A 57,671-nucleotide genomic window follows, 5' to 3' on the forward strand; every position below is an offset into this window, starting at 1 on the left:
CACAGCACCTTTGTTTTCTACTCTATTAATGCTGGGCGTACCAGCAAAACTGGCGGGTTGCCGTGAAATTGTTTTATGCACGCCCCCTGATAAAGAAGGGAATGTACATCCTGCTATACTTTATACAGCGTCGCTGTTAGGTATAGACAAAATAGTAAAAGCAGGAGGGGCACAGGCCGTAGCTGCAATGGCATTCGGAACAGAAAGTGTTCCGGCAGTAAGCAAAATTTTCGGACCCGGAAATCAATATGTAACAGTAGCCAAGCAGCTAGTAAGCAGGTTTGGAGTAGCCATAGACATGCCTGCCGGGCCTTCTGAGGTTTTAGTGATGGCTGATGAAGCCGCAAATCCGGCTTTTATTGCTGCAGATCTGCTCTCTCAGGCAGAACATGGTGCTGATTCTCAGGTTGTGTTACTAACTACCTCGGAAGCACTATTGGAGCAGGTAATTCAGGAATTGCAGCAACAACTCCTTGCCTTACCACGGGAAGTGTTTGCCTCCAAAGCGCTTGAAAATAGTATGGGCATTGTGATGAACTCTACAAAAGAGATGCTGGCGTTCTCAAACCTTTATGCACCCGAACACCTCATACTTGCTGTGGCTGACTATAAAAACGTAGCTGAAGGTGTAATTAATGCCGGTTCCGTTTTCCTTGGAAACTATACACCTGAATCTGCCGGAGATTATGCTTCGGGCACTAACCACACGTTGCCTACAAATGGATACGCACGTGCCTATAGCGGAGTATCGCTGGATAGTTTCATCAAAAAGATCACATTTCAACAGATTTCGCCACTAGGATTACAAAGTATTGGCCGTACTGTGGAAGTAATGGCTGAGGCAGAAGGCTTGCAAGCACATAAAAATGCTGTTTCTATCAGACTTAAAGAGATTCAAAATGTTTAACCTCGAAAGCATTGTACGTCCCAACGTACTAAAAATGAAGCCTTATTCATCTGCCCGCGATGATTTCCAGGGAATTGCTAATATTTTTCTGGATGCCAACGAGAACAGTCTGGGCAGTCTGGCTGGTGAAAACTATAACAGGTATCCGGATCCGCATCAAAAAAAACTGAAGAAATTAATTTCAGAGATAAAAGGTGTAAAACCTGAGCAGGTGTTTCTGGGCAATGGCAGCGACGAAGCAATTGACCTTTTATTGAGAGCCTTTTGCCAACCCGGTAAGGACGCCCTGCTGAGTCTGCCACCTACATACGGTATGTATGAGGTTTCAGCAAACCTGAATGAGGTACGTATTGACACGGTAAAACTAACGGCTGATTTTCAGATACCGGTGCGTGAAGTGCTACAGACAGTAAGACCTGAAACAAAGTTGATCTTTGTATGCTCCCCAAATAACCCTACAGGTAACAGCATCGAAGCTGAAGCAATTGAAACCCTGCTGAAGGAGTTTAACGGGCTTGTAGTACTTGATGAGGCATATATTGATTTTGCAGATACTCCTAGCTGGACCACACGTCTGGATGAATTTCCGAACCTGGTTGTATTGCAGACTTTCTCTAAAGCCTGGGGCATGGCAGGTTTGCGTTTAGGGATGGCTTTTGCTTCAAAAGAAATCATTGCACTTTTGGATAAAATAAAGCCGCCTTACAACATAAACGAAGCTACTCAGGAACTCGCACTGCAAGCATTAGATAAAACAGAAGTGCTGAAAGACATGGTGGAAGAAATTACGCAGGAGCGTGAATTGCTCATGATGTCTCTACCTGGCTTGAATGCTGTGGAACTGGTTTACCCTTCTGATGCTAACTTCATTCTTGTTAAAGTAACAGATGCGGCGGCTGTCTATAAACACCTGCTTAGCAAAGGTATAGTAGTCAGAAACAGGTCTGGCTTGCCGGGTTGTGAGGAGTGTATCAGGATATCAGTAGGTACACTGGAGGAGAACCAGGAACTGCTAAAAGCATTAGCCGAATTTTAATAATTATAGCACGTATGTCTTATCTTGCTGGTACTGATAATAATAATGGTACTGAAAAGTGTGACTCTTGAAACGTGCTAACCGATAGGTAATTACAAGATGAAAAAAGCATTATTTATAGATCGCGACGGCACGATTCTGGTTGAGCCTAAAACGGATTACCAGGTAGACTCTTTTGAGAAGTTCTCTTTTGTGCCTAAATCTATCAGAAACCTAGCTAAGATATTCCAGGAGTTGGACTATGAATTTGTAATGGTTACGAACCAGGATGGTCTGGGTACTGATTCCTATCCTGAAGATACTTTCTGGCCATACCAGAACAAGATGCTGGAAATATTAGAAACAGAAGGCATCAAGTTTGATGATATCCTGATTGACCGTAGTTTTGAGCATGAAGGCCTGGAGTCGCGGAAGCCCGGAATTGGCATGATGAAGCGATACCTTAGTGGCGAGTATGACCTGGCCAACAGCTTTGTGATCGGGGACCGCCTGACAGATGTAAAACTGGCAGAGAACCTGGGGGCAAAAGCCATATTTATCGGGGAAAGTAAAGCCGCGGGTGCAGCGTTAACTACAGAAGATTGGGATGAGATCTATACTTTCCTGAAACAGCAGAAAACCAGTCGTCGTGCCAGTGTGCGTCGCGCTACTTCTGAAACAGATATTCAGGTAGAAGTGGACCTGGACGGTACCGGCAAGATGAATATAAACACTGGCCTGGGCTTTTTTGACCATATGCTGGAACAAGTGGCCAAGCACGGCAAACTTGACCTGAGCATACAGGTGAAAGGCGACCTGCACATTGATGAGCACCACACTATTGAGGATACTGGCCTGGCACTCGGTGAAGCCTTTCTGCAAGCGCTGGGTGATAAGCGTGGCATTAGCCGCTACGGTTTCTTCCTGTTACCAATGGATGAAGTGCTGGCACAGGTTGCCATTGATTTTAGTGGACGACCTTGGGCAGTTTGGAACGCAGATTTTAAACGTGAAAAAGTAGGGGATATGCCTACAGAAATGTTCTTTCACTTCTTTAAGTCATTCTCGGATACTGCCAAAGCGAACCTCAATATCAAAGTGGAAGGGGATAATGAGCACCATAAGATAGAAGCTATTTTCAAAGGCTTTGCGCGTGCTATCAGGATGGCTATCGAACGTGATCCGCAGGATAATAACATTCCGAGCACGAAAGGGATTTTATAATATTGTTTATTTTATAAAAAGGGGAATGAAACGCATGTGTCATTCCCCTTTTTATAAAAATTCTATTTGCTTAAATTTTAGACCTAAGCCAGTCCCTGGCAAGGTCAATATCATCAAAAACCTTTATAAAATCTGGGTTTTCAGTTAAGCTTACCATTTTATCAGTAGATAAGCGGCTGAACATGCTGGGGGAATAAATCCAGGCAAACCACTCAAGGCCTGCCTCCCGCATGGCAGGAAACCAGACATCAGCACCCCATTTAGCTGCAGCAGACCATTGCCCTTCAACTTTTGTGTTGTCGTTCAAAATTCTGTAACAGGCGTGTTCCTTCATCAGCAAAAGCATCTTCTCACAACCATCAATAACAGTTTCGCGGTTTTGATAACCTCGCCAATTAACATAAAGCCAATTGCCAATAGCATTAAATTCAATCGCAAGGTGGTTATTACGGTAAAGAAGCTCAGTTCTGGGTTTACTCATTAATACTTTTTAAAAAGAAGGATAAGCAATTTACTACAATTCGGTTGGAAGACCAAATAGGTTACCCTTTTCAGATTGCTGTAACAATGGAAGTACGTTAAAGGCATAAATAATCCTTTGGTACTCTTTGTAAAAATAAACCCCAAACGCAGCTTACTCAAAACCGTAACAACAAGTATCAGGAGTCCAATTATTTAAAATTTATTTAACACTATACTTTTTAAATCTTTCCCGGACCAGGAACAAACCCACTGATATTTTCCAATTCAAGGGACGAGGCGTATGATAGATTCATTTAAAATATTAATAATAAGCATCAACTTAATACTTTTAACAGGTACAACAGCACTGGCACAGACTGCCATCCACAAAGTATCATCCGACAGCGAAATAATTCTTTCCGATAGAGCAAAAGCAGCAGATAAATTAGCGGATGCTATAAAGCTTAAAACCGTTTCTGCCGTTGAACCGGTTGACTTCCATTACAATAGTTTTAAAATGCTGCACCTGCATCTGCAGCACAGTTTTCCTAAAACTCACCAGATACTTAAACGAGAAGTGATCAATGGCTACAGCCTGCTTTACACCTGGCAAGGCAGTAACCCAAACTTAAAACCTGTGCTGTTTAGTGCACACATGGATGTTGTTCCCGTGGAAAAAGCATCTGAACAGGAATGGCAGGAAAACCCTTTTGATGGCACTATAAAGGATGGCTATATCTGGGGACGAGGCACAATGGATGATAAATACCGTGTTATGGCCATTATGGAGGCTGTTGAGAGACTTTTAGAAGAAGGATATCAACCGGAGCGGACAATTTACCTTGCCTTTGGTCATGACGAGGAAGTGGGCGGTGATGAAGGTGCAGGAAAAATTAGTGCTTACCTGGCGGAGCAGAACATAGAACTGGAAGCAGTTTTTGATGAAGGACTGGCTGTGGCTGAAAATGTGCTCCCCGGTATCTCAGAACCATTAGCACTGGTAGGTACAGCCTCAAAAGGAAACCTAAACCTACGCTTGACAGTGGAAGGTACCGGAGGCCACTCCTCAGTACCACCAAAAGATACGCCGATAGATATATTGAGTCACGCATTAACAAATCTTCATAATAATCCCTTTGAGGCGCGTATGACTGAAACTACCCACGAAACAGTAAGCACGCTAGCTGTAAAAATGGGAGGGAAGTATAAGTTCGCCATGCGCCATTATGGTCTGTTTAAAGGCAAGATACTCAAAATGCTGGCAGAGGACAGGGCAACGGATGCCTTGATCAGAACGAAAATGACACCAACTATTTTCGAAGCGGGGGATAAATACAATGTACTGCCCCGCGTTGCTACGGCTGTTGTTAACATCAGGATATTGAACGGCGAAACAGATAAGACCGTATTGCAACACGTAAAAGAAGCTATAAATGATGACCGGGTAAAAATTGAGATCCATGGCGTATATACACCTCCCTCTCCGGTAACCTCTACTACAACCTGGGTATACGATGCTCTAAAAAACTCAATAAAAGATACTTTTAACGGTGTGATGGTGGTGCCTGCTCTTTTTCCTGGGGCCACAGATTCAAAACACTATACTAACCTTACGAATAACATTTTCCGTTTTGCTCCGCAGGTGGTAAACCGCCAAAGCGCCCAGCTGATACATAATGTCAATGAAAAGCTCTCATTAGAAGTATATGATAAGTGTATCTATTTTTATACATCGCTTATCCAAAACACAGGTGGCCAAGTAGAGCATAATAACCTGGCAGCTGGTAAATAAGGTTTTAGGCCGGAAGGTATACCAGGTAAATAAAATAATAAAAACTTTGGATTTAATACATTTGCTACTACATTTGCAACGGAGACGGGGTAAACTATTGCTTCGGATACAAACGAAATAATGATTAAGAATCTTCATATGGCATGGTGGTGGCACGTTACAGTTAGTATCGTGAACAGCACAGCTATAGCTCATGTGAAGTAAGTATATAGCATTTTCAAAGGTTTAAAAGCCCGCTGTTCATAAGAGCAGCGGGCTTTTTGCTTTCATAACCATCACCAGAATCATGAACAAGTATAACATAAGCACTACCTATAAACGCCTTTTGGCTGATACCCTGACACCGGTAAGCGTGTACCTGAAGCTGCGTGACAAGTTTCCGAACAGTATTTTACTGGAAAGTTCTGACTACCATGGCTCAGAAAATAGCTTCTCGTATATCTGTTGCAGCCCAATGGCAAGCATTAAAGCCGAGGATGAATTACTTACGGAGACATTTCCGGATGGCAGCCAGAGGCAAACTTCCATTACCCCCGATGTAAACGTACCGGCACAATTAGCAGCATTTTCGCAAAGTTTTAATACCGAAAAGAACAGTTTCAACTTCATTAACAACGGCTTATTCGGATACATGAATTACGATGCCGTGCGGTATTACGAGGATATTGAAATCTCACTTCGGCCAGACCGCCAGCAGATACCAGATCTATACTATGCTGTTTACAGGTATGTGATTGCAATAAACCACTTTACGAACGAGGCATATATTTTTGCGCACAGCTATAACCAGGATGATGCTACTGGTATACAACAGATAGAGGTACTGCTAAACAGCCGTAATATTCCGAGCTATACGTTCAGCACCAAGGGAAATGAGGTGTTTAACATCAGTAGTGAGACATTTTTAGAGAATATCGGGAAGGCAAAGCAACACTGTTACAGAGGCGATGTTTTCCAACTGGTTCTTTCCAGAAGGTTTGAACAGGCATATCAGGGAGATGATTTTAACGTGTATCGTGCGCTGCGGTCCGTTAACCCATCTCCCTACCTGTTTTACTTTGACTATGGCAGCTTTAAAATATTCGGTTCCTCGCCTGAGGCGCAATTAGTGATAAAAGATAAGAAAGCCAGCATTTTCCCGATTGCCGGCACTTTCAGAAGAACCGGTGACGATGCCGCTGATGCTGCTTTAGCAGAAAAGCTGTTAGCGGACCCCAAAGAAAATGCAGAGCATGTGATGCTTGTAGACCTTGCCCGCAACGACCTCAGCCGAAACGGCCATAGTGTGGAAGTGGAAACTTTCCGTGAAATTCAGTTCTATTCCCATGTAATTCACCTGGTTTCAAAAGTTTCCGGCCAGCTGCACAAGCAGGAAGATTCACTGCAAATGGTTGCCAGTACTTTTCCGGCCGGTACGCTATCCGGAGCACCCAAGCACAAGGCCATGCAACTGATAGACAAGTATGAAACTACGAACCGGGCATTTTACGGAGGTTGCATCGGTTTCTTAGACTTCAATGGCAACTTTAACAGTGCTATAATGATCCGCTCATTTCTTAGCAAAGATTATAAGCTTTTTTACCAGGCAGGAGCCGGTATCGTAGCTGCATCTGATCCGCAAAGTGAACTGCAGGAAGTGGATAATAAATTAATGGCCTTAAGAAAAGCATTACAACTAGCACAGGAGATCAATTAACATGGAGGTTCTGGTAATCGATAACTACGACTCATTTACTTACAACCTGGTACACCTGCTCAAGGAGTTGGGAGCAGCGGTGACCGTAAGGCGGAATGATAAAATAACACTGGAAGAAGTAGCTGCTTTTGATAAGATCATGCTTTCCCCGGGTCCCGGAATTCCGGATGAAGCTGGTTTATTAAAAGAGATCATAAAAACTTTTGGCTCCAGCAAGAGTTTGTTCGGGGTCTGCCTCGGGCATCAGGCAATAGGTGAGGTGTATGGGGGTAAATTATTTAACAGCAATGAAGTATGGCACGGTATCGCAACTCCTGTTCGGGTGATAAGTGACGACGAAGTTCTTTTCCAGGATTTGCCTAAGCAGTTCGGTACAGGACGTTATCATTCCTGGTTAGTAGAAAAAGAACTACCGGAATGCCTGGTGCCTACTGCTGTGGATGTAGCTGGTAACATCATGGCACTCCGCCATAAAGAACATGATGTACGTGGCGTGCAGTTTCACCCGGAATCAGTGCTGACAGAAAATGGAAAAGAAATTATTAAAAACTGGCTTGAAAACTAGCCAGGCACATGAACACAGCACTAAAGCAAGGCTACTAAAAGGAAATTGTTAGTTCTGAGTCCTATATCTGATTATAATGAAAGAGATACTAAACCATTTATTCGAACATAAATCCCTTACAAAGCAACAAGCCCGTGAGGTGTTGGTTAACATCGCCTCAGGCAGGTATAACCAGAACCAGATCGCCAGTTTTCTGACCGTTTACATGATGCGCAGTATTACTGTTGATGAACTGGAGGGCTTTCGGAATGCACTTCTGGATCTTTGCCACCGTGTTGACCTGGATGCTTATAACCCTATAGACCTGTGTGGAACTGGCGGCGATGGTAAGGACACGTTTAATATTTCAACACTGTCTTCGTTTGTGGTGGCTGCCAATGGCGTACATGTGGCCAAGCATGGTAATTACGGGGTATCATCCAGTTGTGGTTCTTCCAATGTGTTAGAGGCGCTCGGAATTTCATTTACAACTGACACCGATGCTCTGGAACGCAGCATAGACAAGTATAATATTTGTTTCCTGCATGCGCCCTTGTTTCATCCGGCTATGAAAAGCGTTGGACCAATTCGCAAGGAACTGGGTGTTAAAACCTTTTTCAATATGCTTGGCCCGATGGTGAACCCAGCTTTCCCGAAGAGGCAAATGGTGGGTGTTTTTAGCCTTGAGCTGGCACGCATGTACGGATACCTGTACCAGCAGCAGCCAGATGTACGCTACAGCATCATCCATACCTTAGATGGTTATGATGAAGTTTCCCTGACCAGTCCTTTCAAAGTTATTACTGACCAGAGAGAGTCGTTACTAGATGCGGAAGCGCTGGGCTTGCCACGGCTGCAGCATGAGCAGATAAAAGGTGGGGCAAGTGTTGCCGAGGCAGCTGAAATATTCCTGGAGGTACTAAAAGGAAATGGTACTACGGCACAGACTGCTGTGGTATCTGCCAACTCCGGAATGGCATTACAATGTGCCCGCCCTGAACTAGAACTGCAGGAAGCTGTAGCTCTTGCTAAAGAAACGCTTGAATCAGGCAAGGCTTACGCTTTATTTAACAAATTAATAAACGATAAAAAGGCAGTTGAGGCATAAGCACTTAACTAGCCCACTCAGAATCTATACTTTAAGTAAAACAATGAATATACTAGACGAAATTATAGCCGAAAAATATAAAGAAGTGGCTGAGCGTAAAGCCCTTTTCCCTGTAAAATTACTTGAAAAAAGCCTGTACTTCGAAACGCCTTGCTTGTCGATGGAGCGTTATCTGCTTCGACCTGACAAAAGCGGGATCATTGCCGAGATCAAACGTAAATCTCCGTCAAAGGGGGATATAAACCCCTACGTGTCCGTTGAACGAACCTCTATAGGATATATGCAGGCTGGGGCTTCGGCACTTTCTGTTTTAACTGATTCAAAATACTTTGGTGGTAAAAACGAAGACCTCATCACGGCCAGGAAGTATAATTACTGCCCTATACTTCGTAAAGACTTTACAGTGGATGAATACCAGCTGCTGGAAGCGAAATCAATTGGTGCGGATGCCATCCTTTTGATCGCTGCTGCACTGCCAGCAGCACGTGTAAAGGAGCTGGCGGCTTTTGCCCGCTCATTGGGCCTGGAAGTTATCCTGGAAGTACACAGCCTGGATGAACTACAGGAAACTTATTGTCCGGATGTAAACGTGGTAGGGGTAAATAACAGGAACCTCAAAACCTTTAAAACAGATATAGGTTTGTCGTTTGAACTGGCAAAGCACATACCTGCAGGTGTAACCAAGATTTCAGAAAGCGGGTTGAGCCAGCCACAGACATTGGTAGACCTGCAACAGGCTGGCTATAATGGCTTCCTTATCGGCGAAACATTTATGACTAATAGCAGACCGGAGCAGGTGGCCTCAAAATTCATTAAAGAGCTGAAAATGCTCCAGGACAAAAAAGAAGTTCTAGCATGAAAATAAAAATATGCGGCATGCGCGACCCGGAAAATATCAGGCAAGTGGCCATGCTTTTGCCTGATTACATGGGTTTCATATTTTACGATGAATCTAAACGTTATGCCGAGGGCCACATTACTCCTGAACTACTGGCGGAATTACCCGAATCCATTAAGAAAGTTGGTGTATTTGTGAATGCTTCCACTGAAGTGATGAAAGAAGCGATTGAGATGTATGACCTCAATGCCATTCAGCTTCATGGTCGTGAAACACCCAGGCAATGCACAGAGGTTGGTGAGCTCGGGGTTGAAGTGATCAAAGTTTTCTCTGTAGATGACAAGTTTGTATTTGAGAACGCCTTGCTTTATGAAACCTGCGCTGATTATTTCCTTTTTGACACCCGGGGCAAAGATTACGGAGGCAACGGTTTTCCTTTTGACTGGGAGCTTCTGAAAAATTACCTGTCTCCGAAGCCCTATTTCCTGAGTGGCGGGCTAAACCTGGAAAACCTGAAGCAGTTGAGTAAGGTTCGTCCTAAACCATTTGCCATTGATGTTAACAGTGGTTTTGAGATAGAGCCAGGATTAAAGAATATGGATCTTCTGAAAGAATTAATGCAAATGGTAAAGGACAATAATTAAAAGTAATCACCGGGATGTAAGTATAGTATGCTGAAATGTGATAATAAATATTTCAGTTTTCACGAACTGGTTAATAGATAAACAATGAACTATAACGTTGACGAAAACGGTTTCTACGGCAAATTTGGCGGTGCATATGTACCCGAAATGCTTTACCCGAATGTGGAGGAGCTTCGCCATAACTACCTGAAGATTATGCAGGAGCCCGATTTTCAGGAGGAACTGCAGTCACTATTAAAAGACTACGTTGGGCGACCTACACCTTTATACTTTGCGAAGAGGCTTTCTGAAAAGTATAACACCAATATATACCTTAAGCGGGAAGACCTGAACCATACCGGGGCGCATAAGATAAATAATACCATCGGGCAGATTCTTCTGGCAAAGCGCCTGGGTAAAACCCGGATCATTGCTGAAACTGGCGCCGGACAACACGGTGTGGCAACGGCTACAGTCTGTGCCTTGATGAACCTGGAGTGTATTGTGTACATGGGTGAAGTTGACATTGAACGCCAGGCACCTAACGTTGCCAGAATGAAAATGTTAGGCGCAACAGTTGTGCCTGCTACTAGTGGTAGTAAAACCTTAAAAGATGCTACCAACGAGGCCATCCGTGACTGGATTAACAACCCTGAAGATACTTATTACATCATCGGTTCCGTGGTGGGGCCGCACCCTTACCCGGATATGGTAGCTCGCTTTCAGGCGGTGATCTCCGAAGAAATGAAGGCGCAGCTGTTGGAAAAGACCGGTAGCGAAAATCCTGATTTTGTAGTGGCCTGTGTTGGCGGTGGTAGTAACGCTGCAGGTGCATTTTACCACTACCTGAATACCCCGGAGGTGAAGTTAGTAGCAGTTGAAGCAGCTGGTTTAGGGGTAGACTCCGGTGAATCTGCCGCTACTTCTGTACTCGGAAAGATCGGGGTAATACATGGCAGCCGGACACTTCTGATGCAAACTGAAGATGGACAGGTTACAGAGCCTTACTCTATCTCGGCAGGTCTTGATTACCCGGGCGTAGGCCCAATGCACGCACACTTATATGAGTCTAAACGCGCCATATTCAAAAGTATAACAGATGAGGAAGCTTTGGAGGCAGTGCTGGAACTGACGAGAATGGAAGGTATTATTCCTGCTTTGGAGTCAGCGCACGCACTGGCCGCTGTAGGCAGAATTGGTGCTAAACCGGATGACGTAGTTGTTATCAATTTGTCAGGACGTGGAGATAAAGATCTTTCAACTTATTTAGAGCGCTTCAACTTAAATGGATAATAGAATAAAATCACTTTTCGAGAAAAAGCCGAAAGGACTGCTTTCTATATACTTTACTGCCGGATACCCGAACCTGGAAGATACTGTTCCGATGATTTTGGAACTGGAAAAGAACGGTGTTGACATGATAGAGGTAGGCATGCCTTTTTCTGACCCGCTCGCAGATGGTCCTACTATTCAGCAAAGCAGCGAAATCGCCCTTCGCAATGGCATGACCATTCCGAAGCTTTTCGAACAATTGAAGGATATACGCAGGAACACGCAAATTCCGTTGGTGCTCATGGGGTATCTGAATCCGGTTATGCAGTATGGCATAGAGCGATTCTGCAAGCATGCAAATGAAATAGGCATTGACGGCATCATACTTCCTGACCTGCCTCTTAACGATTATGTAAGAGAGTATAAGCAGTTGTTTGAACAATATAACCTTAGCAAGGTGTTTTTAGTAACGCCTCAAACACCGGAGCAGCGCATTAAAGAGATCGACAGCCACAGCAATGGTTTCATTTACATGGTTTCGTCGGCATCAACAACGGGTAGCACCAACGGCAATGCCGTATCTAACACAGATTATTTTCAACGGTTAGGGAATATGGGACTTCGGAATCCGGGTATTATCGGCTTTGGCATCCATGACCGCGACACCTTTATGCAAGCCTGCAACCATTCCAGCGGAGCCATTATCGGGAGCGCTTTCATCAAAGCTCTGGCTCAGGATGGCAGCCTGGAGCAGAAGATCCAATCATTTATTCAAAGCATTAAGAACTAACCATGATCATACAGTTACAGCAAGGTATACCTGCTGATATAAAAGAAAACATCCTGCAGCAAATAAAAGCTGTGGGCTTTAAGGGCAATGAAGTGATAACCCAGGAAGGGCATTATATTGTTGGAATTGGTAAAAAAGACTTCGACATCAGAACTCTTGGCCACTTAAAGGGCGTAGCTGACATTCACCGTGTATCAGATGAGTACAAGCTTATCTCACGTAAGTGGAAGGTTGAGCCAACCCGTATAGACCTTGGCGATGGTGTGATGATAGGAGAAGGGCAGTTTAGCATCATGGCCGGACCATGCTCCATCGAGAGTGAAAAGCAAATAGAACTGGTAGTAGAGCACCTGAAAGCAAATAGTGTGAAGATCATGCGCGGCGGTGTGTTTAAGCCTCGCAGTTCACCATATGCATTCCGCGGCTTAGGCCTGGAAGGCTTGCAGATGTTTCACCGGATATGCCGGGAGAATGGCATTAAGATCATAACCGAGGTGATGCAGGTTTCTCAGATAGAAGAGATGATAGACTACGTGGATGTTTTCCAGGTAGGTGCCCGCAACAGCCAGAACTTTAACTTACTTGATTCACTGGGTGAGGCGCAAAAGCCTGTCTTATTAAAACGCGGAATATCCGGTACGCTCGAGGAGCTACTACAGGCGGCCGAATATATCTTCTCGAACGGCAACGAAAAGATCATGCTTTGCGAGCGTGGCATCCGCTCATATGAAGGCGCATACCGCAACGTGCTGGACCTGAACGCTGTGCCCGTGCTAAAAGAGAAAACGCATCTGCCTGTGATTGTAGATCCGTCGCATGGTATAGGGTTACGAGATTACGTAGAAAGTATGGCGCTGGCTGCTGTAATGGCTGGTGCCGACGGCGTTATTTATGAAACACACCAGAAGCCTGAAGAGGCATTTTCTGATGGGCAGCAAACAGTGAATTTCAAAGAATCTGAGCGGCTGATCAAAAGAATGCGCCAGGCGTATGAGCTGCGTGAAAGCTTTTAAACCATATCATGTAGTTTCAGTTTAAAGTATAAGTTATAATTTGCACCATGGAACAGAAAACAACAGCCTTGGATATTCCTTTGAGTCGTAACTTCAGTTAATTTCGGATCCAAGTGCTTTTATAGTTATACTTCAGTCATAAATAAAAAGCCTGCTTCCGAACCGGAGCAGGCTTTTTATCTTGAAGAAGAAACCAAATTAAGAAGGATGCAGCAAGTATACCTGCTGCCATGTTTCAAACTGTTTACTCTTAAAACAAGATCATGAACCCTTTAATAGCGGACTATAATCTGAATGACCTGAAGGCACAGCACCCCAGTGATATTGCCGAAGTATTGGGTGAAATGAACGAGAGAGAGCGCTTGCTGGCGTTCCTGCTCTTGCCGGGGGATCTAAAGTCAGAGGTATTTACCTACTTCAGTTACTCCACTCAGGAGGATGTGCTAAAAAAGCTAGGCTCCACGGACACAGCTGAAATGCTGGAGAACATGGCTCCCGACGACCGCACCGAGATTTTTGAAAATTTCCCGGACCTGCTCATCAAGGAGTCCATAAACCTGCTCTCGCCGGAAGAAAAACGAATAGCATTGAATTTGCTGGGTTATCCGGAGAAAAGCATTGCGCGACTCATGACACCTTATTACATCCAGACCAAAAAAAGCTGGACAGTTAGGCAGACGCTGGATAACATAAAGAAACATGGAAAAAAAGCTGAAACGCTCAACCATGTGTATGTGGTAGATAAGAACAATATGCTCATCGACGATATTCGTATTGGTAAACTACTAATGGCGCAGGAAGACCAGACGATTGATGAACTGATGGACTACCATTTTGTGAGCCTCACCACAACGATGAGTCGGGATGAAGCCATCGAACAGTTCAATAAGTATGACCGTGCCGTTATGCCAGTTGTGTCTGAAAAAGGTGTATTAGTTGGCATTGTAACGTTCGATGATATTTTTGACGAGATTGAGCGACGGGATACGGAGGATATTCAGAAGTTTGGTGGTCTGGAGGCATTAGAACTATCATACACAGAAACACCGCTGCTCACACTGGTTCGGAAACGAGCCAGCGTGCTATTAATTCTCTTTCTGGGGGAAATGCTTACAGCCTCAGCGATGAGTTACTTTGAAGAAGAGATATCCACTGCTGTGGTACTGGCACTTTTCATCCCACTGATCATTTCGAGTGGTGGTAACTCCGGGTCTCAGGCGGCAACGCTAATTGTTAGAGCAATGGCCATTAAAGAACTGGATATACGGGATTGGTGGTATGTGATGCGGAAGGAGGTTTTTTCTGGTCTATTATTGGGATTTATACTTGGTACTGTAGGTTTTCTACGCATTATCCTCTGGCAGCAGGCCGGTCTTTACGACTACGGTCCATATGCTTCCCTGATCGGTGCCACAGTTGGCCTTTCGCTGATTGGTATTGTGCTTTGGGGCACACTTTCCGGTTCCATGATCCCTTTTCTGCTGCAGAAGCTAGGCCTGGATCCTGCTACTTCATCAGCTCCTTTTGTAGCTACGCTGGTAGACGTAACAGGCTTGATCATTTATTTCTCCATAGCAGCCAGCATACTTAGCGGTACGTTACTTTAAAATTAGAGTATGAGTGTTCGTTGCGTATACCGGAGCACAAAAAAAGGAGTAAAAAGATGCTTGGTTTATATTATGTCATTTAATTTTTTTCATGAGCTATAATGGCTGGTCAGAATTCATAATATATTAGCTAGTAATAATAAGTTATCTTATATTTGCAGCAATGAAAGGCACAATGGTTCATTTACACCATCATCACGCACGAAGCATACGTTTCGGAGCCGCTTGCCTATGGAATAGTTAAAAGTATAAACTTTACATAACCAAAAGCCTGACTCCGAACTGAGTCAGGCTTTTTTGTTTTTATTCAGCTGTTAAAACTGGATTCAAACATCATACAGAATTTCTAATTCATAATTAACTTGGATGAACTTAGTTATAGTTGATTACAAAGCGGGAAATGTGCAGTCGGTACTTTTTGCGCTGGAGCGATTGGGTGTTCAAGCAACACTCAGTGCCGATGCCGAAACAATAAAAGCGGCTGACAAAGTGATCTTTCCGGGAGTGGGAGAGGCTTCCTCGGCCATGGCTCAATTAAAAGCACGAAACCTGGATAAACTTCTGCCTACACTCGAGCAGCCATTCTTCGGTGTTTGCCTGGGCATGCAGCTCCTCTGCAAACACTCTGAAGAAGGAAATACCGATTTACTTGGAATTATACCCCTGGAAGTGAAGCGGTTTGAAACGGAACTGAAAGTGCCGCATATGGGCTGGAACCAGTTAGAAAAACTTAATTCCCCACTATTTGAAGGAATACAGGAGCAGGAGTTCGTATACTATGTGCATAGCTTTTATGTACCACTTAGCCAGTATACGATCGCCGAGACATCTTATCCTGAGCCTTTTTCTGCCGCATTACAGTATAAAAACTTTTACGCAGCGCAGTTCCACCCTGAAAAAAGCGGACCTGCCGGTGCACAAATCCTGAAGAACTTTTTAGCCTTATGATGGAAATTATCCCAGCTATAGATTTGATTGGCGGCCAATGTGTACGCCTAACCGAGGGAGACTTTGCCCAGCAAACCACCTACGACAGCAACCCATTGGAAGTAGCCAAGCGTTTCGAGAATCACGGCATTAAGCGCCTGCACTTAGTTGACCTGGACGGCGCCCGCGCCCGCAAGCCTGTAAACCTTGCCGTACTTGAAAAAATAGCATCAAATACTGGCCTGACTATTGACTTTGGTGGCGGATTACAATCGGATGAAGCTGTAAAACAAGCTTTTGATGCAGGAGCCGCCCAGATTACAGCCGGAAGTATAGCTGTACGGGAGCCTGAAACGGTAAAGTCATGGCTACTGACGTATGGTGCTGACAAAATCATAATTGGGGCTGACTTTAAAGGAACCAATATTGCCATCAGTGCCTGGACAGAGGAGAGTAAGTATCCGCTACAGGATTTCATTTCGGGCTATGTACAAACAGGAGCGAAGCTTTTTATTTGTACAGATGTGAGCAAAGACGGGAAATTACAGGGCCCATCTCTGAACACATACCGTCATTTAAAGTTAACATTACCGGAAGCTGATATAATAGCAAGTGGTGGTGTAACAACAGTAGAAGACCTTGAAATACTTCAGGAGATAGGTGTAAAAGGCGCTATCATTGGTAAAGCTATCTACGAAGGCACTATTCAACTGAAAGACTTAGAACGTTTTATATGTTAACCAAACGCATAATTCCTTGCCTGGATATTAAGAATGGCCGCACTGTAAAGGGGGTACAGTTCGAAAACATCCGGGATGCCGGAGACCCCGTTGAACTGGCCAAATGGTATGCCGGTCAGGGAGCCGATGAGCTTGTTTTCCTGGATATTACGGCCACCAACGAAGAACGTAAAACATTTGCAGCCTTGGTACGCGACATTGCCCGCCATATTGATATACCATTTACTGTAGGAGGTGGGATCAGTGCAGTGGCCGATGTGGAGGTGCTGCTACATGCCGGTGCTGATAAAGTATCTATCAACTCATCGGCTATCAGGAACCCGCAACTGGTAGAAGAACTGGCAAAGCATTTTGGTAGTCAGTGTGTTACTGTAGCCATTGACACAAAGTATACCGATGCTTCTGGCTGGAAAGTATATGCCCGCGCAGGAACCGTGGAGACAGAGCATGCCACCGTAGACTGGGCCAGAAGCGTAACAGATTTAGGTGCAGGTGAGATACTGCTGACCAGTATGAACAACGATGGCACAAAAGCAGGTTTTGCGCTGGATATAACTGGTGAAGTAGCGAGGGCTGTTTCGGTTCCGGTTATCGCATCAGGGGGGGCAGGTACAAAGCAGCATTTTGCTGATGCTTTTAATGTTGCGCATGCTGACGCTGCTCTAGCTGCCAGCCTTTTTCATTTCCGTGAGCTTGGAGTACCTGAACTAAAACAGTATCTGAAAGATAAAGGTATAGCAATACGTATCTAAAATTTTCCGTGGAAATAAGCAGTATCGATAAAGACCTTACGCATTTCCGCAAACAATAATCTCTAATTCGCAATAAAGTGAAACTTGACTTTGAAAAAGAAGGCGGCCTTGTGCCAGCAGTAATACAGGATGATTTGACAGGCCAGGTGCTGATGCTTGGTTATATGAACCAGGAGGCACTGGACAAAACAAGGCTGGAAGGGTTGGTAACATTCTTTTCCAGATCAAAGAACCGCCTCTGGACCAAAGGGGAAACATCCGGCAATACTCTGCAGGTTGTCAGTATTACCAGGGACTGCGACAATGATGCATTACTGATCAAAGTTAATCCTAATGGCCCTACCTGCCACACAGGTACTACCAGTTGCTTTGGAGAAGAAGAGGCAGCAAACAGAGCCGCTGCCATACGTTTTATAGCGCAACTGGAAGCGGTGATTCAGGAGCGTAGAACTAACCCTGTAGAAGGATCTTATACAAACTTCCTGTTTGATAAAGGAATAAATAAAATTGCACAGAAAGTAGGAGAGGAAGCTGTTGAGACGGTGATAGATGCTGTTGCAGGTAAGCTTGATACCATGAAAGGAGAAGCAGCTGATTTGCTGTATCACCTGTTAGTATTACTTTCTGCTTCCGGTCTGGAACTTAAAGATGTGGTAGCGGTACTACAGGAGCGGCATAAGAAATAAGCCCCTCATTTATGTTCAGAATCGGACATAAATTACAATTCCGGACACTGAGAAATCATCTATAAAAGCAAAAACTCAAAGTATAAATAAGCATACTCTTGTAGATTTTGCTCCTAAAGTAAATTTAAAACAAAAAGCCCCGGACCATAATGGTCCGGGGCTTTTTGTTTTGCAGAATTGATGATGGTATCTACTGTATGATCTTTACGTTGGTGAAGGAGCCTTGTATTGTGATGTCGCAACGGCGAAGGTTTGGTTCGGTAAAATCGTACTTTTTGGGATCGATAGCAGCTTTCAATTTAACTTGATAATTGCCGCTAATTAGCTTGTTCTTAGCATCATAAGCAGTTATGCATAGGCGCAGGAAGTAACAAGGAGACACAACAGGAGTAGAAGTGGAATGGGTAATAGCTTTTTCATAGTTTTAGATTGTTTTAAATATGGGATCGCTATTTCCACTCTCATGCCAATATTAAGTATACCTTATATAAATTCTTTGATGGCATTTGCCACTTCGCTGCCTTTTTCCTCCTGCAGAAAATGTCCTGCTTTGAATTTTATTACTTTAGCTTCCGGAAAAGCTTTTTCCCATTTATCAAGGAAATGGAGTGGCAGCAGTTTATCTTTTTCTCCCCAAAGTATAAGTATTGGTATATGCTGTAATTTTTCGCGCTGTTTCCATAGTTCTGCAAAGTATGAAGAAGCATCGTGCAGTGCTTTGGCGAAATGCCATGTTCCAAAACGAGCCATTGTGGATGAAAGGGGTTTCTGGTAGTGTGCTCGTATATCTTTGGTCAGGTGCTTTTGGTTATAATATCCCTGTGGCAACAGCACTTTAGCAGAGAAACTCAGCTTCAAATACAGAAACTTGCCTAAACTCCCGCTCATAAAGCGACTGATCCTCATCAATGTTTTTTCCTTTTCGAGGCTCCACATCCAGGTATTTAAAATAACCAGCCGCTTTATATTCTCAGGATGACGCAGTGCATAACGCATTCCTATTGGTCCACCAAAATCATGAACAATTAACGTGATATTTTTTAACTGCAAATGTTCAATCAAAGATTCGAGGTTAGCAGCATGCGCCTCCGGCGAAAAACTGAAATCGCTTTCCGAAGGCTTGTCAGAAAGCCCGAAACCCAGGTTGTCTGGGGCAATGCATCTGAAATCTCTACAAAGCGCTTTAATTTGCTGCCGCCAAAGGAAGGACCATGTTGGGGTGCCATGAACAAACACGATCGTATCGCCATTTCCTTCATCAACATAATTTATCTTCCCATGTGCTGACTGGAACGAATGGTACTGAAAGGGATAGAATATTGTATCGAGCCACTGAGGAGGTTTCATAGTTTACTAAAGCAAGTTTGAAAAAACAAAAGCATGAAGCAGATCAAAAGGTAGAAGAAACCGTACCACACCTTCATAGGGACTACGCTTTCAAATCATTTTCGATGTAGCTGCACAAGCAGGAAGACAAAAGAGGGGTGAGTCTGGCAAGTATAAAGTTGCAGGGATTTTGATAAAGGTTATAGTGCCTTTCATTACTACACATAGTAACCTGGCCGGATAAGATTGATACTGATTTAAGCCTTGATGCGGGCTTTACTTCCTGAGAAGCATTGACTTTACAAGTTTGTTGTCTTGATCAATAACTTTCGGTATTTGGTAAATATACTGGACTTGGAAACGAAACCGATGTAAGTTTCACCGTCCAGTACCGGAAGGTTCCAGGCGTCAGACTCATCGAACTTTTTCATCACATCCGCCATACTATCATCGTATTGAACAACAGTTGCCGGTTTAACCATGAGCTCTTTGACCTTCACCACATCGTATTTTTCAGTCTTGAACATGATCTCCCGAACATTCTCCAGTAGTATGATGCCTTCCAGTTGGTTCTCACTGTTAACTACCGGGAAAAGGTTGCGACGTGAATGTGCGATCACCTGTACCAGTTCACCAAGAGTTGCATCAGGAGACACCTGCTGAAACTCGGTCTCGATCAGGTGCCTGATCTTCATGATCCTAAGTATGGTTCTGTCCTTGTTGTGCGTCAGGAGCTGCCCTTTCTGCGCTAGTTTTTTGGTATCGAGGGAATAAGGCTCAAAATATTTTACCAGTGCAAAGGAAGTGACAGAAACGATCATCAGGGGAATCATGAGGGTATAGCCCCCTGTGATTTCCGCGATAAGAAAGACCCCGGTTAACGGTGCATGCATGACCCCACTGAGGATACCTGCCATGCCAACCATGGCAAAACTGCCTTCCGGTAAAGTGCTGATGTTTAAAAGATTGACCAACCTGGAGAAGAAAAAGCCAGCGCAGGCACCCACAAACATAGAAGGTGCAAAATTACCTCCATTACCCCCAGCTGATATTGTGATGGTTGCCGCAAATACTTTTACGAGTGCTAAAGCACCAATAAAACCGAGTAATAACCACTCATTAGTGCCAAAAAAGGCAAGCCAACTGTCCTGAAGCAACTTCTGGGCGTTATTCCCCTCCAGCAAACGGATACTGTCATACCCTTCACCAAACAGCGGCGGGAAAAGCATAATCAGCAAGCCCAGCAGTATACCACCTATTATTGCCCGTTGATAAACCCTGTTTTGATAGCCTTCAAAAACCTCTTCAACCCGGAGTGCCATACGGGTGTAATAAACAGACATCATACCCGCCAGAATACCTAGTAAGATATAAAACGGGATATGTCCTGATTCAAAGAATTCTCTTTGACCAATGTAAAAAAGGATTTCCTCCTGAAGTATGATCTTTGAACATAGAGCACCGACAACAGCCGCAATGATCAACGGAATGAAAGCTGAAATACTGATATCAGTAAGCAGCACCTCGGTAGCAAACAAAACGCCGGCAATTGGTGCGTTAAAGACTGCCGCTATGCCTGCCGCCGCACCGGAGGCGAGTAACAACGTTCTGTCCCGGTAATTCAGGTGGTATTCCCGGCCATAATTGGAACCAATGGCAGAGCCTGTAACCACAATAGGAGACTCCAGACCTGCTGACCCACCAAAACCTGCTGTGATAGCACTCGTTAATACATGAGAATACATCTTGTGCCGCTCCACCATGCTGGATTTCTGTGATATATTAAACAGGATGTTTGCCGTGCCCCTGCCTATGCGGCCGTTAAACATCACCATCACAAGAAATACGGTTAATAGTATACCGATCAGCGGAAAGATCACAAGCCAGTAAGGCTGGTCGAGAAGCCTGTTGCCGTATGCTAAAAACACATGGATGTAATGCACCATAGTTTTCAGAACTACGGCGGCTAAACCAGCCGTAAAACCTACAAGAACACTGGAAATTAACATGAACTCACGGCCGGAAGTGTGACGCCGTAGCCAGAGTAGCGGAATTTTTAACTTTTTGTAGTGAGGCATTTCAGAGACGTAGCCCGAAAGTATTGTTTCTTAATGAATTGCAAAAGTAGCAAGAACAGCGGTTAACCTCAACCTATTTCTATGTTCTTTTACAAATGATATTGCACAAGAAATTATTGGCACAAGCTAACCTAGTTACGTTCTTATTTGTTTATATTGAATAGACGTACATTAATACAAGTAAGGATTGTGTATTAAATAAGTAAATTAATTTATGAACACGAAAGCAGAGCAAAAACATGATAACCTGGAGCTTCCGGAAGAGCATGGCCCTTTTCATATAATTGGCGATGTGCACGGATGCTTTAAGGAATTGGTAGCTTTGCTAAGGCAGTTAGAATATGAAATAAATTTTAATGCTGATGAGCAACGCTACCTTGTAAAAGCACCTGACAGCTGCACGGCGGTGTTTGTGGGTGACTTGGTTGACAGAGGTCCTAATTCACCAGAGGTTTTGCGCCTCGTTATGGATATGGTAGATCAGGGGCTAGCCTATTGTGTAAGTGGCAATCATGATGATAAGCTGTACAGGATGCTGATCGGGCGACAGGTAAAAATAAGGCATGGCCTTGAACTGACGGTGGAGCAACTGAAAAGTTATGATTCTACCTTTCTGAAGCGCGTTGAAATGTTCTTGTCTTCTTTGCCGCACCACATCATTTTAGACGAAGGCAGACTCGTGGTAGCACATGCTGGACTTGAAGAACATTTGCATGGCAGAAATACCAGAGGAGTGCGCGAACTATGCCTATATGGTCCTACAACCGGGGAAACCGACGAAAAAGGGTTAGCGATACGACTTGACTGGGCTGCTGATTATTGTGGGAAAGCGATAGTAGTGTATGGTCATACTCCTGTGCATGAGCCCCATTGGCGCAATAATACCATTAATATAGATACAGGTTGTGTGTTCGGGGGTAGGTTAACGAGCCTCACGTATCCGGATCATGTTTTAACATCCGTGGATTCTTACGACACTTATGCCGATTCTGTAAGGCCTTTCATACGTTACCATCAGCACCACTAGGTTTTTCCCCCTGTCTTATTTCTTCTTCTTCATACTTGTCGTGGCTTTTGATCTTATCCAGGTTTTCCTTTTGCAGGTATTCTTTAAATTCTGACAAATTTGTTTTTTCCCAAAATGGCGTCCGGTTCTGAACAGCTGTTCTGCCAATGACATGCGCAGCAACAGGTGCGGTAATAAATGTAAAAAGGATGATGGCAAGTACCTTTAACAGGATATCAGGTTGGTTAAAATAAATACCTAAACCTAGCAAAATAAGACCCAACCCCAGGGTAGAACCTTTAGTAATCGCTGACATGCGGATATAAAAATCAGGGAAACGTAACAGGCCAATAGTCGCGACAAGCATGAAAAACACACCACTAAGTATCAGTACGCAGCTTATTACTTCTTTTAGAGTATTATAGTCCCAGGATAGTGGCATAGCTTATTTGTTAACCTTCATGATATAATAAGAAAATGTGATAGAGCCCAGAAACCCAAACAAGGACAGAATAATAGCTACATCTATAAAATCTTCGCTTTGGGTATACTCTGTGTAAATAGCAATAATGCCAATCACATTTGCAACGATCAGATCAAAAGCAGTGATCCTGTCTGGCAACGTTGGACCAATGGCAAACCTGATTGCCGTAAGTAGCAGGCAAATACTCAGCGTTATCATCGCTATGGTCAGAGTTGTTTCAAAAAGACTCATGCTGTCAATTCTAGTAAGCGACGCTCAAAACCATGCTTTATATGATGCTTTAACCTCTCCACATCATTATGCTTCACATAAAGGGCATGTATGTACAGAAACTTTCTGTCTTTGCTCACATCAATACTCAAAGTTCCCGGTGTCAGGGTAATCATATTTGCCAGCAGTGTAATCTCCAGGTTTGATTTAACTGAAAGCGGCAAAGCTATCACCGTTGGACGCATGTAGTAGTGCGGTGTCAAAATATCATAAGCGATCTTAATATTTGCCATCAGCATTTCTTTGAAAAAGTAAGCAGCCAGTATGATGACTTTCGGCATTTTCCGGAAATAGGGGCGATTGTAAAACCAGGTAGTGGACCAGAAAGACCAGAAGATAAAGAGAAACACAAATGCGGTGCTTACAGCACTGTAAGGCAGCTGAAGTATGCCCCGATGAAAAAGAACATAGGTAATAAAAAAAGCTATAACAGTATGTAACACAAAGGTTTTCAAGCAGTAATAACGGTGTTAGTAGGCTGTATCTTTTTTAAGTACGGCATTTCTGTATATTTCGCTATGCAAGAGCTGGTCTGCAGAACGCTCAGACATATGGATCAAGGGCTGGGGAAAAAAACTGAAAAGGATTATAAAGAGCAGCAGAAAAGCAACTGGCAGGTATAGTAGCTTGTTGCGGAGCAAGTCTTCTGCAGAAAGCTCTACAGGGCTCTTCTTTATGACCGGTTTCGGCTTCCAGAAAACTTCATTCCATATTTTGGTCATAGAGAAAAGCGTTACCAGGCTTACGCACAGCGAAACACCAATAATGATATAGTGCCCATGCTGAAAACCAGCCATAGCCAGCATTAATTTACCCCAAAATCCTGACAAGGGCGGCAATCCGGCCAGAGCCATTGCGGATATAAAGAACATAAGTGAAAGCATGGGCTGCTTCAGGTATATCGCCCCCAATTTATACAAGGAAAATGTTCTGTGCCGCTGTGCCACTACACCACTTATCAGGAAGAGGTTAGTTTTAACGACAATATTATGTATCATAAAAAATATTGTCCCGGCAATGGCCAGGGGTGTATAAATGGCGAGCCCCATCAGCATGTAACCTACCTGGCTGATAACATGGAAGGAAAGTATTTTCCTGAGGTCCATTTGGGCAGCCGCACCAATTACTCCTACCATCATCGTCAATCCAGAGATCACTAGTAAAAAGGGTTGGTTAAAGGCATGGTCTGCCATAAATAAGAGGGTATAAATCCTCACCAAAGTATAAATTCCAATCTTAGAGATCAGTCCACCCATAAAAGCGGAGACCGCAATAGGGGGGGTGTGGTAAGAGGCTGGAAGCCAAAAAAACAAGGGAAACAGGGCAGACTTGATACCAAAACCTGTCAGGAAGAAGACACCGGCAACGGATAGTAAATGTATATTTGGATGCCCTTCATGAATTATTAAGCTAAGTTCTGCCAGGTTAAGAGATCCAAACAAACTATATATAACACCAACACCTGTCAGCAAAAGACCTGAAGCTATAAAATTTATAGTTAAATACTTTAAAGTACCTTCTAACTGCGCCTTTTTCCCGCCTAACGATATAAGTGCAAAACTGCAGATGAGTATTAGCTCAAACCATACATATAAATTAAAGATATCGCCTGTTAAACAAACCCCGCCAACACCCATTTGTAGTAAGAGCATCAGCGGGTAATAGCCAAACTTTTTTCGGGTTCTGTCGAGGCCGGCTAGTGAGAACAGGTATACCGCCAACGCAATAATACTTGCCGTTAAAAAAATGAGTGCGCTAAAAAAGTCGACAACAAGCGTAATACCATAAGGAGCCGGCCAATTGCCTATTTGGGTTGTAAGTATACCGTGCTGCATTACTCTGCTTAGTAGGACTACAGCAGTAAAAAGCCAGCCAGCCTGGGCTAAAGCAACTATCAGAATATGCCATTTGATCAGTTGCCACAGAAACACACTCATTACTGCCCCTAAAAGAGGAAGCAGCAAGGGAAGTATGAGCAGCAGATGGTCTGACATAAATTTGCAAGTAGGTTAGGGCTATTCCTTTATTTCCATTTTCCGGAGATCGTCCAGGTTATTTGATTTAAAGGCTCTGTAAACCCGACGTATTAATACGATTGCGAAAGCCTGGATGCCAAATCCGATCACGATGGCAGTAAGAAGAAGCGCCTGCGGTACAGGGTCTGCATATGATTCCGGAGGAATAGTTGTTTTGTTCTGTGCTATAATTGCTACTCCGCCACGCGTTAGTCCGCCCACCACAAAAAGAAACAAGTTAGTTGAAAGCCCGAATAGGATTAGGCCAATGATGAGTTTAAACAGGTGTCGGTGAAGTATAAAGTATAGACTCACAGAGAAAAGTGTACCTATCATTAAAGGGAGTAATATTTCCATCAGGTTTGATCTTTAGACATTGTAAAAATCATTTTAAGAACCATGCCTAAAACAAGCAGGTATACTCCGGCATCAAAAAGCAATGGAGTTCCAACAGAGCCGATCAGCGGAAACTTAGTTTGTGACCATATACCGGTCATAAAGGGTTTACCATAAATTAACCCAATTAAGCCACTGATGGCGGCTACCAGCAGTCCGGTAGCCATCAGGAAACTGGGCCTGAGCCTGATCAGGTAATAATATTTTCTTTCTTCTTCCCGTGACTTCTTACTTAATAAGTTTTTAGTAAGCAGATGCCACATATGATTTGGACGGCTGCTGGCCGGCTCTCTTTCATAGCGGTAGAATGTCATGCTAAAATACTCCTTTGCAGTACGTTGGGAACCGTGAGCCAGTACATGAAAGACAAACGTGATCGAACCAATCAGGCCCCCAATAAAGCCGCCTCCCGGATGATTGTGTCCCCGCAGCAGAATATAAACTGAAAACAAGAGGAAGACCGGTGTCAGAATACGGATGGCGGTTGCAAAGATCAGTGTTTTCATATCAGTCCTCTTTATTGGTTTTAAGACGCAGCAGGGCAAAGATGCCGAGTGCGGCTACAGCTAAAACAGTTATCTCACCCAAGGTATCCAGCCCTCTGAAATCAACCAGTATTACGTTAACTATATTGCGCCCATGGGCTAATGCTAAGCTATGCTTTCCGTAGAACTCTTTCAGCTGTGAGTCCACGGCATGTTCCTGTACCAGTAACAAGACGTAAGCCATCATAGAGCCAAAGAAAACTGAAATGGCGATGAACTTATATTTCTGGTACTCATGCGAAAGGTATTTGAAGGCTGGGAGCTTGTGCAGTAGCAGTACAAATATCACAACTGTAAGTGTTTCGATCAGGAATTGGGTCGCCGCTACATCAGGAGCCCCGAAAAGGATGTAGTATAGTGCGGCAGAGTAACCTACCAGGCCCACGACAATTATAGAAGTTAACCTGGAGCGGGTATTTAGTAAATAGACAAGTGCTGCGAGCACCAGAAAAAATATGACAAGTTCATAAATTTCAATGCTTGCAAAGTGCTCTACGTGTGCCCCAAGCTTTACATGATGGGTGTTATTCCATAAAACCAACAGCAATGTCGTTGAGAAGAAAAGGATGATGAAGATGATGTAACTGCGCAGATAGCCGTTTTGAATAACGGAAACAAAAGCTTTTGCACCCTTCAGGAAATTATGAAAAAGGTAATGGTACAAATGATTGGGGCCATACTTGTAAACACTGCTTATCTTATTACTTCTAATGTGTATTTCTCTATGGTACCGGAATAAAAGCAGACCGAGTAAAAGAGTAAGTATACTTAACATCAGCTCTTTGGTAAACCCATGCCACAATACAAGCTCAAGTTTCGCATCTATGCCATGGAGTATGCTTTGAGCGGCATTTTCTAATACAGGGGTAATAACTGCAGAAGGCATAAGGCCAAAGGCAAGTCCGGCTATACCTAAAATGAGCAAGGGTGTATAAAGTGCCGGGGGTGGAGAGTGTTCTACTGGTGTTGGGTTACTGGTTTTGTTCCAGAAAATACCATAGCTAAACAGGATAGCAATAGTTACAAAGGAGATCCCTGTGAGGAAAGTAAGGCCAAAAACGACCCACACATAAAAGCTGCTTTCCAGGGTTGCTTCATACATCAGTTCTTTTCCGATAAAGCCAAAAAAAGGCATAAGTCCAGCCATGGAGAGTGCAGCTAAGGCAGCACTTAGCGCCGTTACGGGCATGTTCCTTGCAAGCCCATTAAGCTTATAAAATTCTCTTGTGCCTGTACTGTGGTCTACTGCCCCGGCTACCAGAAACATAGTGCCTTTGTACAGGGCATGAGCTACCAGAAATACCAGCATCGCCTTGATAGATACAGGAGTATCAATTCCGATCATGGTTACCATAAGGCCCAGGGCTGCCAGAGTAGTATAGGCAAGCATAGCTTTTAGGTCAGTGTGCTGCAGGGCCAGAGCAGCCCCGAGTAAGGCCGTTAGCCCACCTGCTATAATAAGGGTGTGCTGCCATATATCAGAACCAGCGTAAACAGGAGATAGGCGCGCCAATAGATAAATGCCAGCCTTCACCATGGTGGCAGAATGGAGGTAAGCGCTTACGGGGGTGGGGGCTTGCATTGCATTCGGGAGCCAGAAGTGAAATGGGAACTGAGCAGATTTAGTAAAACAAGCAAGCAGGATGAGTAACATAGAAGGCACAAAGAGGGGTGAAGCCACAAAAACTTCCTTGTTTACTAATATTCCACTAAACGTGAACGAGTCACTTGATATACTTAAAAGTACCAATCCTGCTAGTAAGGCTAATCCTCCAAAACCTGTTACAAGTAATGCCTGCCATGCAGCTACACGAGCTTGTTCAGAGTCATTATCAAAACCAATTAATAAATAAGAACTTATACTTGTCAGCTCCCAGAAAACGAAAGTCAGAAAAATGTTGTCTGCTGTTACCAGGCCAACCATTGCCGTCATAAATAAGGTCAGGTACATATAAAACCTGCCCAGCAAAACATGGTGCTTCAGGTAGCCGCTGCTATATATAATGATCAGGAAGCCAAAGAATGAAATAAGAAGTGCAAACAGTAAGCTGAGTCCATCAATTCTGAACTGAAACTCAATTCCTAACGCTGGTACCCACGAAGTGACTTGTTGTACGTACCCCGTTCGATATATTTCCGGAAGTAAGGTGCACAGGTAAGCAAATATGCATATGGGCAACGCAGATACAGGTATCACGGCATACTTCCCTGCAATTTTGCAATACAAGGGAGCAGACAGCGCTACTATTAAGCTGATTATGATAACTGTCAGCATTTAAATACGAATTAATGTATATATATCCTGCGACTACCGTATGTAGTTAAACAATAGTACCATGCTGCTCACAATAAGTTGCACAGCTGGTATGTTTTGATCAACGTGTTTACTTACAGCACATTAACAAATCAATACGCCATGGAAACGTTAACTCGTATTATGGTAGGCCTCGACCTGACGCAAATGGATGAAAAGCTGATATCTTATGCAGCCTTTTTAGCATCCGAAGTGCAGGTAGAGAAGGTTTATTTCATCCACATCGAAAAAAGCCTGGAACTTCCGCCAGAGCTGTTAAGCAACCTGCAACGGGACTCCCTGTCTGCAGAAGAGAACATACGCCAGTCCATCGCTTCGCTTGTATCCCCTGCGTTTGAGCATGTGCCTGGGGTGGATGTTGAAATTTTAATAGAAGAGGGCTCACCATTAAAACAGCTCTTGCACTGGTCTAAAGTCAAAGAGGTAGACCTGATGCTGGTAGGCCGTAAACTTCGGTTGAAAGGTAGTGGTGTTTTGGCACAGAAAATATTGCGGACTGGGCATATCAGCGTATTATTTGTTCCGGAAACATTTGACCCTAAACTTAACCGCATCGTTGTAAGTGTTGATTTTTCTAAGTACAGCGACATGGCGCTCGACAGGGTTTTACATTCTGCACTGGCTAAACCAAACATTATGGTCACATGCCTGCACATATACGAAGTGCCTACAGGGTACCGTACCCTTGGCATTAGCTATGAGGCTTTTGATGAAAAGATGCAGGCTTTTGCACGGGAAAAGTATGAGAAGTTGCTGGGTCGTTTTCCTGAACTCGGGGAAAGATCAGAACTTGTGCTGGTGAAAAAAGGGAATACAGCTGATATAGGTGAACTGATCGTTCTGGAGGCTAAAAGAGCGCGTGCAGACATGCTGGTAATAGGTGCAAAGGGACTAACGGCAGCGGCATTGTTTGTGATTGGAAGCGTGACCGAAAAAATTCTGCGTTACGACCTGGACATTCCGTTGCTTGTTTTTAAAAGGAAAGATAAGGAAATGGGGCTGCTTGATGCCATCCTTAATCCTTAATTTAAAAACTCGATATTATTTAAAAGGCTATTTAGTCAGGTTGGGGTACACCCCTGGTAATGCGCAGGAGCAGGTAGCCCGATAGACCAGCAATTAAAGAGGCGAATAAAATGGCTAGTTTAGCCTGTGGCAGCAGGGTAGTACCGGCAAAGGCAAGGTTGGCTATAAAAATAGCCATTGTAAAACCAATACCTCCAAGCAAAGAAGCGCCAAGCAGTTGCTGCCAGTTATAAGAGGCAGGCTTTTCTGCCAGCTTAGTAAAATGTGCCAGCGTTGTAAACAGTATAATGCCAACAGGTTTACCTATTACAAGGCCCAAAATTATTCCCCAGCTTACTGGGTTATTAAACCCATCTGTCAGTTTAGCATCAATATAAATGCCTGCATTAGCCAGGGCAAAAACCGGCATAATTGCAAAGGCAACCCAATTGTGCAGGCCATGCTCCATCCTTAACAACGGAGATTGAACTTCCTCGCAGTTTTGCTCTATGGTATTTACCGCTGCCTGCAGTTCATCACCGGATTCAGGCACATCAGATTTATGAAGCTGGTTCAGGTGTACAGCATGTAATTCACCAAGTATGGTATCTGTACTCGTTACAAAATCTTCTTCGGATATTTTGGGTCGTGCAGGGATGGTAACAGCCAGAAGGATGCCCGCCACTGTAGCATGTACACCTGATTTTAGAAATGCTACCCACATCACCAGACCAAGTATAGTATAGATCCATATACTGTTTACCCTCACGGCAGATAGCATGACGAGTATACCAAACATCAGGAAACCAACCGATAAGCTCAGCATGTTCAAGTCCGAGGTATATAAAACTGCTATTACCAGTACTGCTCCTATATCATCGACAATGGCATAGGCAACCAGAAATAATTTTAAAGTGAGCGGAATTCTCTTTCCGAGCAATGTGAGGATACCAATGGCAAAAGCAATGTCAGTAGCCATAGGCACTCCCCAGCCTCCAAAACCTTCCAACCCTTGATTCAGGTAAGCATAAATACCTGCAGGCACAAGCATACCTCCCAGCGCACCCATCACCGGGAAAGCAGCCCTTCTGAAAGTTGACAGCTCCCCGGTAAGCATTTCTCTTTTGATTTCGAGGCCTACGACTAAGAAAAAAATAGCCATGAGCCCATCATTTATCCATAAAAGGGCAGCTTTTGAGATTTCAAGATCACCTAATTTAAAACTTAGAACCGTATTCCAGGTAGCAGCATAACTTTCAGACCAGGGAGAATTAGCCCATGCGAGGGCAACAAGCGTAATAAAGATCAAAACTATGCCGCTAAAGGCTTCCGCCCGCACAAATTCTTGAAGGGGGTAAATGATGCGTCGGACAAGCTGATACTTGGCCATGGTTGGGATATCGATTAAAGACCTTGTTCCTGCTAAAGACGATAGGCGCAGTTAAAGGGTTGGCCTAAACAGCAAAAGCTACAAGAAAAAAACGCACATAGTAATTTACATCATAGCGGATAAAAAATAAGCCCGTATACGAAGTCGTATACGGGCTTATTCTATCTTGTAAGATTAGTTTATTTAACGAGTTCCTTTGCTATGTAGCGTGAATTAAGGATGCTTAGGGCACCCATATAACGCATACCAAAACGAAGGGTATCGCCAACTTTATAATTGTTTTTGTTTTCCCCTAATTCCACAATAAGCATATCAGAACTTGCACCAATTACACTTATATCCTCATCTTTAGGTATTAAGAATTTAGGGTTGATATCGAGCAGGCCCACATCAAGTATGGCTCTGTGAGATGTTTTGCCGTAGAGGCTCTCATCGATCTCAAAGCTTTCACCACTTGGGTTTTCAGCAAGCATTCCGCTGGGTACCATTGGCTTTTCAGTTAGCTCAATTATTTCAGTATCAAGCTCGAAAACATCATCATACATCCCTTCAAAGGTTTCGCCTGTAAACAGGTTTAACCCAAAGAACAGCGCTTCCCCAATTCGGAAGTGGTTGATACCCTGCGGGAGCTGATGGTTGAATAACAAAGGTATGGTAACCGAAGTACCTCCGGATACCCAGGGGATCTTACGGTTGAACTTTGCCTCTATCACCTGCTTGTAAAGGCTAAGCTGAATAAGCTTATCGCGGGTTGGCATAACGCCATGAAGGCAATTGAAATTTGCTCCTAACCCGATAACCGAAATATTAGGAAGCTCAAAAACCTTGGCATAAAATGCTACCAGCTCATCACCCATAACCCCTTCACGCAGGTCACCCATTTCGATCATAATGATGATCTTGTGGAGTTTGTTTTGTCGTGCGGCTTCCTCAGATAAAAGCCTGATAATGTCTAACTCTGTCTGAAAGCTTACGTCAGCATACTTAATGATATCAGGTATACTCTTCTTAGGCGCTGGTTTAATATAAACAGTCTGAACATCGGGGGCTACTTTTTTGATAGCCTTCAGGTTTGTAACTCTTGAGTCGTGAATTTCTTTGGTGCCAAGAGCCAATACTTCTTTCAAGAACATTTCATTACCGCAGAGCAGTTTGGTTACAATGCCCCAATCAATGTCATGTTCTTTAAAAACCTTATCAAGGTGATTATAATTGTGTTGAAGTTTATGATGGTACAGCTTTAGAACAGCCATTTTTTATCTCTGTAGTCTATACTCTAAATATTTGTTAGTAAAGCCTAATTTCTCATATAAACGCCGGGCAGGGTTCTGAGGCTCTACATGTAGTGCAATACTGCCTTTTGAATTGTCAGCGGCTAGTTGTACAAGCTTTTTACCAACACCTTTGCCCCTCTGGCTGTTGTGCACAGCAACATATACAAGAATATTCTCTGGTATATACCCGCTCATGCCCGTATTGTTCATGATCAGGGCACCAACAACCTGGTTATTCTCCCGAGCCACAAGTACAGACCCGCCTTTTCCTTCAGCTTCTGAAAGGGCATAGTCCATGCATTTGGCTATATCTTCCCGCTGATCACCATACTCATCCAAATGCTTGAAAAGGAAATCAAGGACTTCATCTTTGTTTAGTTCTCTATGATCGGTTGGGGTGTAGACACTGTAGCTGACGTTGTTGTTCTCTGCCATTTTTTCGTTTTAGTTTTATCAGGGTATAAAAATGTTAACGTAATATAGATTAGTAAGGAAGCCGATAAGCCAAATAAATTAGGGTCCAGGTTATAAGGCAGCTGAAATGTGAGGTCCAGCCAGGGCATATGTACGATACTGTTAACAGAAAGTGTTTGCTCAATTAAAGTACGCAGTTCAAACTCATTCATACTCATCCAGGTAGAACTCATCTCACCCTGAAAATAAGGTTGTAGCCGGTTTGCAAGCTGCATAACGTCCATCTGAGGAACAGGGGCTGTTAGCGTACTGACCTGCAGCAGAACTGTTACCAAGCCTCCGGAGAGCATTGCCCAGAATGCAGCAAGACTGCTACGCCTTTTCCAGAACAAAGCACCCAATACAGGTATAAATAACCCGGACACCATAAAGGCATAAGAATAGAGCATCATGTCTAGCACGTTGGTCATCATTGTTGCAAGCCATAATGCCAGTACACCAACCAGCAAAGTCACCAGCTGTGATAGCCGCAGGGTAGAAGGGGCCTCAGGGTCAATTTTCCAGAAGTAACTGAGCACATCCGTAATAATATTTCCGGATGATGCCATCAGGCAGCTGTCTGCGGTAGAAAGGATGGCAGAGAAATATGCTGAGAGCATCAAACCCATTAAGCCAACGGGTAAGACAGTACGCAGGAGCATCGGAAGGCCTGTTTCGGGGTCTACGACAGCGCCGGCACCCAAGGCATCAAACATGCCCTGCTCAGCTGCCACACGAGCCAGAATACCTAAACTTACGCCCATGAAGGCCATGATGGGCCATTCGAATAAGCCGGCTATATACCAGGCACGTTTGGCTGTTTTCTCATCCCGGCAGGCATATATCCGCTGGTATAAGGTCATGCCAACAAACCAGATAGGTATAATAGTTATAGCCCAGTTCACGATCTGCTGCCAGGTAATATTGGTCAGGCTTAAAAACTCAGGGGGAAGGGAAGTACGGATGGCAGCCATACTTTTGGCTGATTGTGCGGCCAGGAAATCAAAATCTGTTAACTGCGAGAAATGGAGAACTCCCATACCGCCACCTACTGCCAGAAATGAAACCGGAATACCAATAAAGATCAAGCCTCCCATAAGAACGGCCCACTGAATGGTATCTGTGTAGATCACAGCTTTTAAGCCCCCCATTACAGTATATACTACTGCAATAACGCCCATGATCAATAGGGCCGTATTTATATCCAAATTAGTAAAAGTGCCGCTTGCCAGTTTTGCTCCTGCTAAGATCTGAGAGCTGGTAAACCCGGTGTACCCAATAGCCGATATGATACCGGCCAGTAAGGCGACCCTGGCGTTAAAATAGTAGCCGAAGATCTGAGGGAAGGTGAAGAACCTGGAGAAGGCAGGATTATTTTTAACTTTAGGTATCAGAAAAACTGCCGCTAGCCAGGCTCCGAATAAACCTGTAAAAAGCATCCAGGAGCCGGAGAGTCCCATGGTAAACCCCAGACCGCCGAGGCCAATAGAGAAACCTCCACCAACATCAGTTGCCACAACTGACAAGCCAATGTGTCCGCTGCTCATAGAGCGGCCTCCTACATAATAATCCTCAGCGCCTTGATTTTTTTTCAGAAAGTAGTATCCAACCCCGAGCATCGCAAGCATGTAGATCACGAAGATGGATAAGTCGATGTAGTGCATCTATTAGAAAAGTATAAGTTTATTGAAATGTGGTTTCTTAAACTATACTTAAAGATAGTCAAAAAATATGGCAAAAGCATTGTTTTAGGGCTAAAGCCGTGTTTGGGGTTCCTAAATAGCGATAACACAATACAAATTTTTGTACAAATATCATGTGTAAAGTACGGCTATGAAACAAGCTGCCTTTAGAAACAATTTTCTATGGATTATTAGATTTATTAAATTTCAGAAGGTCAGCTTAAAGACTATTTATGTAGGTGCTACTCCAAAGATTCTGATTAGCTTAATTGCTGGGTTTTACGCACTTGGAGTGCTGATACGGCAGACACTAATAAAAGGTTACATTATTTTGAATCTTTCTTTCTTTGCGCAGGTTAAATAATTATAATTAATACTCATTAACCTATGAGACAGCTGATGAACAACATGCAACCAAACACGGTAGTTGGTTTAAAGTCTACGGTAGAGATTACGCTTAAAGAGTTAGAAGCTCTTAAAAGTGTTGTAATGTTAGCAAAAGTAAGGTGCGACAGGGCCACCGCTGAGCCGGAGTTGCAAACAAGAAGTATAGAAATCAGAACTCTGGCTGAAAAGCTGCATAAATTTGGCCTTAGAAATATAGAAATCAAGTAGAAAAAGCCCTGTTATGCAGGGCTTTTTTTCTGCCTAATTGTGCTCGTTTGGCATAAAAAAGTCTCTTTCATTATTTTATAAAAGCTTATTAGCGGCTTTACTGGAAGTAAAATTTCATAATCTACTTCCATCCTTTAACTTTGTAGCTTTGGTGATGGGGTACCACCACGAACTGCCTGCCTGATCAGCGCTGATGACTCCTACTGTATGTGGCTGTTTTAACAAGCCACTTTGTATATTTGTCATCAGTATATTATGAAAAAAGCCCCTAACTCCCACACATCTTCTTATTACAAGCGTTTTTTGCGTGGCTTGCTTTCTGGCGGCGAGCAGGCAACTGCTATGCTCTACACGCTTAAATGGTTAGTTATATGCATCCTGGTTGGGGTTTTGGCTGGTAGTGCATCTGCATTTTTTTTGATTTCACTTGAATGGGTCACTAATTACCGCGAAGCACATACCTGGATCATCTGGCTCTTACCCCTGGGAGGTTTAGCCGTCGGTTTGCTATACCACTATTATGCTGGCAGAGCTGCAAAGGGCAATAATCTGTTACTTGAGGAGATCCATAAGCCGCGTGAGGTGATTCCCTTTAAAATGGCTCCGTTGGTTTTAATAGGTACGCTGGTCACACATTTATTTGGCGGGTCAGCCGGACGTGAGGGGACCGCAGTGCAAATTGGTGGTGCTATAGCAGATCAGTTCACAAGAATATTCCGTTTGCGCCCCCGCGATAGAAAAGTCCTGATCATTACGGGTATCAGCGCCGGATTTGCTTCGTTGTTTGGAACCCCGCTGGCCGGAGCTATCTTTGGACTAGAGGTATTCATACTGGGCAGGTTACGTTACGAGGCGTTGCTGCCAAGTTTTCTGGCTGCCGTTATTGCTGATTTTACCTGCCTGGCCTGGGGGGTAGGGCATACGCACTTTTCTATCTCATTCGTACCAGAGCTCACCATCGCAGGTTTGCTTTACACCTTAATTGCAGGTGCAGTATTTGGTATTGCAGGTATGGCCTTTTCGAGGTCTACCATGTTCTTTACCAATCAGTTTAAACAGCGCATCACTTACGCGCCATTCCGCCCCTTGCTTGGAGGAGCAGTAATCGCACTAATCGTCTGGTTAATGGGAACCACAAAATACATCGGCCTTGGCATACCCACTATTCTTACTGCTTTTGAAGCACCACTACCATGGTATGATTCTTTAGTGAAGATCGTTCTTACAGCGTTCACACTTGGGGCAGGCTTTAAAGGGGGAGAGGTAACTCCTCTTTTCTACGCAGGTGCAACGCTTGGAAATGCGCTGGCCCAGGTAGGTCCTTTGCCAATGGCACTTTTAGCAGGAATGGGTTTCGTCGCTGTTTTTTCAGGTGCAACAAATACCCCACTTACTTGTACAGTCATGGGCATTGAATTATTCGGTGCAGAAGGAAGTGTTTATATTGCTCTTGCCTGCGTGATCGCGTACTTGTTCTCAGGCCACTCAGGTATATATGGCTCTCAAATTATCGGTACCCCTAAACACATTTTCTACGGCCGTTTGAAAGGGCGCAATATTGCAACAATTGCCACCGAGCGCAGGAGAAAGAAAATAAAGTAAAACTGACTAACTGCAGGAGCGCACTAAAGAAACCATATAGTTTAGTGCACAACAGGGAATATAACTTATTATAGTTCAGCAAGTATATTAACTTCTTTTTGGGATTTTTTTCGTAGTATCATTGTTGATTTAAGTAACTCCAACTACAAAATCCCGAAGGTATGACAAGAGCTGTTTTCTTAACGCTGCTTTGTCTTTTCCTGTACCTGTTGCCCCAATTGGCAAGTGCACAAGAGCAGCAAAAATTTGCTAAAGATACTGTTTACTTTACTTCTAAGCGGAAGAAAGTAACGATCCCGTTTAAGTTGGTGCACAACCTTATTGTTATTCCCGTTCAGATCAATAATTCCACACCGCTAAATTTTATACTTGACTCAGGCGTAAAAAACACCTTAATAACCAGGCTTTATTATTCGGATTCGCTCAGCTTAAATTCGGCAGATAAAATAACGATTCAGGGGCTTGGGGAAGGCTATGAGGTAGAAGCTCTTTTCTCCAGCGGAAACCTGATGAAAATGCGTGGCATCCAGGGCGACAACCACCAGGTATATGTGTTAATGGAGGATGTTTTTGACCTTTCTACACGCATGGGAATGCCTGTGCATGGCATCATCGGATATGATATTTTTAAGAATTTTATTGTAAAAATTAACTATAGCACTAAACGGCTTACCCTCTACAGGCCTGATGTAGTATTAAGAAAAAAGAAGAAAGCTGAGGAATATCCCCTTTTCATAGAGAAGAACAAGGCCTATATCTATGCAAATGTAAATCAGGCTAATGGAGATACCGTAAAGGTGAAACTAGTGCTTGACACAGGTGCCAGCCATACGGTTTCGTTGTACCTGCCAACGGATAATAGACTAATGCTACCGCCTAAAGTGATGGAGGCATATCTGGGTAGGGGATTAAGCGGGGATATTCATGGTAAAATTGGTCGGCTCAATTCTTTCTCGATAGGTAAATATGAGATCGAAAACCTGCCTGCTACTTACCCTGACGAAGAAGCCATTAAACTGGCCATGAACATCTCAAACAGAAATGGCAACCTTGGTTCCGATATTTTAAACAGGTTTACCGTTATTTTTGATTATCCGCATAACCAACTGACGCTCATCCCAAACAGTAAGTTCAAGCAGCCATTCAACTATAATTTAGCCGGTTTTGAACTCTCAACCCCTTTACCGGGCACTAATATTTATATTATTGCTAATGTTACCGATGATTCTCCTGCTAAAGAACTTGGTCTTAAACCCGGCGATCAGTTGCTGCACATTAATGGCCACGACTGCAAGGATTTAAAGCTCACCGAAGTTCTTAATATGATTGATAGTAAACCAGGCAGGACCATTCACCTTAAACTGAAACGTGATACCGAGATCATAGATGTCAGCCTTGTACTACAGAGCAGAATTTAACGGATGCACACTTGTTAATGTACCGGAGTTCCTTGGCTCAGATCCAGGTACACCTGAAGTATAAGGAGTAGAACGGCTAACACCAGCAGTGCAATAGCAGCATAAGTTCTGGCTTTGGGGATAGGCTTGACATATGCATTCCCGTTACTGTCGGTACTTGTAAAGCGAAGATCAGAAAGTATGAGCCCATTACCAAAACTAAGCCAGATAGCAGCTGTGAGTGTTTCGTGGGTGATAAAAAGGCTTACTAAACCGATTGCTGAAAATAAGGCTCCGATTATAATGCGGATGGATAAGTTCTTCATGATATTCTAAAGATTACCTTGGCTGCTCTTTCTTTTTAAATAGGACTGCAAGTTAATACTTTTGTCAGAGATGCTGCTGCGGCTGATGTTTTTGAAACGTTAGCCATGAATAGTATAAATTTTCAATGTTTTTCACTTCTTTACTTGGAAATTAAAAAACAAATAAGAAAACTTTGCTTTGTAAACGGGGTATAAAACTAACAGCACCCGAATTATATTTAATAACGAAATGCAAAAAAAGTCGCTTTTATCATCAGTTATGATAAATCACGCTCCAGCCCTGGAGAGTGCGTCTTTTTCTATCCTTTTAAACAGGATAGTTTTTAGAGCCATTACATTAGTGGTCCGCTACAGGCCCTAGGCCGGCGTATTTACTGGTTACCTATGCGGTAATCTTCTTTCACCAATTTTCTGAACCCGATACAAAACATACATACCATGTGGTATGCAGATGGGTTTTCAGCATTTAATCAAGTTCAATTTACTAGCTCTGTGCTTTAACTGCACAGTGGAATTTTCCATAGGATGGATCAACCTGCATTCCTTGTTACGGTTGCTGATGGGCAACATATTATCCATGCACTGCAGATATGCAACGAAATGGAGTCTTCTGCAAAAGCGCGTGGTACCGGAATAGCCAAGCGCTCACCGGATTACATTGCGCAGAAGATGCTGGAGGGTAAAGCTGTTATCGCTTTGCACCCGAATGGTTCCTGGGCTGGCTTTTGCTACATCGAAACATGGAGCCATGGTAAGTATGTAGCTAATTCAGGCCTGATCGTTTCTCCGGAACTCCGTAAGAGCGGACTGGCACGGATGATCAAACAGAAGATATTCGAACTTTCCCGAACAAAATATCCGGGTGCCAAGATCTTCGGCTTGACGACAGCTTTGGCTGTGATGCGCATCAACTCGGGCCTCGGATACTCCCCGGTAACATATTCTGAACTAACCGATGATGAGGAGTTCTGGAAAGGTTGCCGCAGCTGTGTGAACTTTGAAATTCTGCAGAGTAAGAACCGAAGCAACTGCCTTTGCACAGCCATGCTATTCGACCCTGAAAAGGAAAAGACCTTCATTCCTTTACCTTTGGCAGCCGCACAGCAACCTGCCAAAAAAGCAACAGTTACGGACCGTTGGTTGCGTCATCGTACACGTCCCGGCGACGCTGCAGATAACGTGAACACCTTTCAAATTTGATCATTACAGAAGTATAAATAGAATGAAAAAAGTAGTCTTAGCATTTAGCGGCGGGTTAGACACCTCTTATTGTGCCATTTACCTTGCCCAGGATCTTGGCCTGGAAGTATACTCAGCTATTGTTGATACTGGTGGCTTTTCGGATGAGGAGCTAAAGGAAATAGAGCGCCGTGCTTATGCCATGGGTGTAAAACAGCACATACACTTAAACGAGACGCAGCGCTTTTACAAGAGTTGTATCCGTTACCTGGTATTTGGGAATGTGCTTAAAAACAACGTGTATCCTTTAAGTGTTAGCGCAGAACGTGTTACCCAGGCTATTGCTATTGCTAATTATGCCAAATCTATTGGTGCCGATTACGTGGCTCATGGTAGTACCGGTGCCGGAAACGATCAGGTAAGATTTGATATGGTGTTTCAGGCGCTTATCCCTGAAGTAGAAATTATTACTCCAATCCGTGACAAAAGGCTTTCGAGGGATGAAGAAATTACCTATTTGAAGGCTCACGGCGTGGAAATGGACTTCCAAAAAGCACAATACTCTATTAATAAAGGCATTTGGGGCACATCTATTGGTGGCAAGGAAACCCTTACTTCCAACCTGCCATTGCCGGAGGAGGCATATCCTACGCAGCTAACCAAACAGGAGCCGGAGCGGGTAAGTCTTCACTTTAAAAAGGGAGAACTGACTGGAATAAATGACATCGAGTTTGAAAATCCTGTGCTTGCTATACAGCACCTGCAGGCCTTAGCGGCCCCATATGCCATTGGACGCGATATACACGTAGGAGATACTATAATTGGCATTAAAGGACGTGTAGGGTTTGAGGCTGCGGCGCCACTTATAATCATTAAAGCACATCATACCCTAGAAAAGCATGTCCTTACCAAATGGCAGCTTTATTGGAAAGACCAATTATCTGCCTGGTATGGCAACTGGTTACACGAAGGTCAGTTGCTGGACCCGACCATGCGCGATATAGAGGCATTCCTGGAACATACACAAGAAAATGTTACCGGTAAAGTGTCTGTATTACTTGCCCCTTACCGTTTCCAGGTGGAGGGTATAGAAAGCGCGCATGACCTGATGAGCGATAAGTTTGGCAGTTACGGTGAAATGAACCGCGCCTGGACATCCGATGATGTGAAAGGCTTTGCCAAGATCTTTGGCAACCAGACCAAGCTATATCATAGCGTAAACAGTGAACCAGTATGGATAACGGAATAATGATTAAAGCAGGTATTGTAGGTGGAGCAGGATATACAGGCGGAGAGCTGATTCGCCTACTCCTGAACCACCCGCAGGTTGACCTGGTATTTGCGCAAAGCAAAAGCCAGGCAGGAAAGCCTGTGTATAGCGTGCACCAGGACCTGATCGGTGAAACAGGACTGCTATTTTCAGATGCTGCAACCGAAGAGGTTGACGTGATCTTTCTTTGTGCAGGGCATGGAGCCGCCCAAGAATTTTTAACTGGTGCAGCTGTAAGCCTGTCAACCAAAATAATTGATCTTAGCCAGGATTTCCGTTGGCAAGAGGATACAGAAGCAGGTGCTGTGGAGGCACATGACAGAGCTTTTGTTTATGGGCTTCCTGAGCTGCAACGCGAGGAAATAAAAGAAGCAGCTAGTATAGCTAACCCGGGTTGCTTTGCCACCGCTATTCAACTGGCATTACTTCCTTTGGCCGATCAGAATTTACTGACTTCCGAAGTGCATGTAAGTGGCATTACAGGTAGTACAGGTGCAGGGCAAAGTCTCAGCCCAACTTCACATTTTAGCTGGAGAAACGGCAATGTGTCGAACTACAAGGTTCTTGAACACCAGCATTTAAATGAGATCAGACGCACATTGAGCAGCCTTCAGGAAAAAGAGCTGCCTCCAATCCATTTCGTACCCTATCGTGGTCCTTTTACCAGGGGGATATTATGTACTGCGTACCTAAATTTTGACCTTGAGTTAGCTGAAGCGTTGCAATTGTACAAAAGTTATTTCAGGAGCCATCCGTTCATTACTATCACAGATACAACTCCGGACCTGAAACAGGTGATAAATACCAATAAATGCCTGCTTCACCTGACCATGCAGGGTAATCAGTTGATCATCACCAGTGTTATCGATAACCTGTTAAAAGGGGCATCAGGCCAGGCCCTGCAGAACATGAACCTAATGTACGGTTTAGGTGAAACTACCGGCCTGAAACTGAAAGCAAGTGCTTTTTAGATGCTTATTAAGAGTATTATAACTATAAAATCCTTACGATCATGTACGTAAAGTACTTCATCTATTGTCTTACTTCTTACATCTAATTCTCCGAATATGAACCTGTTCGATGTATATCCGCTTTTTGATATCACACCTGTAAAAGCACAGGGTGCATACGTTTGGGATGACAAAGGTAAAAAATACCTTGATCTCTATGGAGGTCATGCTGTTATCTCTATTGGCCACAGCCACCCGCATTATGTTAAAAGAATTGCCCGTCAGCTCTACGACATTGGCTTCTATTCCAATTCTGTACAAATGCCCTTGCAGCAGCAGCTTGCCGATAAGCTCGGCTTACTAAGCGGCTACGATGATTATAACCTCTTTCTTTGTAATTCAGGTGCCGAGGCAAATGAAAATGCGCTAAAAGTAGCTTCCTTCCATACCGGCCGCAAAAAAGTTATCGCCTTCAAAGGTGGTTTTCATGGCCGTACATCCGCTGCCGTAGCTGCCACAGACGATCCCAAAATTCAGGCGCCTATCAACGAAACAGATAATGTTATCTTCCTGCCGCTAAACGACCTGGCCGCTTTTGCAGAGGCATTGATAACACACGAAGAAGAGTTGGCTGCCGTAATTGTGGAAGGTATACAGGGTGTAGGTGGTGTACATATACCCAACTCAAACTTTCTGAAAGCAGTTGCTGCAGGTTGTAAAAAAGCCGGGGCCTTGTTGATATTGGATGAAGTACAATCTGGTTACGGACGTACAGGTAAGTTTTTTGCCCATCAGTACGCAGATATTACCCCTGATCTGATCACGATGGCAAAAGGGATGGGTAATGGATTTCCTGTAGCGGGTGTACTCATAAACCCGCATCTAAAAGCTAAACATGGCATGCTGGGCACAACCTTCGGCGGTAATTACCTGGCCTGTGTAGCTGCTTTGGCGGTACTGGAAGTAATGGAAGAAGAAGACCTTATGCTAAATGCACAGCGTATGGGCAAGCGATTAATTGACAGCCTGCTGACATTGCCGGGTATTAAGGAAGTACGCGGACAGGGCCTGATGATCGGTGTGGAACTGGATCAGCCATGTGCCTCTATCCGAAAAGAACTCCTCAACGATTATGGCATTTTCACAGGTGCATCTTCAGACAAAAACACGCTTCGCCTATTGCCGCCGCTTTGCATTGGAGCGCGCGAAGTAGAAAAATTCCTGGAGGCTTTCGAGTCAATTCTTTTAAAAGTAGAGCTACAAACGATCTAATGAAGCAATTTACATCAGTACAGGATGTTGCCAACTTACAGGAGTTGGTGAATGAAGCGCTGCAACTGAAGCAGAACCCTTACAAGCACAAGCAGTTAGGAGAAAATAAAACATTAGGATTAATCTTCCTGAACCCGAGCCTGCGTACCCGCTTAAGCACGCAAAAAGCTGCCATAAACCTGGGCATGAACGTGATGGTCATGAACCTTGACAAGGAAGGATGGGCATTGGAAACACAGGAAGGAGCCATCATGAACGGTACCACCGTTGAGCATATAAAAGAGGCTGCCGCCGTGATGGGCCAATATTGCGATATACTCGGTATCCGTTCTTTCCCTAAGTTGCAGAACAGAGAAGAAGATTATAGCGAGGAGTTGCTCCAGCAATTTATTAAATATAGCAAGATACCGGTAGTGAGCCTGGAATCAGCAACGCGTCACCCACTACAAAGCCTGGCAGACCTTATCACTATAACAGAAAATAAAACAGCCGGCAAAAAGCCTAAAGTTGTCCTGACATGGGCGCCCCATATCAAGCCTATTCCGCAGTGTGTTGCCAACTCATTTGCTGAATGGATGCGTAAGGCTGATGTAGAGCTCGTAATTACGCACCCTGAAGGCTATGAATTGTCAGATGAGTTTACAGCGGGCGCAACAGTAACTACCAACCAGCAGGAAGCCCTGGAAGATGCAGATTTTGTGTATGTAAAAAACTGGTCGAGCTACAATGACTACGGCCAGGTATTGACAGAAGGTGAAGGCTGGATGCTAACGGAAGAAAAACTGCAGCGCAGCAACAATGCAAAAGTAATGCACTGCCTGCCTGTGCGCCGCAATGTAGAGCTCAGTGATGAGATACTGGACGGTTCTAATTCATTGGTCCTGGAACAGGCCAACAACAGGACGTTTGCAGCCCAGGCAGTATTAAAGAGAATGCTGGAGAGTTTAGATCAGGCTTAAGTTTGACGTAGCATCTTGACTAACCCCAATGATCATATTAAAGAAGTAAGATTTGATACTTGTTAAAATTGGCGGAAATATATTGGATGATCCTGCCCGGCTGCGTTCTTTTTTGGTTGATTTTGCGCAGCTGCAGGGTCCCAAGCTGTTGGTGCATGGTGGAGGTAAAATAGCCTCTGCCATTGGCCAGCGACTTGGAATAGAACCTGTTATGGTAGATGGCCGACGCGTTACAGACACGGAAACACTGGAATTGGTGACGATGGTATATGGTGGCCTGGTAAACAAACAGGTAGTGGCACAACTACAGGAACTGGGGTGTAACGCCATAGGTATGACCGGTGCTGACGCGAATAGCATAAAGGCTGTTAAACGCCCTGTGGGGAAAGTGGATTATGGGTTTGCAGGCGATGTGGCAGGAACTGAAAGTATAAATGTACCGGTGCTGGAAACGCTACTGGCAGCAGGTCTTACTCCTGTCTTTGCACCGCTTACCCATAATGGCAAAGGGACTATTCTAAACACTAATGCCGATACGATCGCATCCGTTCTCGCATCAGCCCTTGCCGGTAAGCAGGTTGTGAAACTGATGTACTGTTTTGAGAAGCGGGGCGTTTTGTCAGATGCTGCAGATGAAACATCTGTCATCGCCCAAATAAACCCTGAAAAGTATAATTATTTAAAAGAGACCGGTGCAGTACATGCGGGCATGATCCCTAAACTAGATAATGCATTTGCAGCTTTAAAACTTGGCGTAAAGCAGGTGCTGATAGGTGAAGCTGAAGCTCTTAAAAGTATAAACGGAGCAGGGGAGTTTTCAGGCACAACACTATCACTGAGCTAATGCCGGAAGAATTATATACACAAGCCCTGGCGCTGCTTCAGAAGCTGATTGCCACTCCATCTTTTAGCAAAGAGGAGGCCGGCACCGCAGCTATTCTGAACGAATTTCTGAAAAAGAAGGGAATAACCGTGCACCAGGAGCTGAATAATATCTGGGCGTTTAACAGGTATTATGATAAGGCAAAACCGACACTGCTGCTAAACTCGCACCATGATACTGTAAAGCCGAATGCCGGTTATACCCGTGATCCTTTTGCGGCAACCATAGAATCAGGAAAGCTTTTTGGACTTGGAAGCAATGATGCGGGCGGTTGCCTGGTGTCTCTGATGGCAACGTTCCTGCATTTTTACGAACGGCAGGATCTGAAGTATAACCTTGTTTTAGCAGCAACCGCCGAGGAAGAAATATCAGGTAGAAACGGCATTGAACTTATACTGCCCAGATTAGGCAACATAGCGGCGGCAATTGTTGGAGAACCTACAGAAATGCACCTGGCAATAGCTGAAAAAGGGCTACTGGTGCTCGACTGTGTAGCCAAAGGAAAAGCAGGGCATGCAGCCCGTGAGGAAGGCGTAAATGCCATTTACGCAGCTTTGCCGGACATCGAGTGGTTCAAGAGCTATAGATTTGAGAAGGAATCGGAACACCTTGGGCCGGTGAAGATGACTGTATCCCTGATAAACGCAGGTACGCAGCATAATGTAGTGCCGGATACGTGCCATTTTACTGTTGATGTACGCCTGACGGATGCTTATTCTATGGAAGAAGTTTTAGAAGTAATAAAGCAGCATGTGAAAGCAGATGTTACTCCGCGGTCTACCCGCCTGAAACCCTCCGCTATTCCTAAACATCATCCTTTGGTACAGGCTGGGATAGAACTGGGCAGGAAAACGTATGGTTCTCCCACCACCTCCGATCAGGCGCTTTTACCTGTTCCTTCTCTCAAGATGGGGCCTGGCTTTTCCGGCCGGTCCCATATGGCAGACGAGTACATCTATCTGCATGAGATCGAAGAAGGTATATCGCTTTACATTAAATTACTCGAAAAAGTAATAATTAATTAATACAGGGAGTGTCTGAAACAGGCAATTCAAATTATTTCAATCACTCATTCAAATTAGAGTTATGAAACTTTGGCAGAAGAACATAAGTGTTGCAGCTGAGATAGAAAAATTTACCGTTGGGAAAGATGCGGAGCTGGACATGCAACTGGCGCGGTTTGATGTATTAGGTTCTCTGGCACACGCACAGATGCTGCAAAGTATTGACCTGCTATCTGAACAGGAGCTGGAAATTCTGCAAGCAGAGCTAAAGCAGTTATATTCCAGAATTGAGGCTGGTGCGTTTTCCATCGAAGCAGGAGTGGAAGATATTCACTCGCAGGTGGAGTTGGAACTGACGCGCAGGGTAGGGGAAGCGGGTAAGAAAATACACAGTGGCCGTTCCCGTAACGACCAGGTGCTGCTCGACCTTAAATTATACTTCCGGGACCAGCTAAAAGAAACGGTGCAAGAGGTTATAGCGCTTTTTGAAGTGCTGCAAAGTCAGAGTGAGAAGTATAAAAATGTATTACTACCCGGCTATACACACCTTCAGGTAGCAATGCCTTCTTCTTTTGGCTTATGGTTTGGTGCTTATGCCGAAAGCCTTGTGGATGATATGCAGCTACTTTTGGCCGCTTATAAAATAGCAGACAAAAATCCGCTGGGTTCTGCCGCTGGCTATGGTTCATCTTTCCCACTTAACCGCCAGATGACTACAGAGTTGCTCGGTTTTGACAGCATGAACTATAATGTGGTTTATGCTCAAATGGGTCGCGGAAAGTCTGAGAGAGTTGTAGCTACAGGCTTAGCTTCAGTAGCTGCGACGCTGGCTAAAATGGCGATGGACCTTTGCCTGTACATGAGCCAGAATTTCAGCTTTATAACCTTGCCTGATCACCTGACAACCGGATCCAGCATTATGCCTCATAAAAAGAATCCGGATGTATTTGAACTACTTCGCGGGAAATGCAATAAACTTCAGGCGCTGCCTACTGAAATTTCAATGCTGCTGATCAACCTGCCTTCCGGGTATCACCGCGATCTCCAGTTGCTTAAGGAAAATCTATTCCCAGCATTTGCAGAGTTACAAAGCTGTATCCAGATGATGACCTACATGCTCCAGGAAGTAAAGGTGCGGGAGAATATACTGGAAGAGGATAAGTATAAATACCTATTTAGTGTGGATGCCGTTAATGCGCTGGTGCTGGAAGGTATGCCTTTCAGGGATGCTTATAAATCTGTTGGCGAGCAAATTGAATCAGGTGCGTTCACGCCGCCTGCCGCCGTTGAACATACTCATGAAGGCAGCATCGGGAATTTGTGCACGGCAGAAATTGCTGAGCAGATGCAGCAGGTACTGGCAAGTTTTAACTTCGCGAAAGTAGAGAGAGCCTACCAAAATTTATTAATTAGTTAATTATAGCAGCAATACAGGAAGTTAAGAGCTGTAAGTGCCAGTACTTCCTGTATTGCCCATGTTTTGTTGCCTGCTTTCTACTTTAAAGGTCAGGACTATTTCGTCCGGTACATTATTTTTCCTGCAACTTTGGCCAGGATTAATGGTATCAAAAGCATTGCAACACCAACAGCCACTACACGTCTTAGGCCAAGGCGAAGCATAAGATTACTAACAACTCTGCTGCGAAGTTCAGTTACAAGAACTTTACCTGCTTTCGTCATAGGTTTTCCCTTTACCACCTCTTCTACCTCCCGCCAATTTCCTTTCTCTAACTGGCGCTTAATATATCCTAATACAGAATCTTTGGTGATCAAAACAGCTTCGCTGATCTGCCTCTGCCGAAGTTGCGTCCCGCATTGCAGTCGCTTAAATTTCATGTCAGAAATTTCAGGAAGAAAATTGCGCATAAATATCATGATCAAGATTAACTGAGTTATTAAAAATTAGTATCACGATTCAGCTTACACCATTCAACTGTTACATGAATTTGGTTTTGTAACAGCTATACTTATGTCTGTTTAAAATAAAGCTACTATTTTTACGTAATTTGCCTTTGAACAAACAAGGCAGATCTTTAGTTAAAGAAGCAAGCTGACGCATAATTACATATGAATAAAATATATTGCCCGAGCCTTACTGAGTATAAACGCAGAAAAACGCGCGTGGTAAACATTGGCGGCATTCCTCTGGGCGGCGATAACCCAATCAGGGTGCAATCCATGACAACCGTGGACACTATGGATACCCAGGGATCGGTGGAGCAATGTATCCGCATGATCGAGGCAGGTTGTGAATACATCCGCATTACTGCGCCAAGTATAAAGGAGGCAGAAAACCTCCGACTTATTAAGGAAGAACTACACAAGCGGGGGTATCAGGTACCTCTTATAGCAGACATTCATTTCACGCCAAATGCTGCGGAAGTAGCTGCACGGATCGTAGAGAAAGTGCGCGTGAACCCCGGCAATTATGCTGATAAAAAGAAATTCCAGGTAATTACCTATGATGATGCCTCGTACCAGGCAGAACTGGACCGCATCAGGGAGCGCTTTGTGCCTTTGGTTCGTATTTGCAAAGAACATGGCACCGCTATGCGTATCGGCACAAACCATGGTTCTTTATCCGACAGGATATTAAGCCGCTATGGTGATACGCCGCTGGGAATGGTGGAAAGTGCGCTGGAGTTCCTGCGTATTTGTGAGGACGAAGGTTATTACGATATCGTCATCTCCATGAAGGCATCTAATACCCAGGTTATGGTACAGGCCTACCGCTTGCTGGTTCAAAAACTGGACGAGGAGGGACTGCAACCTTACCCGCTGCACCTTGGGGTAACCGAAGCCGGTGAGGCTGAAGATGGCCGTATCAAATCGGCTGTCGGTATAGGCACTTTGCTGGAAGACGGCTTGGGTGATACCGTGCGGGTTTCTTTAACGGAAGCTCCTGAAGCGGAAGCTCCTGTGGCACAAGCCCTCATTGATCGCTATGCTGAACGGGCTGTAAAAGCCATGCCAATCAAGCCTATATGCAATGTTCCGATTGACCCTTTCCAGTACCATCGTCGGGAAACGATTGAAGTACAGAACCTGGGAGGCTTAAACGTACCACGTGTCATTGCTGACTTAAGCCGCTTAACCGATATTAAGTATGCTGACCTTAAAAGTGTGGGGCATTTATACTCCATGCTGTTAGATAAGTTCAATATGAACGACCTGGGGGCTGATTTTATTTACACCGGCGACAACCCAATACAATTCATGCTGCCTAATGGGCTGAAGGAGATCGTAAACCAGAAAGCATGGCTGGTCGCAGAACAACGTGAAGACAGGCACCCATTGCTGCAGGCAGCATCTTACCTCGCTGGTGTTGAGAAGCATCCGAAGCTCAATTTTGTACTTGCAACCCTTGGTGATATCAGTGAGCCGTTTATGGATCACTTAAAAAATGATACTACTACTGTACTGGTATTAGAAACCACAAACGAGCATGCCATGCCTGAACTCCGGAAATGTTTTTTCAGGTTGATGAACAACGGTGTTAAAAACCCTTGTATAATCAAGCGTGAATACGGTAACCTAACTGCAGACCAGGTGCAACTTTATGCTGCCACAGATGTAGGGGGACTGTTGATTGATGGACTTGGTGATGGTATAATGCTAAGTACAGAACTGCTTCCAGAACAGGATAAAGCTGACTGGCTTGAAAAGATTGATAAATTCAATAGCCTCAGTTTTGGCATTTTGCAGGCTGCGCGTACCCGCATGAGTAAAACAGAATATATCAGCTGCCCAAGTTGCGGACGCACTTTATTCGACTTGCAGGAAACCACAGCCATGATACGCAAACGTACTGATCACCTGAAAGGAGTTAAGATCGGCATCATGGGGTGCATTGTTAATGGGCCGGGAGAAATGGCCGATGCTGATTATGGATATGTTGGTGTAGGAAAAGATAAGATCGCCCTTTACCGGGGACAAAATGTGATCAAGAAATCTGTTCCCGCCGACAGGGCAGTAGATGAACTGATCGAACTGATCCGGGAGGATGATAAATGGATTGAGCCGGTTTTGCTGGAGGATTAGGTTTATAGAATGATCCGCACTCAGCTTGTAAAAAAGGAGGCACCTTTAACTTCTTCTGTTCTAAACCATGTTGTAGCTTATGATGCTATACGGCTTTTTGCTGTTTTCTCTGTTATAGCGGTGCATGTTGCTACACCAGTTGTCGCTAATTACAATTCATCAGGCAAAACTGCGTGGTGGGCGGGTAACTTATATGAATCCCTTTTCAGGTCTGGCATTCCTTTGTTCCTGATGCTTACAGGGGTACTGCTACTTCCCAAAGCCAATGGATTAAGGTTTAAGAAATAGAATTTTACGGATCTGTTTCCCCCTTCTATTCTGGACTTTTGTGTTTCTTATTGCAAAAAATAAGCTTAAAGAGATAGAGCTTGAGGATTACGTTTACAGTCTTCTCCATGGTAGCACATATTATTTCTGGTATGTGTATTTTATTCTTCTGGTATACACGCTGATGCCGTTGTTAAGGATTTTGGTAAAGTATTTTCAACCCTCTGTCAACCAGATACTCCTTCTGATCTGCATAACCACCTTTGTACTGAAACTACTACCATCTGATGTTCAGTTAGTCAATACAATTATAAATTATTTAATTTACTTACAGTACATTGTATTTGGGTATTGCTTAACATCAGGCAGCAAAACCTGGTGGCAGAATAATATTTATTTTGGCTTGCTATTAGTCGTTTCTGGATTTGTTATTACCTTATTTGGCACTTATTTTTTGTCAGATAAAACAGGAGAGTTTCAGGATTTCTTTTATCAGAGCAGTACCACACACATTTTTCTGAAAGCAGTTGGTATATGGATCTTGTTCAATAGACTGACTGCATCTATTCCAGCTAATGCTATAGCGCTTTTAAGGATGTTAAGTAAGTTTAGCTTTGGAATTTTCTTAATACATCAGCTTGTGATTGAGAACGTATTGATTGTGCGATTAGGCATTTCACATAATTTCATTCATCCAGCTGTAGGAATGTTACTTACTACCGTTTTGTGTTTTATTATCTCTTCATTCATTTTATACATACTAACTAAACTACAGTTAGGGAAGTATGTATGTTAACTAAGATATGTTTAAGTGGTAAAAATGTTATAAATCGGCTTAATATAAATCTTTTTGTACCTTTAGCTGTTACAAAAGAGACATGAGAACCTACTATAAGGCGTCTCAATTTGATAATATATTTTTGATTTAACATGAAGGGATTGTTTGATTTTAAAGAAGTAGCCAACTACTTTTTCCGTAAAAAAGACCCAAATCGCAAAACATCTTTCAATTTGAGAGCCATGCATACGATCAATAAGATATCGATGCTCATGTTTCTGATGGCCATCGTGTATTTTATTATTAAGCACTGGTAAAATTTTCCAAAGTGAATATAGAAGAGTTCAGAGATCATTGTATTGCGAAAGCTGGAGTTACAGAGGAGCTTCCTTTTGATGACGATACACTCGTGTTTAAAGTATGTGGCAAAATGTTTGCCCTATGCAGCCTTTCTGAATTTACAAAAGGTATCGCAGTAAAATGCGACCCTGAAAAAGCTATCGAGCTAAGAGAACAATATACGCAGGTAGGCACAGCTTCGCATATGAGTAAGGTTCACTGGAATAATGTATTACCTGATGCCGGTTTACCCGATAGCCTGATAAGGGATTGGATCGACAACTCTTACCAATTAGTAGGAGCCAAATTGAAGAAAAGCCTGCAAAAGGAAATAGGTTTGATCTAGAAATTGAAACTTTCATTGCTTTCCCTGTTATCATAAAAAAAGCCACCTCTAAAGGTGGCTTTTTTTATTGATTTTTAAAGTTGTGAAGTATCTCAACTGCACCTGTATAACATAACGTGTAGGTATCTTAAATTTTATAAATGTTTAAGCAATGAAAATTCGGTTTGCAGTAAAAAAGTGAAACTAACTTTCTGAAAACTCATTTATTATTACTATTATTGAGAAACTCACCTTATTAAAAATGATTCTAGAAAACGAAATCGGACTGAGTGTATTCCGGAATGAATGGCAGAAAGCCAGCGTCAGTATCTTGTACACATATGGTTTCTTGAGTAATGGGTATGAAAGCTTTTTCAAGAAATTTAACATGACAGGTCAGCAGTACAATGCGCTTCGCATTTTACGCGATCAGTTTCCAAAACCTGTTTCCACTTCTTTTCTCCGCGAAAAAATGCTGGATAAAATGTCAGATGCCTCACGGTTGGTTAGCAGGTTAAACGCGAAAGGACTTGTGGATGTAACACAAAATAAATCTGACAAGCGCCTGGTAAACATTGTTATATCTACCAAAGGGCATCAGCTTATCAGTAACATTGATAGTTCGTTGCATGAACTGGATGAAATGCTGCAAGGGCTTACAGAAGAGGAAGCGGCAACACTGGTTGAACTTCTTTTTAAAGTTCGCGGATCAATAAAAACAGTTGAAGAAAGAATATTAGCTACAGAACAATTGAATGCATAAAAACTCTACACTTTCCAGATAAAAAACCTCAAAACTAACCTAAAGATTACTGTAATAGGTGATAAAAGAGTTATATCTTTTATCACCTATTTTTTTGAACCTCTGTACAAAAAACAAAGCCGCTAAGTTTGGGGCTTAAGCGGCTTTGCTAAAAGTTAATTGGTAAGATGGAGGTAATTATACTACTACGTTTATGATTTTGTTTGGCACTATAATAATTTTCTTTGGTGCCTTTCCGTCAAAAAACTTATTCACCTGCTCATCATTCACTACAGCTTTTTCTATGTCCTCACGCGGCGTATCAAGAGCAAATGCCATTTTTGCACGGGTCTTGCCATTTACAGACACCGGATATTCAAAGGTACTCTCTACCAGGTATTCCTCTTTCCATTGCGGGAATTTGGCATAGCTGATGCTATCCTTGTGGCCTAATTTCTCCCATAGCTCCTCCGTAATGTGCGGTGCGTAAGGTGAGAGGATGACTGTGAGAGGCTCCAGAATAGCGCGCTTGTTTGTCTTAAGCTGTGTCAGTTCGTTCACACAGATCATGAAGGTAGAAACAGATGTGTTAAACGAGAAGCGCTCCACGTCTTCTTCCACTTTTTTAATTGTTTTATGAAGCGTTTTCAGCTCTTCAGCTGTAGGTGCATCTTCAGAAACTGCAAAATTTCCATCATTGTCATGAAAGAGTCTCCAGAATTTTTTGAGGAACTTATGTACACCGTCCATTCCGTTAGTATTCCATGGTTTGAACTGCTCCAGCGGCCCCAGGAACATTTCATACATACGCAACGTATCAGCGCCCTGGCGATCTACGATGTCATCAGGGTTTACTACATTGTATTTTGACTTAGACATTTTTTCAATCTCTACGCCAACTATGTACTTACCATCTTCCAGAATGAATTCAGCGTCTGCATTCTCAGGTCTCCAGTTTTTAAAGGCTTCCAGGTCAAGTACATCATTCTCTACAATATTCACATCTACATGAAGTTTAGAGAAATATTCTTCCAAAATATCAAATGAAAATTTTCCTTCAGTGATAAGATTAGATGCATCTTCATTAGTAATTGCCACTGCACCTAAAGCATAGTGTTCTGATCTTGCTTGTTCTATTGCTTTGTTTAAAGAGTAATATATAGGTTTTAATTTATCAGACTTTTTATACCGATACACAAAGTTCGATCGCCCCTGAATCATACCTTGGTTGATGAGCTTTTTAAATGGCTCTTGCTCCACTACAAGGTCAAGGTCAAACATGAACTTGTTCCAGAAGCGGGAGTACAGCAGGTGGCCTGTGGCATGCTCAGAGCCGCCAATATACAGGTCAACATTGCGCCAGTATTCCACCACATCCTTATCAGCAAATGCCGCATCATTTTGAGGGTCCATGTAGCGATACCAGTACCAGCTGCTGCCAGCCCAACCCGGCATCGTGCTTAGTTCATACTCATACTGGTTTTCATACTTCCAGTCCACGGCACGGCCAAGAGGCGGCTCACCTGTTTCTGTTGGCAGGTAAGCATCGATTTTTGGAAGCTCCAGCGGCAATTCTTCTTCTTTGATCAGGTGCGGAACGCCATCTTTGAAATAAACAGGCACAGGCTCTCCCCAATAACGCTGGCGGCTGAAAACTGCGTCGCGCATACGATACTGCGTTCTGCCTTTGCCAACGCCTAACTCTTCTGCTCTTGCAATACCTGCTTTAATGGCTTCCTTCACTTCAAGGCCATTCAGAAAACCTGAGTTAATGATCTTGCCTTCTTTGCCGGCATACGCCTCTTCATCAATATTACCACCCTCAACAACTTGTTTGATTGGGAGGTTGAAATGCTTTGCGAAAGCGTAGTCGCGCGAATCGTGGCCAGGTACAGCCATCACTGCGCCTGTACCATAACCGGCAAGCACATAATCTGCTATCCAGATCGGCACGCGTTCATTGGAGATAGGGTTGATGGCATAGGCTCCGGTAAACACGCCGCTCACAGTTTTTACATCTGTCATGCGCTCACGCTCCGAACGGTTCTTGGCCACAGTCACATAGTCCTGCACTTGCCCGCGCTGCTCATCCGTGGTTATCTGCTCTACTAACTCATGCTCTGGCGCCAGCACTACAAAAGAGGCTCCGAAGATCGTATCGATACGTGTTGTGAAAACTTTGATCATATCAGAGATACCTTCCACTGAAAAGTCAAGCTCTGCACCAACAGATTTACCGATCCAGTTGCGTTGCATTTCTTTTACAGGCTCCGGCCAGTCTATTTGCTCCAGGCCTTGCAGCAAACGCTCAGCATAAGCTGTGATGCGCATCATCCACTGACGCATTTTCTTGCGTTCCACCGGGTATCCACCACGCTCAGACACACCACCAACAACTTCGTCGTTGGCGAGTACCGTTCCCATGGCAGGGCACCAGTTCACGACAGCTTCAGCTACATAGGTCAGCCTATACTTCAACAACACTTCAGCTTGCTGCTGTTCGCTCATCCGTTTCCATTCAGCAGCAGAGAAATCGGGTGTGTCTTCGTCGCAGGCAGCGTTCACGTTCACATTTCCATCCTGCTCAAATGCTTCTACAAGTTCCTGTATCGGCGCGGCTTTATCTGTGTTATAGTTATAATAGCTGTTAAACAACTGCATAAAGATCCACTGCGTCCACTTGTAATAGCTTGGTTCAGAAGTACGAACTTCACGTTCCCAGTCAAAAGAAAACCCAAGATTCTTGAGCTGCTCTACATAGCGCTTTATATTCTGCTCAGTAGTGATGGCTGGATGTTGGCCCGTTTGAATCGCATATTGCTCTGCAGGTAATCCAAAGGCATCAAAGCCCATAGGGTGCAACACATTAAAGCCTTTCAGCCGTTTATAACGGCTTACAATATCAGAGGCAATATACCCGAGCGGGTGCCCTACGTGCAGACCTGCACCAGAAGGATAAGGAAACATATCCAGGGCATAATACTTTGGCTTTTCGCTTTTAGCAGTAGCTTTAAAAGTGTGGTTCTCTTCCCAGAAGCGCTGCCATTTCTTTTCGATCTGAATAAAATTGTACTCTGACATGTGTTATGCTGTTATTCGCTGATTCATAGTTAAACTGCTAAGATACTTCATAAATGTTAATTGTTGAATGGCTACTTGATTTTAATGGAAGTTAAGATGACATTTAAGGCTTATCTGTTGCTCTTGCTGAACTGATGTATACATGTTTTAAGGGAAAAGATTTATTGTAAGAATGGGCGCTATCAGGGACCTGAAATTATTTTTTTATCCCAGAACATAAAATGATGTTAAATTTATGCCCTCGTATAATGATATAAGGGGCCGGCGAATTATAGCCTGTATATAAAGAGATCAATTACCAGCAAAAAACAATTATTACCTGCCATGACAGAAAAACACGACCTACTTGATATAATCCACCTGATCTATGTAATGGACCCTATGTGTTCGTGGTGTTATGGATTTGCACCAGTCATAAAGCGTCTTGTTGAAGAAAAGGAGGGAACGATACAGTTTAAAATGGTAATGGGAGGTTTACGACCGGGTACCGAGAAGGCATTGGAGCCACAAATGAAGGAAACCATCAAGCACCATTGGCAGGATGTTGAAAAGATCACGGAGCAGCCTTTTGATTACAGCTTCTTTGATAGAGAAGATTTTGTGTACGATACCGAACCTGCCTGTCGTGCTGTTGTTACCATGCGTTACCTGAACCCAGAGAAGGAAATGGAGATGGCAGAAGCTGTACAAAGCGCATTTTATGCAAAAAATAACGATGTGACCAGGTCTGAAATGCTGGCAAGTATAGCTTATCAGTTTGGGGTAGAAGAAGATGACTTTCTGAACAAATTCAATTCTGAGGAAATGAAGGAGAAGACGCAGCAGGATTTTACTATTGCACATCATTTACAAGCCACCGCGTTTCCGAGTCTTTATCTTTTAAACGGCACCAGCATACACCTCATCAGCCGCGGCTACCGCCCATTTGATGGCATGAAAGCTCATTTGGAACGGGTATTGCAGCAGGTAGCACCGGATAAGGAGCAGTCACAAGGCGAGTAATATCTTCTGTAAGTTCATGTGCCTGAAGCCTTAAGTATGCGTAAGGCATAAAAGGGACTCAAGCACATACTTTATGAAGTACCACAGCAGGAGCACAGGCGTTTGCTATATCACAAAGAAGCATTTGCCTTATAATTTACTGGTACCGGTATCCAGTATTCGTACCAGCATCCTGGATCTTATCAAAGCCGATTATCCAGACCTGGAAGAGAAGCATTATGTATCCCTTGAGGTCCTGAACAGATACCGTAACAAGTACCTGGAGCAGTTGCTGGTGCATGAACTTGGCGAACTCTCAAGCCTGGAGGAGGAGGTGATACAGAGTATCAGCAAGCAGGAGCTTTTGTCGTCCAATGTTGAAGAAGAGATCACTGAAAACCTGACGTTCGGGCAGAGATTGTCCGATAAGATCGCAGAATTTGGTGGCAGCTGGACCTTTATACTGTTCTTTTTCTCCTTTATACTACTGTGGATGATGGTAAACGTGTACCTCATTGCAGGAAAACCATTTGACCCATATCCCTTTATACTCCTGAACCTGATCCTGTCCTGCCTGGCTGCTATCCAGGCACCTATCATTATGATGAGCCAAAACCGCAAAGAGGCTAAAGACAGGAAACGCTCCGAATACGATTACCAGGTAAATCTAAAGGCTGAGCTTGAAATACGCTTACTTCACGAAAAACTTAACCACATCATTTCGCATCAGAACCAACGTTTGATTGAGATACAACAGATTCAGGTTGATCTTTTAGAAGATATTATTGGCAGAATGAAAAGGTAACGATATCGGATTTGAATTTTACTGTAGTCACTTCCCCAGTTACCAAAATATCGCCGGTACCTACACAATTTTTTCTGCTAAAATATGCTCCAGTGGATCTTTCCCATTCCAGAGACCAATGCTACTAACCGGTTTAAAACGTGCAAACAGCTCTTCATTATACCAGTTTTCCGCTCTTGTCCTCCGGATCACCTCCTGATGCGCGGCATGTTTATAGGCATAATTTTTCATTGCCTCCGCTGATTCCCAAACGCTAAAGGTAGCCTGCCTGATTAGTGGCAGTTCTCCTAAACCAATAGAACATAATAGTCCAGCTGCATGCTCCAGTGCTTTGCTTGATTTCGGCACAAACCGCCAGAAATTTGGCAGGGACTTCCAGTTTATACTAGCCCTTGTTAATACGGCTATTGGTCCGCCAGCATACTTATCAGATAGAGTAGGAGTAAAAGGCTCCTGTTTATCCCATTGGCCATGTGCTTGCCAGGCTAATAGTTTAACTGTCCAGATTTCTGTTGTGTGTTGCCTGTATTGCTGCATCAGCTCTGACTGCTGCAGGAACCTGTCAGCAGCGGCTTCATTCTCCCAGGTGCAAATGAGTCCATAGCGCCAGAAATTAGGTCG

The 57,671-nt window shown here is 43.8% G+C and carries 56 protein-coding genes and 1 riboswitch (2 of these 57 running past the window's edge); of the genes, 38 read left to right on the plus strand and 18 right to left on the minus strand.

Annotated features, from left to right (window positions below):
- The 3 genes from hisD to hisB form a co-directional block, all read left to right on the plus strand.
- Positions 1-907: the 3' portion of a histidinol dehydrogenase gene (hisD, locus tag ACSX1A_RS06630; protein ID WP_439883540.1), read on the plus strand. It extends 383 nt beyond the left edge of the window; the window shows 907 of its 1,290 coding nt (coding positions 384-1,290); its start codon lies off the left edge, out of view; it ends in the stop codon at positions 905-907.
- Positions 900-1,943, plus strand: coding sequence for a histidinol-phosphate transaminase (gene hisC, locus ACSX1A_RS06635; protein WP_439882834.1), 1,044 nt, complete (start codon positions 900-902; stop codon positions 1,941-1,943). The genes hisD and hisC overlap by 8 nt, the downstream gene beginning before the upstream one ends.
- 99 nt (positions 1,944-2,042) lie before the next feature.
- Entirely contained in the window at positions 2,043-3,146 is a 1,104-nt protein-coding gene (hisB, locus tag ACSX1A_RS06640) for a bifunctional histidinol-phosphatase/imidazoleglycerol-phosphate dehydratase HisB (protein ID WP_439882835.1), read from the plus strand.
- Between the two features lie 70 nt (positions 3,147-3,216).
- Here hisB and ACSX1A_RS06645 read toward each other — a convergent pair whose 3' ends face one another.
- The gene (locus ACSX1A_RS06645) at positions 3,217-3,627 is read right to left on the minus strand and encodes a hypothetical protein (RefSeq protein WP_439882836.1); all 411 of its coding nucleotides are present in this window, start codon (positions 3,625-3,627) and stop codon (positions 3,217-3,219) included.
- A 282-nt stretch (positions 3,628-3,909) separates the two neighbouring features.
- On the opposite strand from ACSX1A_RS06645, the gene ACSX1A_RS06650 reads away from it, so the two are divergent.
- The 14 genes from ACSX1A_RS06650 (at position 3,910) to hisIE (ending at position 17,996) form a co-directional block, all read left to right on the plus strand.
- On the plus strand, positions 3,910-5,400 hold the full coding sequence (locus ACSX1A_RS06650) for a M20/M25/M40 family metallo-hydrolase (protein ID WP_439882837.1): 1,491 nt from the start codon (positions 3,910-3,912) through the stop codon (positions 5,398-5,400).
- 286 nt (positions 5,401-5,686) lie between these two features.
- Positions 5,687-7,096: an anthranilate synthase component I family protein gene (locus ACSX1A_RS06655; protein WP_439882838.1), complete on the plus strand. Its 1,410-nt coding sequence runs from the start codon at positions 5,687-5,689 to the stop codon at positions 7,094-7,096.
- A gap of 1 nt (position 7,097) precedes the next feature.
- On the plus strand, positions 7,098-7,661 hold the full coding sequence (locus tag ACSX1A_RS06660) for an anthranilate synthase component II (RefSeq protein WP_439882839.1): 564 nt from the start codon (positions 7,098-7,100) through the stop codon (positions 7,659-7,661).
- A 76-nt stretch (positions 7,662-7,737) separates the two neighbouring features.
- Positions 7,738-8,748, plus strand: coding sequence for an anthranilate phosphoribosyltransferase (gene trpD / locus ACSX1A_RS06665; protein WP_439882840.1), 1,011 nt, complete (start codon positions 7,738-7,740; stop codon positions 8,746-8,748).
- Positions 8,749-8,791: 43 nt separating this feature from the next.
- Positions 8,792-9,607: an indole-3-glycerol phosphate synthase TrpC gene (trpC, locus tag ACSX1A_RS06670; RefSeq protein ID WP_439882841.1), complete on the plus strand. Its 816-nt coding sequence runs from the start codon at positions 8,792-8,794 to the stop codon at positions 9,605-9,607.
- Positions 9,604-10,230, plus strand: a complete 627-nt coding sequence (locus tag ACSX1A_RS06675) for a phosphoribosylanthranilate isomerase (protein WP_439882842.1) — start codon at positions 9,604-9,606, stop codon at positions 10,228-10,230. Before trpC ends, ACSX1A_RS06675 begins: the two co-directional genes overlap by 4 nt.
- Positions 10,231-10,314: 84 nt before the next feature.
- Positions 10,315-11,502 (plus strand): tryptophan synthase subunit beta, encoded by a 1,188-nt coding sequence (gene trpB / locus ACSX1A_RS06680; protein ID WP_439882843.1) that lies wholly within the window; start codon positions 10,315-10,317, stop codon positions 11,500-11,502.
- Positions 11,495-12,271, plus strand: coding sequence for a tryptophan synthase subunit alpha (gene trpA / locus ACSX1A_RS06685; protein WP_439882844.1), 777 nt, complete (start codon positions 11,495-11,497; stop codon positions 12,269-12,271). The genes trpB and trpA overlap by 8 nt, the downstream gene beginning before the upstream one ends.
- A gap of 2 nt (positions 12,272-12,273) precedes the next feature.
- Complete coding sequence (locus tag ACSX1A_RS06690; RefSeq protein ID WP_439882845.1) at positions 12,274-13,284, plus strand: bifunctional 3-deoxy-7-phosphoheptulonate synthase/chorismate mutase; 1,011 nt, start codon at positions 12,274-12,276, stop codon at positions 13,282-13,284.
- Positions 13,285-13,547: 263 nt separating this feature from the next.
- Entirely contained in the window at positions 13,548-14,891 is a 1,344-nt protein-coding gene (mgtE, locus tag ACSX1A_RS06695; protein WP_439882846.1) for a magnesium transporter, read from the plus strand.
- Positions 14,892-15,257: 366 nt separating this feature from the next.
- Positions 15,258-15,839, plus strand: a complete 582-nt coding sequence (gene hisH, locus ACSX1A_RS06700) for an imidazole glycerol phosphate synthase subunit HisH (protein ID WP_439882847.1) — start codon at positions 15,258-15,260, stop codon at positions 15,837-15,839.
- A complete protein-coding gene (gene hisA, locus ACSX1A_RS06705; protein WP_439882848.1) occupies positions 15,836-16,558 on the plus strand; it encodes a 1-(5-phosphoribosyl)-5-[(5-phosphoribosylamino)methylideneamino]imidazole-4-carboxamide isomerase in 723 nt (240 codons plus the stop codon). The genes hisH and hisA overlap by 4 nt, the downstream gene beginning before the upstream one ends.
- On the plus strand, positions 16,552-17,310 hold the full coding sequence (gene hisF, locus ACSX1A_RS06710; protein WP_439882849.1) for an imidazole glycerol phosphate synthase subunit HisF: 759 nt from the start codon (positions 16,552-16,554) through the stop codon (positions 17,308-17,310). The genes hisA and hisF overlap by 7 nt, the downstream gene beginning before the upstream one ends.
- Before the next feature lie 77 nt (positions 17,311-17,387).
- Positions 17,388-17,996, plus strand: coding sequence for a bifunctional phosphoribosyl-AMP cyclohydrolase/phosphoribosyl-ATP diphosphatase HisIE (gene hisIE, locus ACSX1A_RS06715; protein WP_439882850.1), 609 nt, complete (start codon positions 17,388-17,390; stop codon positions 17,994-17,996).
- Between the two features lie 483 nt (positions 17,997-18,479).
- Here hisIE and ACSX1A_RS06720 read toward each other — a convergent pair whose 3' ends face one another.
- Both ACSX1A_RS06720 and ACSX1A_RS06725 read right to left on the minus strand, forming a co-directional pair.
- On the minus strand, positions 18,480-19,343 hold the full coding sequence (locus tag ACSX1A_RS06720; protein WP_439882851.1) for an alpha/beta fold hydrolase: 864 nt from the start codon (positions 19,341-19,343) through the stop codon (positions 18,480-18,482).
- A gap of 278 nt (positions 19,344-19,621) precedes the next feature.
- A complete protein-coding gene (locus ACSX1A_RS06725; protein WP_439882852.1) occupies positions 19,622-21,400 on the minus strand; it encodes a chloride channel protein in 1,779 nt (592 codons plus the stop codon).
- A 214-nt stretch (positions 21,401-21,614) separates the two neighbouring features.
- On the opposite strand from ACSX1A_RS06725, the gene ACSX1A_RS06730 reads away from it, so the two are divergent.
- Positions 21,615-22,427 (plus strand): metallophosphoesterase, encoded by an 813-nt coding sequence (locus ACSX1A_RS06730; RefSeq protein WP_439882853.1) that lies wholly within the window; start codon positions 21,615-21,617, stop codon positions 22,425-22,427.
- On the opposite strand, the gene mnhG is transcribed toward ACSX1A_RS06730, so the two are convergent.
- From mnhG to mbhE, 7 genes are read right to left on the minus strand one after another with little or no spacing between them, the layout of a single operon-like run.
- Positions 22,402-22,848 carry a monovalent cation/H(+) antiporter subunit G gene (gene mnhG / locus ACSX1A_RS06735; RefSeq protein WP_439882854.1) on the minus strand — a complete coding sequence of 149 codons (447 nt, stop codon included), beginning with the start codon at positions 22,846-22,848 and terminating at the stop codon, positions 22,402-22,404. The two genes, ACSX1A_RS06730 and mnhG, sit on opposite strands and share 26 nt — an antisense overlap.
- A gap of 3 nt (positions 22,849-22,851) precedes the next feature.
- The gene (locus ACSX1A_RS06740; RefSeq protein WP_439882855.1) at positions 22,852-23,121 is read right to left on the minus strand and encodes a monovalent cation/H+ antiporter complex subunit F; all 270 of its coding nucleotides are present in this window, start codon (positions 23,119-23,121) and stop codon (positions 22,852-22,854) included.
- A complete protein-coding gene (locus ACSX1A_RS06745) occupies positions 23,118-23,603 on the minus strand; it encodes a Na+/H+ antiporter subunit E (protein WP_439882856.1) in 486 nt (161 codons plus the stop codon). Before ACSX1A_RS06745 ends, ACSX1A_RS06740 begins: the two co-directional genes overlap by 4 nt.
- 27 nt (positions 23,604-23,630) lie before the next feature.
- The gene (locus tag ACSX1A_RS06750) at positions 23,631-25,154 is read right to left on the minus strand and encodes a proton-conducting transporter transmembrane domain-containing protein (RefSeq protein ID WP_439882857.1); all 1,524 of its coding nucleotides are present in this window, start codon (positions 25,152-25,154) and stop codon (positions 23,631-23,633) included.
- Positions 25,155-25,175: 21 nt separating this feature from the next.
- Positions 25,176-25,532, minus strand: coding sequence for an NADH-quinone oxidoreductase subunit K (locus tag ACSX1A_RS06755; protein ID WP_439882858.1), 357 nt, complete (start codon positions 25,530-25,532; stop codon positions 25,176-25,178).
- Positions 25,532-26,077 (minus strand): MnhB domain-containing protein, encoded by a 546-nt coding sequence (locus ACSX1A_RS06760; protein WP_439882859.1) that lies wholly within the window; start codon positions 26,075-26,077, stop codon positions 25,532-25,534. The genes ACSX1A_RS06755 and ACSX1A_RS06760 overlap by 1 nt, the downstream gene beginning before the upstream one ends.
- Position 26,078: 1 nt before the next feature.
- Entirely contained in the window at positions 26,079-28,391 is a 2,313-nt protein-coding gene (gene mbhE, locus ACSX1A_RS06765) for a hydrogen gas-evolving membrane-bound hydrogenase subunit E (protein ID WP_439882860.1), read from the minus strand.
- Positions 28,392-28,532: 141 nt separating this feature from the next.
- Between mbhE and ACSX1A_RS06770 the strand changes: the two genes are divergently transcribed.
- Positions 28,533-29,456, plus strand: coding sequence for a universal stress protein (locus tag ACSX1A_RS06770; RefSeq protein WP_439882861.1), 924 nt, complete (start codon positions 28,533-28,535; stop codon positions 29,454-29,456).
- Positions 29,457-29,487: 31 nt separating this feature from the next.
- Here ACSX1A_RS06770 and nhaA read toward each other — a convergent pair whose 3' ends face one another.
- The 4 genes from nhaA to ACSX1A_RS06790 all read right to left on the minus strand — a co-directional run bounded on the left by nhaA (position 29,488) and on the right by ACSX1A_RS06790 (position 34,216).
- Positions 29,488-30,825 (minus strand): Na+/H+ antiporter NhaA, encoded by a 1,338-nt coding sequence (gene nhaA / locus ACSX1A_RS06775; protein ID WP_439882862.1) that lies wholly within the window; start codon positions 30,823-30,825, stop codon positions 29,488-29,490.
- Positions 30,826-31,004: 179 nt separating this feature from the next.
- Positions 31,005-32,078, minus strand: a complete 1,074-nt coding sequence (locus tag ACSX1A_RS06780) for an alanine racemase (protein ID WP_439882863.1) — start codon at positions 32,076-32,078, stop codon at positions 31,005-31,007.
- A gap of 3 nt (positions 32,079-32,081) precedes the next feature.
- Positions 32,082-32,534 carry a GNAT family N-acetyltransferase gene (locus ACSX1A_RS06785; RefSeq protein WP_439882864.1) on the minus strand — a complete coding sequence of 151 codons (453 nt, stop codon included), beginning with the start codon at positions 32,532-32,534 and terminating at the stop codon, positions 32,082-32,084.
- Entirely contained in the window at positions 32,474-34,216 is a 1,743-nt protein-coding gene (locus ACSX1A_RS06790) for a sodium:solute symporter family protein (RefSeq protein ID WP_439882865.1), read from the minus strand. The genes ACSX1A_RS06785 and ACSX1A_RS06790 overlap by 61 nt, the downstream gene beginning before the upstream one ends.
- 405 nt (positions 34,217-34,621) lie before the next feature.
- Between ACSX1A_RS06790 and ACSX1A_RS06795 the strand changes: the two genes are divergently transcribed.
- From ACSX1A_RS06795 to ACSX1A_RS06805, 3 genes are all read left to right on the plus strand, one after another.
- A complete protein-coding gene (locus ACSX1A_RS06795; RefSeq protein WP_439882866.1) occupies positions 34,622-34,849 on the plus strand; it encodes a hypothetical protein in 228 nt (75 codons plus the stop codon).
- 141 nt (positions 34,850-34,990) lie between these two features.
- Positions 34,991-35,059: riboswitch (Fluoride riboswitch) on the plus strand.
- A 132-nt stretch (positions 35,060-35,191) separates the two neighbouring features.
- Positions 35,192-36,451, plus strand: coding sequence for a voltage-gated chloride channel family protein (locus tag ACSX1A_RS06800; RefSeq protein ID WP_439883541.1), 1,260 nt, complete (start codon positions 35,192-35,194; stop codon positions 36,449-36,451).
- A gap of 161 nt (positions 36,452-36,612) precedes the next feature.
- On the plus strand, positions 36,613-37,869 hold the full coding sequence (locus ACSX1A_RS06805; RefSeq protein WP_439882867.1) for an aspartyl protease family protein: 1,257 nt from the start codon (positions 36,613-36,615) through the stop codon (positions 37,867-37,869).
- Between the two features lie 14 nt (positions 37,870-37,883).
- On the opposite strand, the gene ACSX1A_RS06810 is transcribed toward ACSX1A_RS06805, so the two are convergent.
- Positions 37,884-38,174, minus strand: a complete 291-nt coding sequence (locus ACSX1A_RS06810; protein WP_439882868.1) for a hypothetical protein — start codon at positions 38,172-38,174, stop codon at positions 37,884-37,886.
- A 525-nt stretch (positions 38,175-38,699) separates the two neighbouring features.
- Between ACSX1A_RS06810 and ACSX1A_RS06815 the strand changes: the two genes are divergently transcribed.
- The 8 genes from ACSX1A_RS06815 (at position 38,700) to argH (ending at position 47,108) form a co-directional block, all read left to right on the plus strand.
- Complete coding sequence (locus ACSX1A_RS06815) at positions 38,700-39,374, plus strand: GNAT family N-acetyltransferase (protein WP_439882869.1); 675 nt, start codon at positions 38,700-38,702, stop codon at positions 39,372-39,374.
- 22 nt (positions 39,375-39,396) lie between these two features.
- On the plus strand, positions 39,397-40,602 hold the full coding sequence (locus ACSX1A_RS06820) for an argininosuccinate synthase (RefSeq protein WP_439882870.1): 1,206 nt from the start codon (positions 39,397-39,399) through the stop codon (positions 40,600-40,602).
- Positions 40,587-41,594: an N-acetyl-gamma-glutamyl-phosphate reductase gene (gene argC, locus ACSX1A_RS06825; protein WP_439882871.1), complete on the plus strand. Its 1,008-nt coding sequence runs from the start codon at positions 40,587-40,589 to the stop codon at positions 41,592-41,594. Before ACSX1A_RS06820 ends, argC begins: the two co-directional genes overlap by 16 nt.
- Positions 41,595-41,690: 96 nt before the next feature.
- Complete coding sequence (locus ACSX1A_RS06830; protein WP_439882872.1) at positions 41,691-42,845, plus strand: aspartate aminotransferase family protein; 1,155 nt, start codon at positions 41,691-41,693, stop codon at positions 42,843-42,845.
- On the plus strand, positions 42,845-43,804 hold the full coding sequence (locus ACSX1A_RS06835) for an N-acetylornithine carbamoyltransferase (protein WP_439882873.1): 960 nt from the start codon (positions 42,845-42,847) through the stop codon (positions 43,802-43,804). Before ACSX1A_RS06830 ends, ACSX1A_RS06835 begins: the two co-directional genes overlap by 1 nt.
- A 52-nt stretch (positions 43,805-43,856) precedes the next feature.
- Positions 43,857-44,648 (plus strand): acetylglutamate kinase, encoded by a 792-nt coding sequence (gene argB, locus ACSX1A_RS06840; protein WP_439882874.1) that lies wholly within the window; start codon positions 43,857-43,859, stop codon positions 44,646-44,648.
- A complete protein-coding gene (locus tag ACSX1A_RS06845) occupies positions 44,648-45,712 on the plus strand; it encodes a M20 family metallo-hydrolase (protein WP_439882875.1) in 1,065 nt (354 codons plus the stop codon). The genes argB and ACSX1A_RS06845 overlap by 1 nt, the downstream gene beginning before the upstream one ends.
- A gap of 61 nt (positions 45,713-45,773) precedes the next feature.
- On the plus strand, positions 45,774-47,108 hold the full coding sequence (argH, locus tag ACSX1A_RS06850; protein WP_439882876.1) for an argininosuccinate lyase: 1,335 nt from the start codon (positions 45,774-45,776) through the stop codon (positions 47,106-47,108).
- A 95-nt stretch (positions 47,109-47,203) separates the two neighbouring features.
- On the opposite strand, the gene ACSX1A_RS06855 is transcribed toward argH, so the two are convergent.
- Positions 47,204-47,527, minus strand: a complete 324-nt coding sequence (locus ACSX1A_RS06855; RefSeq protein ID WP_439882877.1) for a hypothetical protein — start codon at positions 47,525-47,527, stop codon at positions 47,204-47,206.
- A gap of 231 nt (positions 47,528-47,758) precedes the next feature.
- Here ACSX1A_RS06855 and ispG point away from each other — a divergent pair, with 231 nt between their 5' ends.
- From ispG to ACSX1A_RS06885, 6 genes are all read left to right on the plus strand, one after another.
- Complete coding sequence (gene ispG / locus ACSX1A_RS06860) at positions 47,759-49,732, plus strand: (E)-4-hydroxy-3-methylbut-2-enyl-diphosphate synthase (protein WP_439882878.1); 1,974 nt, start codon at positions 47,759-47,761, stop codon at positions 49,730-49,732.
- 9 nt (positions 49,733-49,741) lie between these two features.
- Positions 49,742-50,020: an acyltransferase family protein gene (locus ACSX1A_RS06865; protein ID WP_439882879.1), complete on the plus strand. Its 279-nt coding sequence runs from the start codon at positions 49,742-49,744 to the stop codon at positions 50,018-50,020.
- Between the two features lie 40 nt (positions 50,021-50,060).
- Positions 50,061-50,795 carry an acyltransferase gene (locus ACSX1A_RS06870; protein ID WP_439882880.1) on the plus strand — a complete coding sequence of 245 codons (735 nt, stop codon included), beginning with the start codon at positions 50,061-50,063 and terminating at the stop codon, positions 50,793-50,795.
- A gap of 134 nt (positions 50,796-50,929) precedes the next feature.
- Positions 50,930-51,094 carry a DUF6728 family protein gene (locus ACSX1A_RS06875; protein ID WP_439882881.1) on the plus strand — a complete coding sequence of 55 codons (165 nt, stop codon included), beginning with the start codon at positions 50,930-50,932 and terminating at the stop codon, positions 51,092-51,094.
- Positions 51,095-51,105: 11 nt separating this feature from the next.
- Positions 51,106-51,462, plus strand: coding sequence for an MmcQ/YjbR family DNA-binding protein (locus ACSX1A_RS06880; RefSeq protein WP_439882882.1), 357 nt, complete (start codon positions 51,106-51,108; stop codon positions 51,460-51,462).
- 241 nt (positions 51,463-51,703) lie between these two features.
- A complete protein-coding gene (locus ACSX1A_RS06885; RefSeq protein ID WP_439882883.1) occupies positions 51,704-52,204 on the plus strand; it encodes a MarR family winged helix-turn-helix transcriptional regulator in 501 nt (166 codons plus the stop codon).
- Positions 52,205-52,381: 177 nt separating this feature from the next.
- On the opposite strand, the gene ACSX1A_RS06890 is transcribed toward ACSX1A_RS06885, so the two are convergent.
- Positions 52,382-55,264 carry a leucine--tRNA ligase gene (locus ACSX1A_RS06890; protein WP_439882884.1) on the minus strand — a complete coding sequence of 961 codons (2,883 nt, stop codon included), beginning with the start codon at positions 55,262-55,264 and terminating at the stop codon, positions 52,382-52,384.
- Positions 55,265-55,588: 324 nt separating this feature from the next.
- Between ACSX1A_RS06890 and ACSX1A_RS06895 the strand changes: the two genes are divergently transcribed.
- Positions 55,589-56,266 (plus strand): DsbA family protein, encoded by a 678-nt coding sequence (locus ACSX1A_RS06895; RefSeq protein ID WP_439882885.1) that lies wholly within the window; start codon positions 55,589-55,591, stop codon positions 56,264-56,266.
- A gap of 73 nt (positions 56,267-56,339) precedes the next feature.
- On the plus strand, positions 56,340-57,050 hold the full coding sequence (locus ACSX1A_RS06900) for a DUF1003 domain-containing protein (RefSeq protein WP_439882886.1): 711 nt from the start codon (positions 56,340-56,342) through the stop codon (positions 57,048-57,050).
- Positions 57,051-57,110: 60 nt separating this feature from the next.
- Here the strand turns inward: ACSX1A_RS06900 and ACSX1A_RS06905 are convergent, their stop codons facing one another.
- Positions 57,111-57,671, minus strand: the 3' portion of a protein-coding gene (locus ACSX1A_RS06905; RefSeq protein ID WP_439882887.1) for a spheroidene monooxygenase. It continues 180 nt past the right edge of the window; 561 of the gene's 741 nt are visible here — the last part of the coding sequence; the start codon falls outside the window, past its right edge; the stop codon is at positions 57,111-57,113.

It is taken from the genome of Pontibacter sp. MBLB2868 (assembly GCF_051904785.1).
Taxonomy (GTDB): Bacteria; Bacteroidota; Bacteroidia; order Cytophagales; family Hymenobacteraceae; genus Pontibacter.

What these genes read in the sequence shown, in the direction of transcription:
- hisC (WP_439882834.1), top strand. Translation starts at nt 900, where the DNA reads ATGTTTAACCTCGAAAGCATTGTACGTCCCAACGTACTAAAAATGAAG.
- hisB (WP_439882835.1), top strand. Translation starts at nt 2,043, where the DNA reads ATGAAAAAAGCATTATTTATAGATCGCGACGGCACGATTCTGGTTGAG.
- ACSX1A_RS06645 (WP_439882836.1), bottom strand. Translation starts at nt 3,627, where the DNA reads ATGAGTAAACCCAGAACTGAGCTTCTTTACCGTAATAACCACCTTGCG.
- ACSX1A_RS06650 (WP_439882837.1), top strand. Translation starts at nt 3,910, where the DNA reads ATGATAGATTCATTTAAAATATTAATAATAAGCATCAACTTAATACTT.
- ACSX1A_RS06655 (WP_439882838.1), top strand. Translation starts at nt 5,687, where the DNA reads ATGAACAAGTATAACATAAGCACTACCTATAAACGCCTTTTGGCTGAT.
- ACSX1A_RS06660 (WP_439882839.1), top strand. Translation starts at nt 7,098, where the DNA reads ATGGAGGTTCTGGTAATCGATAACTACGACTCATTTACTTACAACCTG.
- trpD (WP_439882840.1), top strand. Translation starts at nt 7,738, where the DNA reads ATGAAAGAGATACTAAACCATTTATTCGAACATAAATCCCTTACAAAG.
- trpC (WP_439882841.1), top strand. Translation starts at nt 8,792, where the DNA reads ATGAATATACTAGACGAAATTATAGCCGAAAAATATAAAGAAGTGGCT.
- ACSX1A_RS06675 (WP_439882842.1), top strand. Translation starts at nt 9,604, where the DNA reads ATGAAAATAAAAATATGCGGCATGCGCGACCCGGAAAATATCAGGCAA.
- trpB (WP_439882843.1), top strand. Translation starts at nt 10,315, where the DNA reads ATGAACTATAACGTTGACGAAAACGGTTTCTACGGCAAATTTGGCGGT.
- trpA (WP_439882844.1), top strand. Translation starts at nt 11,495, where the DNA reads ATGGATAATAGAATAAAATCACTTTTCGAGAAAAAGCCGAAAGGACTG.
- ACSX1A_RS06690 (WP_439882845.1), top strand. Translation starts at nt 12,274, where the DNA reads ATGATCATACAGTTACAGCAAGGTATACCTGCTGATATAAAAGAAAAC.
- mgtE (WP_439882846.1), top strand. Translation starts at nt 13,548, where the DNA reads ATGAACCCTTTAATAGCGGACTATAATCTGAATGACCTGAAGGCACAG.
- hisH (WP_439882847.1), top strand. Translation starts at nt 15,258, where the DNA reads ATGAACTTAGTTATAGTTGATTACAAAGCGGGAAATGTGCAGTCGGTA.
- hisA (WP_439882848.1), top strand. Translation starts at nt 15,836, where the DNA reads ATGATGGAAATTATCCCAGCTATAGATTTGATTGGCGGCCAATGTGTA.
- hisF (WP_439882849.1), top strand. Translation starts at nt 16,552, where the DNA reads ATGTTAACCAAACGCATAATTCCTTGCCTGGATATTAAGAATGGCCGC.
- ACSX1A_RS06720 (WP_439882851.1), bottom strand. Translation starts at nt 19,343, where the DNA reads ATGAAACCTCCTCAGTGGCTCGATACAATATTCTATCCCTTTCAGTAC.
- ACSX1A_RS06725 (WP_439882852.1), bottom strand. Translation starts at nt 21,400, where the DNA reads ATGCCTCACTACAAAAAGTTAAAAATTCCGCTACTCTGGCTACGGCGT.
- ACSX1A_RS06730 (WP_439882853.1), top strand. Translation starts at nt 21,615, where the DNA reads ATGAACACGAAAGCAGAGCAAAAACATGATAACCTGGAGCTTCCGGAA.
- mnhG (WP_439882854.1), bottom strand. Translation starts at nt 22,848, where the DNA reads ATGCCACTATCCTGGGACTATAATACTCTAAAAGAAGTAATAAGCTGC.
- ACSX1A_RS06740 (WP_439882855.1), bottom strand. Translation starts at nt 23,121, where the DNA reads ATGAGTCTTTTTGAAACAACTCTGACCATAGCGATGATAACGCTGAGT.
- ACSX1A_RS06750 (WP_439882857.1), bottom strand. Translation starts at nt 25,154, where the DNA reads ATGTCAGACCATCTGCTGCTCATACTTCCCTTGCTGCTTCCTCTTTTA.
- ACSX1A_RS06755 (WP_439882858.1), bottom strand. Translation starts at nt 25,532, where the DNA reads ATGGAAATATTACTCCCTTTAATGATAGGTACACTTTTCTCTGTGAGT.
- ACSX1A_RS06760 (WP_439882859.1), bottom strand. Translation starts at nt 26,077, where the DNA reads ATGAAAACACTGATCTTTGCAACCGCCATCCGTATTCTGACACCGGTC.
- mbhE (WP_439882860.1), bottom strand. Translation starts at nt 28,391, where the DNA reads ATGCTGACAGTTATCATAATCAGCTTAATAGTAGCGCTGTCTGCTCCC.
- ACSX1A_RS06770 (WP_439882861.1), top strand. Translation starts at nt 28,533, where the DNA reads ATGGAAACGTTAACTCGTATTATGGTAGGCCTCGACCTGACGCAAATG.
- nhaA (WP_439882862.1), bottom strand. Translation starts at nt 30,825, where the DNA reads ATGGCCAAGTATCAGCTTGTCCGACGCATCATTTACCCCCTTCAAGAA.
- ACSX1A_RS06780 (WP_439882863.1), bottom strand. Translation starts at nt 32,078, where the DNA reads ATGGCTGTTCTAAAGCTGTACCATCATAAACTTCAACACAATTATAAT.
- ACSX1A_RS06785 (WP_439882864.1), bottom strand. Translation starts at nt 32,534, where the DNA reads ATGGCAGAGAACAACAACGTCAGCTACAGTGTCTACACCCCAACCGAT.
- ACSX1A_RS06790 (WP_439882865.1), bottom strand. Translation starts at nt 34,216, where the DNA reads ATGCACTACATCGACTTATCCATCTTCGTGATCTACATGCTTGCGATG.
- ACSX1A_RS06795 (WP_439882866.1), top strand. Translation starts at nt 34,622, where the DNA reads ATGAGACAGCTGATGAACAACATGCAACCAAACACGGTAGTTGGTTTA.
- ACSX1A_RS06800 (WP_439883541.1), top strand. Translation starts at nt 35,192, where the DNA reads ATGCTCTACACGCTTAAATGGTTAGTTATATGCATCCTGGTTGGGGTT.
- ACSX1A_RS06805 (WP_439882867.1), top strand. Translation starts at nt 36,613, where the DNA reads ATGACAAGAGCTGTTTTCTTAACGCTGCTTTGTCTTTTCCTGTACCTG.
- ACSX1A_RS06810 (WP_439882868.1), bottom strand. Translation starts at nt 38,174, where the DNA reads ATGAAGAACTTATCCATCCGCATTATAATCGGAGCCTTATTTTCAGCA.
- ACSX1A_RS06815 (WP_439882869.1), top strand. Translation starts at nt 38,700, where the DNA reads ATGGATCAACCTGCATTCCTTGTTACGGTTGCTGATGGGCAACATATT.
- ACSX1A_RS06820 (WP_439882870.1), top strand. Translation starts at nt 39,397, where the DNA reads ATGAAAAAAGTAGTCTTAGCATTTAGCGGCGGGTTAGACACCTCTTAT.
- argC (WP_439882871.1), top strand. Translation starts at nt 40,587, where the DNA reads ATGGATAACGGAATAATGATTAAAGCAGGTATTGTAGGTGGAGCAGGA.
- ACSX1A_RS06830 (WP_439882872.1), top strand. Translation starts at nt 41,691, where the DNA reads ATGAACCTGTTCGATGTATATCCGCTTTTTGATATCACACCTGTAAAA.
- ACSX1A_RS06835 (WP_439882873.1), top strand. Translation starts at nt 42,845, where the DNA reads ATGAAGCAATTTACATCAGTACAGGATGTTGCCAACTTACAGGAGTTG.
- ACSX1A_RS06845 (WP_439882875.1), top strand. Translation starts at nt 44,648, where the DNA reads ATGCCGGAAGAATTATATACACAAGCCCTGGCGCTGCTTCAGAAGCTG.
- argH (WP_439882876.1), top strand. Translation starts at nt 45,774, where the DNA reads ATGAAACTTTGGCAGAAGAACATAAGTGTTGCAGCTGAGATAGAAAAA.
- ACSX1A_RS06855 (WP_439882877.1), bottom strand. Translation starts at nt 47,527, where the DNA reads ATGAAATTTAAGCGACTGCAATGCGGGACGCAACTTCGGCAGAGGCAG.
- ispG (WP_439882878.1), top strand. Translation starts at nt 47,759, where the DNA reads ATGAATAAAATATATTGCCCGAGCCTTACTGAGTATAAACGCAGAAAA.
- ACSX1A_RS06865 (WP_439882879.1), top strand. Translation starts at nt 49,742, where the DNA reads ATGATCCGCACTCAGCTTGTAAAAAAGGAGGCACCTTTAACTTCTTCT.
- ACSX1A_RS06875 (WP_439882881.1), top strand. Translation starts at nt 50,930, where the DNA reads ATGAAGGGATTGTTTGATTTTAAAGAAGTAGCCAACTACTTTTTCCGT.
- ACSX1A_RS06885 (WP_439882883.1), top strand. Translation starts at nt 51,704, where the DNA reads ATGATTCTAGAAAACGAAATCGGACTGAGTGTATTCCGGAATGAATGG.
- ACSX1A_RS06890 (WP_439882884.1), bottom strand. Translation starts at nt 55,264, where the DNA reads ATGTCAGAGTACAATTTTATTCAGATCGAAAAGAAATGGCAGCGCTTC.
- ACSX1A_RS06895 (WP_439882885.1), top strand. Translation starts at nt 55,589, where the DNA reads ATGACAGAAAAACACGACCTACTTGATATAATCCACCTGATCTATGTA.
- ACSX1A_RS06900 (WP_439882886.1), top strand. Translation starts at nt 56,340, where the DNA reads ATGAAGTACCACAGCAGGAGCACAGGCGTTTGCTATATCACAAAGAAG.